Here is a 56,541-nt window from a genome sequence, read left to right as displayed (position 1 = left end):
CCAAGATCATCGGTCTTTTAACTTTTTCGGAAATAATCACTGATTGTATCTTTCATTCTTTCTTTATTCTTCTCGAATTGCTGGAGGCGATGTCCATTCGCTCCAGAAGGATGTGGGAAGCCTAATAAAATGTTCTCTTTTTTAAATATGCCTTCCTGTATATATTGAGATAAAACTTCTTCCACTCCTTTTCCAAGCGGAATGACTAAGGAGTTTTGAAGGTCGGCTGCCTGAGGCTTGAAGTATTCTTCAAGAAAGTGAGTCAATAATTCATTCTTCAGGATCTTCGGGTTATGTCCGGCATAGTTCTTGCAATTGGCAAAGGCGGCATACGGAATCAGAGACGTAGTATGTAGCAAGAAATCCTTATCGCCAAAAAGCTGCTCACAGCTTTCCAATTCCAGACATATGTTCAAACCTAACTCGTCTAGCATTTGGGTGATATTTTTGCGAAGTATCCCAAAAAACCGTGCTTCACGCTTACAAATATAAGGAATGTCATTAACTGAAATGTTGTCCTCCAGACATTTACGGGCAACAGCAATCGATTTATTCATTTGTTGAAAACCTGGTGTAATTCCTATTATAAACACCCTGGCCTCTTTATTGATATATTCGTTATGTGTACAATAGTAAATCTCAATGTTATTTTCCCTGGCCATCAGGAAATCTGATGATAAAATTTCACCTCGAGAATAACTCTCTTTTAAAGGAAGATCTGCAATTTTATCGAAGTACTTCTCCATTTTGTCCATGCTTATCCTCCATACCATTAAAAGTTGACTGGTTCTGTTATTTCCTTTTCAAACATCTCCAATTATATAGATAAGACTTTACTCCAGACAAGCTAATAAAGAGTATGTATTTTTTCTTCTCTAAATTTTTTAAAGCGCTTAATAAAACTATTGACTCTAACGTTGCGTCATACTTTAAGATTGGTATGTGGAGGTGATCGAGAAATGTACAAAGTAAAAGAAGTTGCAGAGTTAACAGGAGTAAGCGTACGTACCCTGCATCATTATGATCGTATTGGTTTACTCAAGCCAGAAGCCTTTTCCTCTGCCGGGTATCGCCTTTACTCTGAAGAGAATCTTGAGCGCCTTCAACAGATAATGGTTTTTAAGGAAATGGACTTTTCTCTTCAAGAAATAAAGGAAATTATTGAACGGCCTGAGTTTAACCGCAAAGAAAATTTGAAAAGGCATAAAGAATTGCTTTTAGCCAAAAAAAAGCGGTTAGAAGAGATGATCCAGACAGTTGACCAGACAATCGATTCAATAGAAGGAGGCTTTAAAATGGCAGATAAGGATATGTTCAAAGGATTTGATATGAAGGAAATAGAAGAACACCAGAAGAAATATAGCGAGGAAGCTAAGAAGAAGTATGGAAAAGAGACCGTCGAAAACGTAGAGAAGAGGACTTCTGGATATTCAGCTGAAGACTGGGGAGACATCCAGAGTAAGACTGAGGAAATTTATAAGCGGCTTATTGCCGGAATGGATAAGGGTCCAGAAGCTCCAGAAGTACAGCAGGCTGTAGCAGATTGGCGTCAATTTATCACTGACCATTATTATGATTGCACACTGGAGATCTACCGCGGGCTGGGGGATTTATATGTGGATGACCCCCGATTTACAAAAAATATAGATAAATACCAGCAGGGACTAGCAGCATTCTTTAAAGTAGCGATCCATTTCTATTGTGATCAACAGGAAAAGTAAATTAATGTGGTATTAATTTAGTTCGGAAAGCAGCCAATTAAATTTGGCTATTTTTTGATTTCTGATATGAAACAAATCTACTCTTTAAACGTATTAATGATAGTCAGATTTACTTGAATGTTTTAATAATCAAAAATAAGTGAATGTGGATAGTACGAGTTGAAAGGAGTGCTGTTATGAAAAAGTTTTTGAAAAGAATCAGGCTTGTTTTCAAAGTGAAAAGATTCATCCCTTTTTTAATAGAGTTCTTTACTTCCGGGTTAGTGCCATTAAAACAAAAATTAATTTCAATTGGATTGATCATTGGCTATTTTCTGCTGCCATTCGATATCATTCCCGACTTCTTAACGTTGATTGGTGTAGTTGATGACGTAGGTGTGCTGCTTATCATTTTTCAACAAATCATAAAAATGGCCCCGTCTGAGCTAAAGGATAAACATAAAATGGAATAAAAAATAATTGCAGGATGAAAGTCTATAAGATTAGGTTAGCTTCCTATTATTTTATATGATGCAGGATTTTTGGTATAATACAGCAATAGAGAAAATTGCATCTGGTTAACTTGTTCAGTATGGTGCATTTCGAGGCGGGAGGAAGCTTGATGCATAGAAATCAAGGCTTATATGAATTTCTCAAGGAAAACAGCTATAATCTAACTGAAGAATGGTATGAAAATATCGATAAACCAAATACCGCAGGTGTCTACGTGTCCAATGATCCTGAGCTAATTGCTGCTTTAAAAAAACAAAACCATGATTTCCACTTGCACTTTATTGAATTATTCAATAGAGGGGAACAAGAATTTTTCCAGGACTTTGAACAATGGATAATCGAAATAGCTAGTGATAGTGAACATATTAATACCCCTATTCATTACGTGATCAAGGAATTTAAGAACGTCAGGAATCAGTATTTTAAATATGTCCGTAAATTTGCCCAGAAGAATCCGGAGATAAAGAGGGAAGAAGTTGATGCTTGGTATGACATCATCCTTAAGGAAATGGACGAAGTCATTTTACGATTCGTCGAAGCTACATATAAATACTCACAAAGCATTTTGAAAGCCCAGCAGGCAACCATCAATGAACTAAGTGCACCTGTCATCTCATTAAGCAACCATCAAGGCTTGCTGCCTCTTATAGGAGATATTGATACAACAAGGGCAAAAATGATTCTTGAAAATACTCTTAAGCAATGCAGCAAGAGGGATATTCATCATCTATTTGTCGATCTATCAGGTGTGGCAATGATCGACACTATGGTTGCCCATAAAATCTTCCAGCTTTTGAACGCATTAAAATTAATTGGCGTAAAGACAACACTTTCCGGCATCAGACCAGAAATCGCCCAAACAGCCGTTCAGCTTGGACTTTCTTTCAAAGATACAGAAATAAGAACTAACCTGGCTCAGGCTCTTGATCAAAAATAAAAAAGGCTTTCCACGGAAAGCCTTTTTTGTTACGCCATTACATATTGATCCTCACGAAAACCAGTCTTATCCTGGACTATTTCATCTACTTCTGAGCCTTCCAATGTTTCTTTCTTTAGCAATTCTTCTACCAGCACATCAAATTGATATTTGTGAGCATTTATGATCATTTCAGATTTTTCTAGAGCGTCATCAAAAAGTTCCTGCATTTTTGTTTCTTTCAAACCTTTGCTGAATGTTAGTGAGAAACCTTCCTGCAGCAAGCCTGTATCAACCATTTGCTCTATAATCTGTTTAGCCTGCTGGACATCACCGCTTACTCCGATACTGTGTTCACCGAGAATCATCCGTTCAGCGACACCGCCAGCAAGGATCATGGCGATCCTATCAATTAAGTCGCTATGTGTAGACAATTGAAGTTCTTTTGGAATCGGAGCCACGTATCCTAGTGCCTGCCCTCTAGGTATAATAGTTGCTTTGCGGACTGACCCTGGTTTAGTTACTGCAGAAACTAGAGCATGTCCTGCCTCGTGGATCGCAACCCTGCGCTTCGTATCTGCATCCTGAAGAGTGCGGGAAGTACTTCCAAGGATTGTCCGGTCAAGAGAGTAATCTATATCACTCTTCGAAATGAAATCCTGTCCATTCCTTAATGCTCGTCTACTTGCTGTTTCAAACAATGAGTGCAGTTCGGCGCCTGAGAATCCAGAAGTACTTTCAGCCAGGTCGTCCAGTGATGATGCAACATCAGCAGCAAGGTTTTTCCCTTTTATATGGATATTAATGATTTCTCTTCTGCCTTTCGTATCTGGAAGAGGGACATTGAATGAGAAATCGATACGGCCAGGGCGAAGGAATGCATCATCTAGCATGTCTTTTCTGTTTGTAGCTGCGATGAAAAGGATTCCATCGTTTGAATGTCCTCCGTCAAGCTGGACAAGAAGTTCAGTTAAAGTCTTCTCGCCTTCTTCACCGCCATGAGGCTTACGCTTCCCTGCAAGGGCGTCGACTTCATCGATAAAAATAACGGCTGGACCTTGCTTGCGTGCACTTTGAAATAAGCTTCGAACACGTGAGGCACCTACACCGATGAACATTTCATTAAATGCAGATCCACTGGCTGAGAAAAAGTTAGCATTCAATTCACGAGCAATAGCTTGAGCAAGCAAGGTTTTGCCTGTACCTGGAGGTCCATATAACAGAATGCCCTTAGGCGGCTTAATGCCCATTTTTGCCGATCTTTCTGGTTCTTTCAGGATTGAAAGAGTCTGGAAGATTTCCTCTTTCATTTCTTCCTGTAATCCACCAACATCTTCTAAAGTAATCGAAGGCAGAGGGGTAGGCTTTGATAAACTATTCTTCATTCTATTGCCTGTGCCAATGCCACCAGTTTTCTTTTGGATTACAAACGCAGTACCTAGCAAAAGCAATAACACACCACCGAGGATCCAGGCGCCATATTTGCTGTTATTCATATATTCATAGTTTATATTATTTTTTTCTACTAATTTATCGACCATCTGGCTGCCGGGAGGAACTTGGGAAACTAATGTAGAATCTTTAGTTTTAAGTACTAGAGTTCCATCCATTTTTTCTGTAAGAGTGGCTTCGCTGCCATTAAGGCCTTCTATAGTCTTGACAAGAGAAGAAAAGGGGACAGATACTTTATCATCAGTATTTTGAACGACAAATGTCGCTGCAATCGTAACTATAACCATAAACACCGCAAAAAGCGGAAGGATCTTGGAAACAAACTTCGGATTAGAATTCATGGTTTCAGCTCCTTATCAATTCTATATCCCATTATAAGTAATATACCTATGTTAGTAATGGGTAAATTGTACGACTCGGACTGGTAAATAAATGAAAATAGTAGGCTTGAAGTTTAAAATGCTTGTAAATGCGGGTATAGAGCTTGTTTTCGGTTGCTATGTTGGGAAAATTTATGTGGACAAATTGTGACAATTCTTGATTTAAGTAAAAAAATGGAATTTATTCAAATAGCTTCTTGAAACTTTTGGAAGTTGAATATAGGATGGAAAGAGAAATAGAGCAGCATTTTTACATTTATATTCTGCACTCGGGAGGGGTCAGTTTGAAAGGCTGGAAGAATCCCATACTTTTGGTTTTGGGAATTGGAGTTTCAAACATTGGTAACTGGATTTATTTTGTTGCTATTAATTTATTGGTATTAAAATTAACAGGTTCTGCTGCTGCAATAGCAGGGTTATTCATCATTAGACCTTTAGCCATCCTTCTTACTAATACATGGGCAGGCAGCGTCATTGATCGGGTGAATAAGAGAAGGTTAATGATTTACATTGATATCCTTCGAGGGCTACTAATTGCGCTCATCCCATTTTTCACTTCTTTAATTCCAATTTATATTATTATGTTCTTAACCAATATAGCGGGGGCATTCTTTGGTCCCACATCAGAAACTTACATAACAAAGCTTGTACCGCCTGAAAAGAGAAAGCGCTTCAATTCAATTTTTTCCTTCGCGACATCGGGTGCCATGCTGGTAGGTCCGAGTGTATCAGGGCTGTTGATTATGTATGGAAGCATAAATACAAGTATATATATTAATGCTCTAACTTTCTTTTTATGTGCCTTGGCCATATACTTCCTTCCTGATGTTGATGAAAAGGTAAGCAATGAAAGTGTTAGAGATCCGATTACGTTGAAAATGATCGCTGCTGATTGGAAAGCTGTCATCAGTTTTGGGAAAACAGCAGCAGGATTTATGGTGGTTTTTCTGATTTTCCAGTTCATTACATTAATATCATTCGCCCTCGATTCGCAGGAGGTAACCTTCATACAGCAGGTTGTCGGCTTATCTGAAAAGAATTATGGATTATTGGTCAGCCTAACAGGAGGCGGGTATGTGGCTGGTTCATTTGCAGTGTCAGCGCTGGCAAATCGTCTTTCAATCAAACTGCTGTTAGGAATGGGTTCTTTTTTGTCAGTAACTGGGTACTTAATGTTCTATCTTGCATCTTCAGACACGGTACCATTAGCTGTGGCCGGCTTTATCATTATTGGATTCTTTTCACCATTTTCTTTTACTGGTTATGCGACTTTTTTCCAAAACAATGTACCAGTTGACTTGATGGGCAGGTTTAGCAGTTCGTTTGCCTTCTTTCAGGCAATGGTTCAAATCGTGTTAACGTTATTATTAGGTTATTTAGCAGAAGTAGTAAAACTGCAAACAGTCACCGTCGCATTCTCTGCATTGGGACTGTTACTGGCTGTTGGATTGACATCGATCATTTTTTTGCAGTCAAAGAAGGATCTTTTCATTCTTGAGGCAGAGAATAATTTAACTGAAGAGGGATAATCAAGCTGTACTGGTTAATTTCACACCAGTGCGGCTTTTTTTTGAGTTATATGGCTTGGCATTAAGCAGTCCTGGATCCCTTAATACATAAAACCCTATGTTTAGTGGAAAATACATTTCATAGCAGAATAGGAAACCAATAGAGGTTGCAGGGAATAGTTTTAATAAATGTGCAAACCTTAATAGAAGCAACTATGGAACTTGAGGTGTAATGAGATTTGTCTTACTTACAGGATAAAGAGCGAAAACTCATCATATTTTCTCTCATTGTGATTTCACTCTTCCTATCCCCCTATTTCATTTTAGGAGACGATGCCCACATTCGGGTACATGACAATCTAGACTCAAATTTGGCATGGTACAAGGTGCTTGCTGAGAGTGGCCAGATTGCCGGTTCGTTAGATGCCAGGATTCCTCAAATCATCAATGGACTGCCGAGGAATGCACTTGGAACAGAGTATAGCCTGATTGTATGGCTGTATGTATGGTTCCCGACGATGATTGCATATGGAATAAGCCAGGGTATCACCAGGTTTATAGCCTTCCTCGGTATGTATTTGGTTTTGAAGGACCACTTTACTAAGGGAGATGATAAAAGCCTGATTCGCGTCGGGACAGCGCTTGCATTTGCGCTTACCCCTTTTTGGCCGTCAGGGATGCTAAGTACATTAGGTATGCCTTTGGCACTCTGGGCTTTTTTGCATATCAGAAAGGGGAAAGGTTCCTGGCCGCATTATCTTGCGCTTACACTTTTGCCATTTTACTCAAGTATCGTTTTGGGTTTTTTCTTTTTCCTCAGTGCAATCGGTCTATTCTGGCTTAGTGATGTCATTCGCAGTAAGGGCTGGAATTGGAAATTCTTTTTTGCGATCGCTTATATGACTGCTGTTTTCTTAATCACTGATTATCGGCTGGTCTATTCTTTTTTATTTGATGGGGAACCGAATAGCAGGGATGAATACTTTCACGCCCGCCTGTCATTCTGGCACTCTGTCAGGCTTACCTTCAAAAATTTCCTGCTAGGACACACACATGTGATGACTGTACATACTTTGGTTATATTGCCCGTCATAGCAGCTGCAATCATTCTGATTTGGAAGCACAGAAAGTGGAAGAAAGAACGAATCTTTGTTTTCCTCTTTGGGCTGAATTTTGCTTTATCTGCCTGGTATGCTTTCTGGTTTTATAAAGGCTGGCTGCCATTGACTGAAAGATTTCATTTTCTAGATACATTTAATTTTGCCAGGTTTCATTTTTTGCGCCCGTTAATTCTTTATATTTTGTTTGCGATTGGCCTTAAGATCCTCTGGAATGAAAAAATGTTGCGGAAGGCTGTTCCCTGGTTGGTGGCTGTCCAAATTATCATTCTCCTGTTCACAAATGAAGAAATGGTTTACCACAAAAAGCCCAGTGTCAGGGAGTTTTATGCAGAGCAACAATTTGGAGCGATCAAAGATCACATCGGAAAACCTCAAGATAGCTATCGTGTTGCCAGTATAGGCTTGCATCCAGCAATCGCGCAATATAATGGTTTTTACACGCTGGACACCTACAATAATTTTTATCCTCTAAGTTATAAATATCAGTTTAGGAAGATTATCAAAAATGAGCTGGAAAAAAATAAGCGTATCCGCGTTTACTTTGATGAGTGGGGCGGACGCTGTTATCTTTTTACCGATGAATTGGGAAAGCATTATATGTTTAAAAAAAATTCAAAGAAAAGAATCGAAAATATAGAAGTGAACATAGAGCAGTTTAAGGAAATGGGCGGGGAGTTTATCTTCTCTTCAGTTCCAATCGATAACGCATCAGAAAATAATCTGAAGCTTGATAAGATCTTTAATTCTAAGCAAAGCGCCTGGAAAATTTACCTCTATGAAGCTTTATAACACCAAGGAGGCTTATAAATGAATGCGCCGATCTTCACAATTATCGTTCCTTGTTATAATGAAGAAGATGTTTTGGTAGAGACTATTGATCAGTTGGCAGCAAAGCTAAGTGAATTGATCAAGCAAAATATGGTATCAGAAAAAAGCAAGGTCTTATTCGTCGATGATGGGAGCGAGGATAGGACCTGGCACTTGATTTACAAAGCCAGTTTGGATAATGAAATGATAAAAGGCCTGAAGCTCTCAAGAAATGCAGGACATCAAAATGCTTTGCTTGCCGGACTTTTTTCTGCAAAAGAGGCATCCGATTGCATGGTAACTATTGATGCTGATCTGCAGGATGACATTCATGCTATTAATGAAATGGTAAGAAAGTTCAATGAAGGTTACGAAGTGGTATATGGTGTGAGAAGCAGCAGGGAGAGTGATACATTCTTCAAACGTTTTACTGCTGAAGGATTTTATAAGCTCATGGACAAGCTGGGGGTCAAACTAGTCTTCAACCATGCCGATTTTAGGTTGATGAGCAAGAGGGCCGTTGAAGAATTGGAGCATTTTGCGGAAAGCAATATGTTTCTCCGCGGGATTGTTCCATTAATCGGCTTTAACTCCACGAATGTTTATTACGAAAGAAAGGAACGTCATGCCGGTGAAACGAAGTACCCGTTGAGGAAAATGCTTGGGTTTGCCTTTGATGGAATCACTTCATTTTCAGTGACACCGATAAGGTTCGTGATGATTGTAGGTTGCCTCTCTTTTTTCGTAAGCCTTGTATTCGGTTTATATTTTCTTACATTGAAGCTTTTTGGAAATACAGAACTCGGATGGACTTCCTTAATAACCTCTATATGGCTTATTGGGGGCCTGCAGTTAATTGCGCTTGGTTTGGTTGGAGAGTATATAGGCAAAATTTATAAAGAAACTAAACGGCGTCCGAAATTTATTGTTGATGTCGATCTGTTTAATCTGCCTGTGTCGAGGAAACTGATCAACATGGAAGGAGCAGATTATGAGCCAATCAGTGAAACTCAGAAGCTATCTGAGAATAACTAGTCAGCTGGCGCAAAGGATTAAACTTGGCTCTGTAAGCTTTCCGGAATTTATCAAATTTCTGATGGTCGGTTTACTCAATACCGTTGTTGGAATGGGACTGATGTTTTTTTTGAAAAATGGACTGGAATGGCCCTTTTTTTATGCCACATTCTCTGGAAACACAGCAGGCGCTGCTGTCAGCTTTCTTATGAATAGAATTTACACATTTAAAAGCGGCGTTCCCATTCATGTTGGAGCAGCGAGATTTATTATTGTTGTGATGGCATGTTATTTTCTTTCCTTCTCAATCAGCCGTGTGATTACCGGGACAATGGACTCAATAACAGCAGGGCCATTTCATATCGACTTAGACAATACTGCAATCCTTCTTGGTTCGGTCATATACACGCTCACGAACTTTATTGGCCAAAAGTTCTTTGTTTTTAAGGAAAGTACTCAAAGCAGCTTATGATGCTGCTTTTTTTTATTGACTAAATGTCCAATTAAAGATAAAAATTAATAAGTACATTTGCTTTTGTTGTTTTTCGAAATAATGTAAGACAAGCAAGCACTAAAATTTAACTCTTAAAGGAGCAAGACCACTTCATGAACATTTGGGAATTAATTGTGGCATTTATACTCGGTTTAGTAGAAGGATTAACTGAATTTGCACCTGTTTCGTCCACTGGACATATGATTATTGTCGATGATTTGCTGTTGCACTCGAAACAATTGTTTACAGAGCCTGTTGCCAATACTTTTAAAGTAGTTATTCAATTAGGGTCTATATTAGCTGTAGTCATTGTATTCAAAGATCGATTCATTAACCTGTTAGGTTTGGAAAAGGGTGTTTCAATCGCGGATTCCAAAGGAAGGCTAAGTTTGCCTAAGGTAATTGCAGGTTTGATTCCTGCTGGGGTGACTGGCATTTTATTTGAGGACTATATTGATGAGCACCTATTTTCGGTAGAAACTGTCATCATTGGGTTGGTAGTAGGAGCCTTCCTGTTGATAATAGCAGACCGTTTTCAACCCAAAACACTTAAGACTGAGGATGTTGATCAAATCAGCTATAAACAGGCAATTGGAGTAGGTTTGTTTCAGTGTCTTGGATTATGGCCCGGTTTTTCGAGGTCTGGTTCCACAATAGCAGGAGGAGTACTTCTCGGTATGAGCCATCGCGCGGCTTCCGATTTCACCTTCATAATGGCGGTTCCAATCATGCTTGGCGCCAGCGGGATATCCCTGCTGAAAAACTGGCAGTATTTCACAATAGATGCGTTGCCATTTTTCGCTGTAGGTTTTATCAGCGCATTTGTGTTTGCGTTGATTTTCATCAGATTCTTTTTGAAGCTTATCAATAAAATTAAATTAATGCCATTTGCGATCTATCGGATTATTTTGGCAGGAATTATTTATTTTGTTTTTCTTTAATGTTTTCAAAAGGGAAAAGCCGCCAGGAGCGTCTTTTCCCTTTTTTTGTTTCAAAAAATCAAAACATGCGGTGCGCTTTAGCGTTACTCCTTGCAAGCAGTGTGTTCTTTGTTACCTGGGTTTCCCCATTTACCTGCGAGTTGGTATGCTTGCGCCTCGTCCAAGTGTGGTGGAAAAGTTGTGAGTGTGGATCCAAATGATCTTTATAACTCATACAATCACCTCATGATTGGATTTTTGAAACAGACGATATTCCAGCGAATATCATTTATATCGTTTGTATTAAGAGTGGGCAATATACGGAATAAAAATGAGGGCTTTGATAAGATTATCTTTTTTTGCTTTTTTTGTAACTTTTTACAATTTTCATCGTATTAATCTTTGTGAGGACATGAAATAACATTGATGAAATGAGGAGATTCTATGTCGCAATTTGCCCTCGAGGTAAAAGAGTTGACTAAGACGATTGGTAAAAAAACAATCGTTGATGATGTGAGTTTTCAAGTGGAACGAGGTGAAATATTTGGACTGCTGGGTCCTAATGGTGCCGGAAAAACAACAATCATCCGAATGATTGTCAGCCTGATTAATCGCACAGGAGGAACTGTGCTCGTAAATGGCCATGATTTGGATGAGTCTTTTACAAAAGCAATGAATGAACTGGGTGCTATAGTGGAAAATCCAGAATTCTACAAATACCTTAGTGGATACAAAAATCTCAGGCATTACGCGCGTATGGCACTAAGTGATATTACGGAAGAGCGGCTAAACGAAGTGACCAAGCTTGTAGGGCTTGAAAATGCGATCCATGATAAAGTCCGTACTTATTCTTTGGGAATGCGCCAACGTCTTGGGGTGGCACAAGCGATTTTACATAAACCGTCTATTCTCATACTGGACGAGCCTACTAATGGACTAGACCCACAGGGAATTCGTGAGTTTAGGGATTATTTGCGCTTGCTTGCAAGCCAGGGAACTTCTGTATTAGTGTCTTCTCATTTATTGTCAGAGATGCAGCTAATGTGCGACCGATTTGCGATCATTGAAAAGGGGAAATTGATACATATTTCTTCTATGCACCATGAAAATGAAACGTCTGAAGCTTTGGAGGTTAAAACAATAGAAGTGGAATTATCGGATCCTGCCCTAGCTTCCAAGCTATTGAAAGAACAGATGACAGATGTAAAAGTAACCAACAATAAAGGCAATCGCATAACCTTATCAGCACGCAAAGAACAAATCCCTCGGATTAACAAGCTATTTGTTGAAAATGAAATAGATGTCTTTGAAATATTAAATGTGAAAGCAACACTGGAAGACCGCTTCCTGGAAATCACGAATAAAGGCAAGAAGGAGCAGATGATATGATTCCTTTAATCCAAAATGAGTTAATGAAGATATTTGGCAAAATGGCAAGCTGGATCTATATGATCATTATTGTGATGGCCATGTTAATTGCCGGCATCATTTATATGAAATTCAGCGCGGATCCAAATCCTAATTGGCGTCAGGACACCCAGGCAGAGATTCAAATGCTTGAAAACCAGATGGCATCTGCCTCCGATGACGAAAAGAAAATGATTCAGAACCAAATTGAGCAGACACAGCAATTTCTTGATCAAGACATTAACCCAAATGAAAAGACAAACTGGCATTTCATGAACGACGTAGTAGTAGGTGTCAGCTCACTTGTCACCTTGTTCGTGGTTGTGGTTGGCAGTGCCAATGTCGCTGCAGAATTCTCAGATGGAACCATCAAGCAGCTGCTGATTCGTCCGCATCATCGATGGAGAATCCTGTTGTCAAAGTATATTGCAGTCATCATCTATGCGTTATTATTGGTCCTGACATTAATTGTCTCAGGATATATTATAGGATTGATCTTATTTGGCAGTGGTGATTTCAATATGAAGATATTTGAAATCACGCTTGAAGGAAGAAAGGTAGCCGAAGTCGGTACACAATTCATGTTGAAAATGCTTTATTTCATACCAAGTCTGCTTATCATCATGACAATTGCCTTTATGCTGTCAACATTATTTAAAAGCCAGGCCCTGGCAGTTGGAATCGGGATATTCGTACTGTTCTTCTCCTCTACAATCGGCGGTATCATCTTGATGCTTGCTGATAAATATACGTGGGCAAAATTCCTGATATTCCCGCATCTGGATTTGACTGTCTATGCACTTCAGGATAGAATTCTTGAGGATATTACAATGCCGGTATCGTTAGCCATACTGGCTGTATATTACGCGATATTTATGATGCTCACCTTTTTCTTTTTCCAAAAGAGGGATATCAGTATTTAAGCAGAATAATCTATAGAGCGGTCCTGTGACCGCTCTTTTAAATGGAGGTTGAAAGGGGAGAGGTGAAAGTGAATCCTATTTTATTGGAGTTCCCAGCCGAATTTGAAACAGAACGTCTTTTTATCAGGATGCCGCTGCCTGGAGACGGAGCTGTAACCTGTGAATCAATCAATGCATCTTTAAAAGAACTTCAGCCTTGGATGCCATTTGCCCAAAAAGAACAGAGTGTTGAAGAAACAGAAATCGTGATTAGGCAGGGCTATATAAACTTTTTGAATCGCTCAGACCTGAGGCTTCTTGTATTCAAGAAAGATACCGGTGAATTTGTAGGTTCATCTGATCTGCACAAGATTAACTGGGACATCCCAAAATTTGAGATCGGATATTGGATTGACACTCGATATAGTGGGCAAGGATATATGACCGAGGCTGTCCAGGGAATCACTGATTTTGCCGTCCGGGAGCTAAAAGCCCGTAGGATCGAAATACGTTGTGATTCATTGAATACTAAAAGCAGGGCGATCCCCGAAAAATTAGGTTTTGCTCTCGATGGGATATTAAAGAATGATTCAGTTTCCGTTGACGGTGAGCTCAGGGATACATGTATTTATTCTAAGGCATTCTAATAAAGCTTTTCACAGTCTTTAGAGGTCACCAATCGGGGTCATTGGTGCCCTTTTTTTCTTAAATAAGGAATTTCAGGTCACCAATCAGGGTCATTGGTGCCCTTTTTTTCTTAAATAAGGAATTTTCGGTCACCAATCAGGGTCATTGGTGCCCTGATTTTCAAGAATAAGGAATTTTCGGCCACCAATGGACTCTATTTTTCGCGTAATCGATTTTCAGAACACCAATTGACAACATCAATGGATGCAATAAAAATAGAGCAGCCAAATTTGGCTGCTCGAAATGCATTTATTCTCCTTGCCACTCGCGTAGTTTGTCAAACACCTTATCTCCAACTTTAGCGGCATCTTCCTGCATTTGGTCAAATACTTTTTTCCACTTTGGCGCTTCCTCTTTCAGTTTTTCTTCAACCTTGCCAGCCCGTTCTTTTAATTCTTGCTCCAGTTCATTTGCTTTTTCCCTGATTGCTTTTTCTGTTTCTTCATAATCAATAACGGCACCGGATTCCCGTTCGTTGATTGATTGTACCTTGAATTCCTCCCGCTCAATGTGGGGCACTGTCTCTTCCATGATTGCCCTGAATAGAGGCACTACATCCCTTGAGCTGCTGCTGGATAAATAATGATTGCGGTCCGTTTTGTCATATCCCAGCCATACAGCCCCAACGATGTTTGGTGTATATCCAACAAACCATTGATCCTTTGTTCCGTTGATATCTGCATAAGGGAGCTGTGTAGAGCCAGTCTTGCCTGCAATCTCGACACCCTCAATATTTGTCCCTTTACCTGTACCTGTTTCAACAACATTCAGTAACATCGATGTCATTTCATTGGCAACTGATTTGGAAGTAACGCGGGTTGTGGATCCATCATGTTCTGCGATCACCTTGCCCGTAGGACCAACAATTTTGGTAATCAAGTGAGCATCATGACGTTTCCCTCCATTTGGAAAGACTGAATAAGCTTCAGCCATCTTTAGAGGGGAAACACCATTGTGCATTCCTCCAAGGGCGAGGGCCAGGTTCTGGTCCTCTTTTTCTACTTTGATTCCAAATCTTCTCACAGCGTCGATTCCTTTATTCAAGCCTATTTCATTCAATAGCCAAACTGCAGGTATGTTAATGGACCTTTCCACGGCCTCATACATCGGAACTTCTCCTTGGTAAGTATCAGAGAAGTTCTTCGGACTGTAATTCTTAAATGACATCTTTTCGTCAACAAGCATGGAATCATATTCATAGCCTTCTTCCAGTGCCGGTGTGTAAACAGCAAGTGGTTTCATTGTCGAACCGGGCTGAGCCTTCAGGTGGGTTGCACGGTTAAATCCTCTGAAAACTTTCTCGCCGCGTCCGCCAACTAATGCACGGACGCCTCCATTTTCCGGATTAAGCAGGACGGATCCACTTTGGACTAAAACATCACTGGCCCGATCAGGGAATAGATAATCCTGTCGGTACACTTTTTCCAGGCCGGATTGGATGTCCTGGTCCAGTTCCGTATGAATTCGATAGCCTCTTGTCATGATTTCATCCTGGGTGAGACCATATTTACTAGTTGCTTCATCCAAAACAGCATCAACGTATGAAGGATATTTTCGGTCGGCGAGAGAACCGCCCCCGTCTTCCAATACAATCTTTTCTGACTTTGCTTTTTTATACTCGGTATCTGATAACATTCCAAGTTCGTTCATTTTAGAAAGAACAACATTCCTGCGTTTGATGGCAGCGTCGTAATTGTTGTAGGGATCCAGGGCAGAAGGTGCTTTAAGCAAGCCGGCTAGCAGTGCAGCCTCACTTATAGTGACATCCTGAATATCCTTTGCAAAATATTTCTTGCTGGCATTGTTAATTCCAAATGCACCACTGCCGAAATATACCTGGTTCAGGTACATTTCTATGATTTCATCCTTTTCATACACCTTTTCAAGCTCGACTGCCAAAAATAATTCTTCTACTTTACGTTTGTATGTCCGCTCTGAAGATAACAGAGCATTTTTGGTCAGCTGCTGGGTAAGTGTACTGCCACCGCCGGTGATCCCCCCAGCTAAAAGGTTTCCGAAGAAAGCACGGGCGATACCTTTTATATCGAATCCGTTATGTTCATAGAACCGTTCATCCTCAATAGCAATGACGGCATTTGGGACATGCTCTGGCATAACTTTTATTGATACTCCGCCTGTACGATTGGTAGCAAGCTTGCTTGCTTCCTGTCCGTCGCGATCATAAATGGTGGTTGCCTGGCTCAATCCATCCTTCAGGGTCTGGACATTTGCCCTGCTAGCGATAAACGCGAACCAAAGAATCGACAGCAGGATGAATACCAATAAGATTAATAACAAAATTTGAGTCAGGTGCCGTCGTTTCCAAAATCGAACAACAGCCTCCCAAAATCGTTGCAGTACATGCATATAATTTCTCCTTTTAAAAATGAAGGTTTTAAGCGCATATTCAGGTTGTCAGAATCAGGACTGTTTCCTGATTTAAATTCCATTATATATGATTTGCTGTATTCCAGGAAAGTTGAAGCCATTCGGTGGGGGGGAGGAGGCATTATGAGTTATGATTGCCTGATAAGTCAGTGAGAGGAAATTAACTCAGATACTCATTCTAGGGTAAAACGAATTAATGAAATGTTATGTACGCCTCTAAACGAGACGGGCTAGGTATAAATGGTAAAAATACATCAAAACTAATGAATGTATTCTTTCAATTGGAGGCGACAAATGAAACTTTTAGAAGAAATGCTGATTCTCTTAGGCAGGGTAGTCACGATCCTCCCATTGATGTTGTTTGCGGCGTTGTTTATGGGAAGGCGTTCAATTGGTGAGTTGCCAGTCTTTGATTTTTTAATCCTATTGGCTTTTGGTGCGGTCGTTGGCGCTGATATAGCCGACCCGAATATCCCTCATATACATACAGGAGTTGCGATAATCTTGATTGCGCTGCTTCAAAAACTGGTAGCCTACCTGAAAATTAAAAGCAGGAAAGTGGGGAGGTTACTCACCTTTGAACCAATCACGGTGATTCATGAGGGACAGTTAATTGTGGAGAACCTGCGTAAAACCCAATATTCAATCGACAATATCTTGTTAATGTTGCGGGAAAAAGACATTTTTAATGTTCGTGATGTAAGGGTAGGGATACTGGAGGCTAACGGAAATTTAACAGTCATGAAAAACACGGAAAAAAATACAGTAACTTTGGAAGACATGAAAATCAGCAGAACAAGTGATGATTTGGCATTGCCTCTTATCATTGACGGAAAGCTCTACAGGAAGGTTCTTGTTCAGCTGAACCTGGACGAGAAATGGCTTATGGATAGATTGGCTGAGGAGTCAGTATATAATTTAAAGGATGTCTTTTTCGCTTCCATCACCGAGGGTAGGTCCCTTCACATCACCTTAAGAAAACCAACAGCTATGAATATACCGCCAATTTATCATTGAATGGGAAAATGCCCTGAAATACCATGGTAAGAGAAGAGAAAAGGGTAGAAGAGATTCCGTTTAAATACTTATTAATAAATAAAAGGCGTGGATTCAGATCCGCGCCTTTTGGATTTTAAAATTGGATTGTAATGGTTTGTTCTTTGGAGATATCTTTTTCACTTTTATTGAAAACTTTACTGGTCGTAATCTTGGCGGATTTTATTTCAGGGTTCTCAACAATGACTCCAATATTCCCTGCTTTCTTTTCACCGGGGCGGATTATCCCATTCAGTTCTTCCAAATAAATATCGTCTTCCCAAGTTTTCTTTTCGCCTGTGTCAGATTCAATTATGGCAACCGGAGCGAAATTCAGCACTTCTTCTGACCTGTTTTCTAGCTCTATAAAGACTTTTATATAAGTAAATCTCTCTTCATCTGTATAGCTGTGAAAAAAGTCTATTAAGCTATAGTCGGGATGGTATTCAATTATTTTAGCTTCTTTAACAACCATTTCAATTGGGCCTGTTTCAATTCGTTGATCCATTTTTTTGTAGCTTATTAGCTTGGCGTAACCTTTCTCATCTTGAACAGTTTCGCCCACAGTCAGTAAAGAACGGTCATCTGTAACCTGGGGGTTCGGTACATAGTCATTCATTGATTTACGTGGAGGGGGAGTATCTTCGTTTTGTTCTTTCTGGATCGATTCTTCTTTTTCTATTTGTTCTGGCGAATTGGATTTTCCTTCGAGACTGCAGCCAACAAGGAAAGACATTAATACTATCCATACAATAAACTTTCTCATTTAGCACCTTCCAGCAGTTGATAAACAGACTTCCCGCTGCCTGGGAGACAGCGGGAGGGGCCATTTTCTTTATTTATCTTCAATTACAATTTCTTTATTCCCGTTTTGCAGGATGCTGAACACATGTTTCGCAAGGTCCGTGTTTTCAATTTTTCCGGCCAGAGCTTCTCTTGTTGGGCCAAATGCATAAACGTTTACATCTTCACCAGTGTGTCCGCTGGTTGTCCAGCCTGTATGCGAACGCTGGTTGAAGATTTCTTCAATCGCATGATCGATGTCTGCCAGTTCTCCTTCAGCAGCAGTTTTGACAGAATCTATTTCTGCAGAAGTCAATTCTAAATCAATATAATTGGAGAGTGTTTCTTTGACATTCGCACCATTGGCAATTTCAGCTGCCATGAAGTCCGGTGTGCGTTTAGCTGCTTTAATTGGTTCGGGGAACCAGTTATAAATTCCGTCAGCACCAATTGAATAGCCCCCTGTTGAGTGATCAGCAGTAGCTATTACAAGGGTATGCTTATCCTTTTTCGCAAAATCAATCGCTGCCTTGAACGCTTTTTCGAAGTCTTGCATTTCACTCATCGCACCAACAATATCATTATCGTGTCCTGCCCAGTCGATTTGGCTGCCCTCTACCATCAAGAAGAAGCCATCTTTATCTTTATTCAATCTTTCAATTGCCGAATTAGTCATTTCCTCAAGAGATGGGATGTCTTCTGTACGGTCGATCATCTTAGGAAGGCCTCTAGGTGCGAACAATCCGAGGATTTGATCATTATTATCGCTTTTCAGTTCTTCTTTAGTAGAAGCGTAACTGTAGCCATCCTTTTGGAATTCTTCAATTAGGTTGCGGTCTTTGCGATCGAATAGTTCAGTACCTCCGCCTAGAAGTACATCAACCTTGTGTTCGCCGTTAATTAAATCATCGTAGTAGTCTTCTGCAATCGCATTCATATTTCTGCGGCTCTCATCATGCGCACCGAAAGAAGCCGGAGTGGCATGGGTGATTTCGGAGGTAGCAACGAGTCCAGTAGCTTTACCTTGTTCCTTGGCCGATTCCAGAACAGTTTTCACATCGGATTTGTCATTATCAACACCAATCGCCGCGTTATATGTTTTGACACCTGCTGACATTGCTGTTGCCGATGAAGCTGAATCTGTAATGTTTTCTTCAGGATCTTCCGCATAAGTCGACTGCTGTCCAACAAGGTATTTATCGAATTCTGTTCCTTCTGCAAGCTTAGTATTTGGGTCGTCTTTTAAGTAACGGTAAGCGGATGTATAGGATACACCCATACCATCACCAATCAAGAAAATGACGTTCTTAATTTTAGCATTATGCTGTTTAGAAGATTCCTTTGCGTCAGCTGTAAAAGCTCCCGAAAGACCGCCAATTGCGAGAGATGAAACGACAGCAAACGGAATCAATTTCTTTTTGAAGTTTCTATTCATGTTCATTTTCCCTCCAAATTACTAGATTTCAAGCTTATTATAGTATATTTTTTGAAGATTTCTTATTATAAGAAAAAGGGTGACTACCTGCTGGAAAAAGCAGAATGGGAATTATGGATCAGTAAGAAGGGGAGGGGTGTGACCAACGAATTATATATAGAAGGTCAGGTATACGGAAAGGTAGATAGAATGTATCGATAAATCATGTGTTTTTTTTATGAAAATACCTGTTGTGCCAAAAGATGTGTTTTTAAGCAGCAGGTGAATTTTAGAGGAAAATAAAAAGGCGAACCCATGATTCGCCTTTTTACATTACTATTTACCAGCCAGCTGGGAGCATCGCAACCGGCATAAGGGATACCTTATAAGTGTATCCGCCATCCTTCGTTCCGGTTGGCCATAAGGCTGTTGCCATATAGATTACTTTAATAGAGTTATCCTGTGAGAACTCTGTTACATATACAATTCTGTCAGCCATGAAGCCAATTTGTTCTTGTGTCCAAAGGATCCTGTCAGCCATGAAGCCAATTTGGTTAACTGTGTAAAGAACTCCATCCAGTGTTTGTGAATAAGAATCAGCACCCATTTGTCCAACTGTTACCAGTACATCTGCTGTTGTAGTAGCAGCCTCAGCTTTTTGCTGTGGAATACCAACAGCAAGTATAGATAAAACCATTGCAAAAGCAATGAATGATTTTGTCATTTTGTTTACCATTTCAAATCTTCCTCCTGTTTATACCGTAGTGGGTATTTAATGTAGTTCCTACTATATACCCTATAGGGTATGGTGTCAATAGTTTTATCGAAAATGTTATTTTTCATTTGAAGTTTCCATTGTAGTTTGACCGCGTCGGGAGTAAGATGTAAGAGGTGAAAACAGAAAGGAGTTGGTATCTTTGGGTTATTCAAAAGAACCTGATCCCGATAGGTGCGAGGAAGTCGATGATCTATTAGATTTGATACAATTGAATGCTGCAAGACTATCAACTCTTAAAAAAGGTAGTTGGCTTCCTCAATAATTAAAGAGGAGGTTGATCAAATGCTGGAAATTTTTAAAAGCAGTGAAGAAAGACATTTAATACGTGTTGATGAAATTATAAAAGGCTGTTGGGTTAATATGGTACACCCTTCTGAAGATGAAATCATCAGAGTGGCGAATGAAACAGGAGTCGCAGTTGATTTTATAAAGGATGCCCTAGATGATGAAGAGCGGCCGAGAATTGAAAAGGAAGACGGAATTGTCTATATAATTGTTGACTATCCGTACATCACTCATGATGAATCTGGTTTCCCAATCTATGAAACCATACCAGTTGGAATCATTCAAACGCCGAATTGTATCATAACTGTTTCCCTCAAAGAGACGCCTGTATTGAATGAATTCAAGTCAAACAGAGTCAAGGAATTTTATTCTTTTAAGAAAACGAGATTTGCCCTGCAAATCCTTTATGTGATTTCGATTTATTATTTACGTTATCTGAAACAAATCAATAAAAAGACAAATGAGATCGAGCGCGAGTTGCACCAGTCAATGAAAAACAAGGAATTGTATGCATTTCTCGCATTAGAGAAAAGTTTGGTTTACTTTACGACATCACTTAAATCCAATAAAGTCGTTCTTGCCAAGATCATGCGCTTCAATTACTTGAAAATGTACGAAGAAGACAAGGATTTGCTTGAGGATGTCATCATTGAAAATACCCAGGCCATTGAAATGGCTGAGACATACAGTTCCATTTTAAGCGGAATGATGGATGCGTTTGCTTCTATAATTTCAAATAATCTAAATATGGTGATGAAATTTCTTACATCCATTACCATCATTCTATCGTTTCCGACGATGGTAGCAAGCTTTTATGGAATGAACGTAGATCTTCCATTTCAACACAATCCGTATGCATTTATCCTGGCAATCAGTATGGCCGTCTTATTGGCTGGATTAACCGCTTTTATTTTTTGGAAAAAGAAATATTTCTAACTGAGCGTCTGGACATCTGTCCAGGCGTTTTTTAGTCTAAAATCTTTATTTGTACATATTTATGGATTAAACAGAGAGTGTACTTACAAATTGGTATCACATGCAAAAGGGTGATTGAATGGCTGGAATATTGGTCAATCTTTATCGAAAAATGGTTTCAACTTTAGTTATAATTGTTTGCACATTTAGTTTTTTTCTAATAGCCGGTTTCATTTCTTCTTCAAACATCAGCATGTTTAAATTCAAAGTAAACGGAGATATTGGAGCAGAAGTTTTCTTGAGGATCATAAGTTATGAGAATCCATTGATTGGACATGCATTGACAGGATCCAATACTGATTTACCTATATTCTCTACAGGATTCAAATTGCTTACAAACATTGAAATGAATGATCTTAGGAGTCTGGTCAGGACCGGAATCCCAGGGTTTATGGCATTTGATTCAAACTTCCTAATTGCCGATGAAGGTGTTGATTTTACGGATATCCCAATCGAATCTGCACCTCCAATGGAGGTTCTTCTGCAGGAAAGGAATATGGCAGCGAATGAATTGAAGGAGCTGAACAGCGGGAAAATATACACCGGTTCATCCCCAACAGAAAAATCGGTATTCATTTATCATACTCACAGCTGGGAATCGTACCTGCCGTTGCTGGGACTAGAAGGAGCAGAGAATGAAAATGAGGCTGTTGATGGCAAGACAAATATCACTATTGTAGGTGAATTGCTAGGCAAGGAATTGGAGAAAAGAGGGATTGGAGCAAGCGTAGATAAGACCAATATAGGCCAGGAGCTGGATGAGAAAGGGTGGCTGACTCATAAATCATATGAGATATCACGTTCACTGGTCCAAGAGGCAATGGCTGGCAACAAGAAATTAGAGTATTTTATTGATCTTCACCGAGACTCTGTCAGAAAGGATTCGACAACTGCCACCATAAATAATGAGCCTTATGCCAGATTAGTTTTTGTAATAGGCGAGGAAAATAAGAACTTCCAGAAGAACCTGAAGTTCGCAAACGAGCTTCATAAAATCCTGAATAAGAGTTATCCAGGCATCAGCAAGGGAGTCCTGCCTAAAAAGGGAATCGGCGTGGATGGAATTTATAATCAGGATTTACATTCAAACACTGTGGTAGTCGAAGTTGGCGGCGTTGACAATAATATGAAAGAATTAAAGAATACAATAGAAGCACTAGCAGATGCGATCAGTCAGCTTTACTGGAAGGCGGAAGAAGTAAATGGCTGAGGATTATGAAAAATATCTCTGGCTCGTATGGACGATTGCCACTTCACTGTTAGCGTATTATTATTTTTCGTTCACGGTTACAATTGCATTTTTCTTGTCAGGCATTATCGTAAGCAGTAAATGCCTTGTCGAAGATTTTTTAACCTTGCGGGAAGACGACAAACAAAACGAAAAAAACCATTGAAGCCTGTGTGGCTTCAATGGTTTTTGCATTATTTAAACCAGCCCTTTTTCCTGAACCAGAAGAACATGGTCATTCCTATGACAAACATGGCAAACAATGCTCCAAAGTATCCAAATCGCCAGGACAGTTCCGGCATATTCTCAAAATTCATCCCGTAAATTCCCGCAATGAAGGTGAGCGGCATGAAAATGGTTGTGATCACAGTCAGTACTTTCATTACCCTATTGGTTTCATGTGAATTGATCGACAAGTAGCTGTCCCGCATATCTGTTGTCAGTTCACGGCTTGCTTCCACCTTTTCAGCAAGTCTTAATAAATGGTCATGGATGTCCGCAAAATACTCTTTTTGTTCTAGTATACCGGAAAGGCGATGAGAATTAATCATCCTGTATACCAAATCCCTCATTGGAGTGATGGTATGCCTTAATGAGAGCAGTTCATGTCTAGTATCAAATAAGTCTTCAAGAAGTTCCTCCATTGACCGGTCGGCTGAATTCTCATCAATATCATTCAATAAATCCTCAATTCGATATACATGAGGAAAATAATTATCGACTATCTTATCCAAAACATGATAGAGAACAATCGATGGGTTCCATTCGCCAGGTGTCTTTGCAAGCTCTAATCTCTTCCATACGTCTTCAACTTCACTAGTGCGGACGCTATGGTATGTAACAATGTAGTTCTGTCCAAGGAATAAATCAACCTCTTCTTTTTGCATGGACTCCCCGTTCAATGCCTGAAAAACAAAAAAATGGTAATCATCATAATAATCGAGCTTAGGTCTTTGAAGTGTATGGATACAATCTTCAATGGATAAAGGGTGAAACTGCAATGGCGCGTTCAATAATTGGATTTCTTCATCAGTAGGTTCACTGAAATCGATCCAATACCAATGATTTGCGTCTGATAGCAATGCGTCGATGCTTAGACCAGTTTGGATTTCCCCTGAAGGACTAACTGAAATTGTACGTATCATAAATTCTCCCGGAATATTGTAATCTAGGCCATTTTATAATGATTGCTTATTAGTCAAAGCAAGCAATCGTCGATGAAGTTAATAACCTCTTTCTATTATATTAGCAATGCTGTCAAGGAATCAAAGCAGAAGCCATGATATATTAATTGCCGTGGCAGAAGACTACTTCAAGTCACCGAATGAAGGATGATGGAAAAAGAGCAGTATTGCTATAATGGGAATAGAAAGCAATATGCCATATAAAGGCCGTTTATAGTGGATACCGAGGACAGAAAACATAATGACATTGAAGATTGCCGAATGAATTATTCCCCATCCATTATCATAAATAAACATTCCGGTCCTTTGGAAAAAGTATTCGACAACAGTAAATGCAGTTACCCATACAGCTAGATAGAATAGAGTGTTTTTAGGCATTTTTGGTATATGGTTTAGATAGATCATTAACACGATGGGGATGATGATTAAACTAAATGCCAAATCAATGAATGTATGATTCAGCCAGGGCGATTTTGGTTTATAAGCCCATAACGTATGATTGTAAAATAAAAAATTATACATTAAATTACATATTATATAAAATTGAATCGTTGGATAGAAATTCTCCCATCGTTTCCAATCAACCAAAAAATAAGCGAGTATCAGAATAACGGCCACGGCAATAGCAAGATACATAACATTACTTCCTTTTTCATTTTGTCTTAGCCTTTCCAATTACAGGGTCCAAAATACAAAACAAGGTTTTTGCCAGGAGGATTTTAGAGATGCTGCACCATGTTGAAATCAATGTAACAGATTTAAAAAAAGCCATTGAATTTTGGGGCTGGTTTTTAAGCGAGTTGAAATATGAAGTCTATCAGAAATGGGAAAGAGGCATAAGTTGGAAGTTTAAAACGACCTATATAGTTTTTGTACAGACCGAAGAAAAGTTCATTAATGCTGGATATCACCGATCCCGCGCCGGTTTGAATCACCTTGCTTTTTATGCAGAATCACGTGAACAGGTGAATCAAATGACAGAAAAACTTAAGGAAAGAAATCTTACCATTCTCTATCAAGACAGACACCCTTTTGCAGGGGGAGCAGATCACTATGCGGTGTTTTTTGAAGGTCCTGATCGTATGAAGGTTGAACTGGTTGCACCATGATCCACATTGATTATTTTTTTCCAAGTGTAACTTCCTGGTTTAAGGGGAAAAGTATTTTACTTTACTTTGTAGTTAGGAGGCATTGGAAAAAGTTATGGCAGAAGCATTTTTAGGGATTGTCATCTCTGCAATGGCAACAGGTTTCGGTGCAATTCCAGTTTTATTTCTAAATAATGTCTCATCAAAGTTAAAGTCATTACTTCTTGGTTACGCTTCGGGGATTATGATGGCGGCCACCACCTTCAGTTTGATACCAGAATCTTTGGAATCATCAAATATTTGGGTATTATCCATCGGTATGTTATTAGGGACATTTGTATTAAATTTTATTAATTCAAAGACGGAAGATCTGGACACAAGTGACTTTAGATTTTTATCTGGCGTTGATCGAAAAACATTAGTCATCATTACAGCAATCACTCTCCATAATTTGCCTGAAGGGCTGTCAGTAGGGGTAAGTTATGGAGTGGGCGAAGAAAACCTTGGTGGAATTATTGCCTTTGCAATCGGGCTGCAAAACGCACCCGAAGGATTTCTCGTTGGACTTTATTTACTTCATCAAAAAATGTCCAGAGTGAAGGCACTTATGATTGCGACATTTACAGGGGCTGTAGAAATAGTGACAGCAGCAATTGGATATTTCCTTGCTTCTGAAGTGGAAGGTCTTGTACCATATGGTTTGAGTTTTGCCGCGGGGGCAATGCTCTTTGTCATATACAAAGAACTGATCCCAGAAAGCCAGGAAGATCATCATGTGAAATTTCCAACCTATTCATTTATCCTCGGCTTGATTTCAATGCTCTATCTCACTATACATTTCGGTTAGTAAAAGACCATGAATCCTTGGCCATGAAACTATCCATAAGATAGGAAAGAATCAGAATAAAGTTTTGGGTAAAACGAAGATAGTCTGGTATTCTAATGGTATATATACTAGGAGGGATTATTTATGGGAGAATGCAATATTGACCACAGCAAAACGGATGTCCAGGAGAAATACCAATCACAAAAGGAGTTCTTGCCACAGGACATGCATCCATTGTTCAACCAATTTTTTGAGGAAGAACATACCCAGGATATCTTGAATGAGGTATTTCATTTGCTTAAGAAGTATGACCTTGCGACAGAGGAAGAAAGAAGCGAACGGAACAATAGATTGAACTTAGTTCTAAAGAATGTGTAATTGTGTAAAAAGGGGCCAAGGTGCTCCTTTTTTTTGTGTAAAAATCAGAGTGAACAAATCAAAAGATGATAGAAAGCAAACGTGAATTTCCAGAAGATTCTTTGTTTATTTTGTTAATAAAAAACTTATTGTCAAGAAAAACCAGAAGGAGTAAAATTAGGTGGATATTTCGATATCCAAAATAATTTGAATTATTCGAAAGAAGAGGAATGTATGGAAAGTCCTTCACAAATAACAAAGAGGAATGAAAAGAATAGCATTATAAATGGTGTCGCTTCAACAATTGTAACAAGTATGAGCAATAACTACTTCGCATTGTTTGCAATTAGTGTCCTTGGTGCATCGAATTATCAAGTTGGGTTAATCAGTTCTCTGCCTCAAATAGTCGGCATGTTCGCTATGATTCTTGCTACCGTGATCATGGGCAGGCTGAAAGAAAAAAAGAGATTTACAGGTACCTCAATTATGTTTACTCGTTTATTTTTGCCAGGAATGTTTTTGGTCATTTACCTGCCGGAAGAATACAGGGCCTGGACATTTGTATTACTGATTGGCCTAATGAATCTTCCCGGTTCCTTCGCGATGCTTAGCTGGCAGTCATTTATCGGAGACCTTATCTCAGACAGCCGCAGGAGCAGTTTTTTTAGTGAGAGGAACAGGATACTGACCATCGCTGGTATGTTTACGACATTGTTGATAGGAATAGGGCTGCAATGGTTTGATAAGTCGGATCCACTGCCATATCAAATTCTCTTCATTCTCGCATTTCTCTTTGGGATTGTAGAAGTAGTGTATTTAAATAGACATATAGAACAGAAGAAAGAAATCGTTAGAGACAAGAAACGAATTAATTTTGGCTGGGAAGCTTATAAACATAAACCATTTATTTATTTCCTGATCTGCGGCTTGTTCTTCAACTTTGCCTGGCAGCTGGCCTGGCCTTTGTTTAATATTTACAACATCAAAGTCGCTCATATGACTGGGTTTTGGATCAGCATCATAACTGTGGCGAATCAAGTTGGCCAGATTATCAGCTTTAAGTGGTGGGGAAGGATGGCTGACAAGCACAGCAATGCAAAAATGCTGGTGATTACAGCCGTGGGAATGGCATCGGCACCATTCCTTACGATACTCTCAACAAATATGTATTACTTGACCTTTGTCAACTTTACTTCTGGTCTGTTTGTTTCAGGAACCGTGCTGTTGTTATTTAATCAGCTGCTGGAAGTGACGAAGGAGGAGAATCGGGGCAGCTTTATCGCACAATACAATATCCTGTTAGCGATAATTGGTTTTATCGCACCGCAGGTTGGGGTTTACCTGCTTCAATTAAGTTCAATTGATACGGCCATGAATCTCGCGTCAGGTTTACGACTGGTATCAGGCGTGGTATTTTTAATATTTTATTTCTATATGAAAATTGATAGGGAAGCGGACCGCCATCTGCTTGACCAGGCAACTCAAATAGGAAAGCAAGGATAGAAATCAATCCCGGTCTCCCCTGGCCGGGATTTTTTATGTGGTTATAGTTGAAGGAATTTATTGGCTTTTTACCGAATAAACTCTACTAATATTACTGGGACAGGTTGTGTTGCCATGATTATTTTTAGTTACTTTTTAACTTCATATCTTGTTGGCAGCTTGATGGCCGGCTATTTCGTTGTTAGGTTCCTTGGGAGAAAGGATATAAGAGTTGAGGGCAGCGGCAACGTTGGAGCGAGGAATGCAGGCCGGGTACATGGAAAGGCATCATTTGTTTTGACTTTTCTTGGTGATGCGCTAAAAGGGGCAATTGTAATCCTTCTTGGTGATTATTTAAAACTGCCGCCTGAATTCATACTAACTGGATTGGGATTTGCCATACTTGGCCATGTTAAGCCAATTACTTTAAAGTTTAAAGGTGGAATGGGGATCTCAACATTCATAGGAGGCATGCTCGCCTTCGAACCGTTAACAGCCTTGGTCATTATTTTCGGTTTTCTTTTTCTTTATCCCTTTTTAAAGAGTTTTACATTTGCAGGACTGGGTTCCTTTGTTTTAATTCCTGTATTTTTTTATTTCCTGGGAATCCATCACCTTGCCATTTTAGGTTCAGCCATACTCGTAATGATCATCATATTCATTCACCGTGATGACATTTCCGAAAGATTAGAAAAAAGATAGAAAAAATAAAAAGGGGTGCACAAAGCAGACAAGCAAATCCATCTGCTAAAGATATTATAAGAATATCTGCAGTGGAAGGATGCATTTGAATGGAATACAAGACCCCAACCTAAAACCAGTTAATGTTTAGGATTCGCACATTTTGAGGTAAAGAAATGAATAGGATATTATATCCATTTGAAAGGAGCCTGAAATATGTGGAACTGGATTTGGCTCTTGCTACTGCCGATTGTTGTTTTGCTGCTGATAGAGGAAGGAAGTCAATTTATTTGGCGAAGGTATTTAAAAGAACCAGAAAAGGGAACTAACACCGTTATAAATCGAATTCATAACAGCTTAAAAAAATTTCAGCAAAAATATCGCAAGGATCCTTCGCATTGATGTGGGGATTCTTTTTTAAGCCCTTTTCTAGGCTCTTTTCTCAAACTTTGTTGCTATTGACTACAAAATAGGATTGACTTACCTAGTTTCTTTACATAATTAACGTTTATATGAGAAAAGAGCTTGCAAACTTAGTACCGGCATACAAAATGGCTTTTATCACGTTAAAATGGGCTTTAGGATTTTAACAAAATTCTCTACGAAAACAGCCTTAAGCTATCTTTGCTACTTGCTTAAAATGTAGGTACGTGTACAAAAAGGAACAATCCATGCGAGAAAAGCCTTTTTTTAAGATAATAAATTTTCATCAAGATTGAAAAAAGCAGTAAGTTAAACTATGATATAGATATTCAGAAAATTTAGAAATGTAGAAGGGATGATACGATGAGTAAAGTTATTCCGGAAAACTGGTGGGACCAACTCTCTGTTCCTGCAATAGCTGCCCCGATGTTTCTTGTTTCAGGTCCTGATTTGGTTAGTTCCTGCTGCAAAAATGGAGTAATTGGGTCATTTCCAGCTCCGAATGCCAGACCAATTGATGTTCTTGACGAATGGATGGGAAGGTTGAATGCCGATTTAGCAGAAGCAAAAAAACAAGAGCCAGAACGGAAAGTGGCACCCTGGGCTATGAATATGGTGGTACATAGTACATACAGCAGGCTTGAAGAAGAGCTTGATTTGATCAAAAAGCATAAACCTCAATTGGTCATCACTTCACTTGGCAGTCCTAAGAAAGTGGTAGACATTGTCCATGAATATGGAGGCCTTGTTTTTTCTGATGTCAGTGATGTGAAGTTCGCAAAAAAAGCCGCAGAAACAGGAGTTGACGGGCTGATTTTAGTCGCGAATGGAGCAGGTGGCCATGCTGGGGAACTGAATAGCTTCGCATTTGTGGATTCTGTACGGACTTTCTGGGATGGGATTATTGTTCTTGCAGGCTCAATCACCACTGGAAGAGCAGTACTTGCTGCCCAGGCAGCAGGAGCAGACCTTGCTTATATGGGGACTAGATTCATTGTGGCACAAGAGAGCATGGCGAATGATGAATATAGGCAGATGGTGGTCGATGCAACACAAGAAGACCTTATTCTCACCGATGCTTTCTCAGGTGTCAAAGCGAATATGCTGAAGCCAAGTATTGTTAGGGCGGGGCTGGACCCTGAAACTCTAAAGAAAAAGGATACTGTTAATTTTGATACGATGCAGAGAGAGACAAATGCTAAAGCCTGGAAAGACATTTGGTCAGCAGGGCAGGGTGTTGGAGCCATTGAGAAAATTCAATCCGCATCGGAAATCATTAGCCAGTTAGAAACAGAATATAAAGAAGCTTTAAGTGATTTAAACACTAAAGCCGGTAAACTCAAGACTTTTGTTATGGACTAACTAATTTCACTCACCGAACATTAAATGCTCGGTGAGTTTTTGTAGGCACTTTTCGTGAATAAGTATTCACTCCTTTAAGACAGAACCCACCCATAATACTTGTGAAAATAATCGTATTTAAATCCGTATGTATAACTGGACTTGATTGAATCATAAACAAGTTTAATCGATTATCGGCAAGAAATATGTTAATATAAAGGGTATATTTGAATATGCGAATTCATTGTTTGTTTCCCTTGAATTCAGGAGGAGACTGATACAATGCACAAAAGAATCGAGGACCTGATCTCGACTGTAAAAGAAAATGGAGCACATATTTTTTATACTTTTGAAAATGAAGAGAAATATGTTGAAAATCTGGTAATCTATGCTGCAGCGGCTATCGGTCTGGGCAACCACATCATGATCATAGAAAATGACAGGATTATGCCTGAACTGCAGAATAGAATCAAACTTGAATTTGACGAGCAACAACAGGAAATGATACACACCATTAACAATTATGACTTCTATTGCTATCGTGGCAACTTCAATAAGGAAACGATTTTAAGTTATTTAGACAATATGCTTGCGCCTTTTTTGGAAAAAAATATCCCGGTACAGACATGGGCTCATGTGGAATGGAGAGAACAGGACCAAATCTTCAAGAATCTGGGGGATTACGAAAAAAAAGCAGACGCAATAATTAAATCCACAAATTTAATCTCCGTTTGTGGTTATGATACCAATAGGGTCCCAGACTCATTGAAAGCCATTTTAATGGATTCCCACGATTATTACATGACAGACGATACCATTAAGCTGATAGATCGTAAAAGCAGAATACAGTAACAAGTAACCTGCCAAAGTTGGCAGGTTTGATTTTTGTCCTAAACTGATTGTCGTTGAACTAATTTAAATGGCAGGGTGACCTTCTTGGCATATTTACCATCGCCAGTTCGCTTGATAAATGCATTAAAGGCATCTGTACCTAATTGTTTAGTGGGTATGTCGATTGTCGTGATTCCCAAAATTCCGGATATTGGGTGATTATCAAAGCTCAATACGGCTAAATCTTCAGGTACATTAAGGCCTTGTTTTTTGGCTTCCGTGATAATTCCGGCTGCAACTTGATCATTACCGACTAGAAAAGCAGTTGGCTTTTCTTTCATTTTTAAAAATCGGTTCACCACTTTTTTTCCATCCTGAATGAGTAAACACTTACCAATAATCCATTCTTTATGAACTTTCTGGCCAATCATCTTCATCATTTCCTCATATGCCTTCTGACGCTTCTTGCTATTTGTTCCTTCAAGTCTTCCAAGACAGATGGCGATCCTCTCATGTCCATTGGAAAGTAAATATTCCAATCCAAGGTTGAATGCAGCAACATGCTGGATTGAAATCGAAGGAAACTCGTCTTGATCAGAATCCTCACATAACACAATCGGTCCTGCATCTTTATACTTTAAAAGTGAGTCATATGGAATAGCGCGTGAAGCAATAATAGCTCCATCAATAAGGTGGCCTCGAAGTTGTTCTAATGCTTCAAATTCCTTTTCCAGGTTATAGCCTGTCTGGAAGATAACCAGCTGGATATTATGCTTAATCGCTGCTTCCGCGATTCCTTCCAGCAGTTCAGAAAAATATGGGTGATTGATCGTTGGCAGTACGACTCCAACCATATTTGTCTTGCCTCGGGATAAATGGACAGCATTAATGTTTGGACTATAATCCAGTTCTCTTATGGTTTTCATCACTGCTTCCCGTTTATCCGGGGTGACATATGGATGGTTATTCAGCACGCGTGACACTGTGGAAACTGATACTCCTGCCAGTCGGGCAATTTCTCTGATATTAGCCATTTAAAAACCTCGCAAAGATTATTCTTGACCTGAAACGCGTTCCATAAATTATTGTATATGCAAACATATTACAAAGGAGTGTCGTTATGGTTGCAGGAATCATTATGTTAGCAGGTTTATGCCTATTTGAAATTATTTTAGCAAAAATCGCATTAGGAAACGCGGAAATAAAGGAATTTAATTTCGAGGAATTTTTCTATGGGCAAGATTGATTGTTAACAGGAAAAAAGCGAACCCAGATCATTCACACTTTAATAGTGGAGCACAGGAAGGAGGTACCATACTAATTGAAGAATTCAGCATCACTGCAAGAGGAAAGTGTTACAATAAAAGGAAGGTTGTTATCTGGAAAGTAAGAAGGAATTTGAAACTTTTTCCCAGGTCTTCCGTAAATATTTACGTCAATAAGAAAGAGGTGAAATAAATGGGCAAAACAAAAAAGGTTATCGCGAGTATATCTGCTACGGCTTTGATGATGGGGCTTGCTGGTTGCAATAACAATCCACAGGCCATTCCGGACCGTGATTGGGAACCAGATGTATCCGGCGATGAAGGACAGGATTGGAATTCTGAACAGGGCCAGGATATCCCTCCCGTACCAGAAGGGACCGATTGTTCAGACTGGGAATGGGACAATGAAGATGGTGTCTGGGAATGTGATGATAACAACTCTCCATATTTTGGACATTACTTTTTCGCTGGCATGTTCTTTGCGAACCGATCATTACTCTATAAGAGCAATGATTATATGAAGTATAAGAACAGTTCCTCATTCAAAGGAGCAAGACTGGACAGCAATTATAAAAATACTTCGCCAAAGGGCAGTTCAGGATTCGGCAGCGGGTCAAGAAGCACTACTGGCGGTTAAGGGAGAGAAACAAAGATGAATTTATATTTGAATTTTGCCGCTTATTTAGGACTTGGATTGCTTTTGCTAACCGCGGGTGTCGGCTTATTCGTGCTGGCTACTCCAAAAATTAAGGAGTTTGAACTGATTGGCAAAAGAAATATAACAGCTGCTCTTTCACTTGGAGGGAAAATGCTGGGACTTGCCATCGTGCTTGGTGCAGCTGCTGAATATTCGATATCCCTCCTCGATATGGCGATTTGGGGCTCCATTGGAATTTTTACGCAAATCATTGTATTCTTTGTCGCTGAGGTTGTCACGGTGAGATATAGTCTCCAAAAAGCGATTGAAGAAGATAACCGTTCAGTGGGTGTCATTCTCTTCACACTTTCGCTTGCAGTAGGGTGGATTGTCGCAAAAAGTCTGTCTTATTAGGAGGGGAAAGCATCCATGAAAAAGCTCACTTACTTCATTCATGATGGAAAAGACAACTATGAACCATTATACGAATATACAATCCCGAATGTCGGGATCGATGAGTTTTATGCCCGCCAGCTTTGTACTTATTTCATTATTAAAGGAACCCAGTATGAACTGATTTCCAATGAGATGGTTGGGGATGAAGAGATCCTCGTCCTTGAGGACCGGGGCAGGAACAATTATGTCCTTGATGAGAAAAGTTATCGGGGAATGGGAATCCACGTGGAATTCCGCAGGTACAAAGAAAGTGAGAATTATAAATTGCTTTCAGCTGTACCTTGCCGAACTCATCTTGATGTAATCCGCTTTTTATTAAAGGATATTGTTGATGTTCCTGGCTTTGGCCAGATGGCTGTTACTTCTACCGAAGTGGATGAAGATCGGGGAGTTTACGTTCTGTATGTAAAGGCCATTGATGAAAACGACATGGAATAGGAGGCATTCCATGAAAAACCACAAAACAAAGAGAGAACACTTTTATCGAGGAATCAAGAATTTCTGGCCAGATTTGTATGGTGAGGAATATGCATTATATGATATTTCGCCCATTGATCGGCGGGAAGCTGAAGCAATCAGGATTTGTACGAATAGGATTGGGAAAATATTTTTCAAAGTTAGTGAACTTCTTAGAAATGTTAGCCCGGATACCTTAAGGGAACTTGGGTATCCGGAAGAAACCCTCGATTTTATAAGGCTCAGGACGTTAAATGTTGAAAGCGTAATTGCTAGGCTTGATCTGATTAAAAGTGAAAATACATACAAGTGCATCGAGATAAATTCTGATACTCCAACATTTATTAAGGAATTATTTAGCGTAAATGGTTCTGTAGCTGCTCAATTTGGTCTTGGGAACCCAAATGAGGGAATGGAAGATCAGCTGGCCAGAGCTGTCAGGTCTGCTGTCGATTCATCAGCCAAATGGCTGGAGGAGATAGAGCCATATGTGGTTTTCACCGCGCATGAAGACAACATTGAAGACCGAAATACAGTCCTATATTTGCAGGATTTATATGGTCTGCCTTCGAGGTTCATCTCACTAGATAAACTAAAGATTATACCGGAGACTGGGCTTTATGATGAAACAGGGCGCAAAATTGATATCCTATACCGTCAGACATTCCCGATAGAAAGCCTTATCATGGATGAAGACGATTCAGGGAATAAAATCGGTTTATGGCTGCTTGAGCTGGTAAAAACAAAGAAATTGGCAATGATCAATCCTCCATCTGCCTTCTTATTGCAGAATAAAGCTGTGCAGGCAGTCATATGGGGATTACATGAAAATAAGGATCCCTTTTTCACAACTGAAGAGCATCAGTGGATTGAAGAATATTTCCTTCCAACATATTTAGAAGCGGAGCCATTTTACAAAGGACAGTTATCATTTGTCAAAAAGCCGATTTTCGGAAGAGAAGGAGACACAGTACAGATTTACAGCTCAACTGGTAACCTGATAATGGAAGAAGAACACAAGAACTACCAGGATGTACCATCCATTTTTCAGCAGTATATCGAACTGCCTTCAACGACTTATTTTTCGGAAAAAGGGAAGAAACAGGGTCATATACTGACCGGAAGCTTTCTTGTTTGCGGAAAACCATCCGCGCTTGGATACCGTGTCGGAGGAGAAATTACAAACAACCTTTCTTGCTTTTTACCAGTGGGATTGGCTTAAGAGAAAGGAGGTCCATCCATGTGGATTTTACAAAGGTTGTTTACGAAATTGCTGAAAATCAGCCTTTTTAAACTCACCTTGATCGTACTTGGTGTGATTTTATTAAGCAGTTTGATTATTAAAACACTAGAGCCTGACACTTTCCCAAGATACCTCGATGCTGTTTGGTGGACAATGACAACGGTTGTAACTGTTGGTTACGGTGATTACTCACCCAGCAGTGATTTTGGCAGGATTTTTACTATGTTACTGCTTTATACAGTCGGGATTGGTGCAATGGGTATTATCATCGGAAAAATCTTTGATAGTTTGACTTTATATAAAAGAATGAAGGAGGAAGGGAAGTTGACCTATAAAGGAAAGGACCATTATATACTGATCGGTTCCTCTAGGGATAAACTGAAGAATGTCGTTGAGGAAATCCTGAACTCCAATCAAAAGTGTGATATAGTCATCGTCGATCATAGCAATGAGTCGCCAGTGCAGCATGACCGCGTTCATTTTGTCAGTGGAAATCCTGCAGAAGAAGAAATTCTTATGCAGGCAAATATATTAGAGTCTAAGTCTGTAGCAGTCTTTACAGATGATCGTATTGAACTTCCAGAATATGCTGATGGAAAAACTCTGCTTATTGCATCAAGGGTAGAGCATATTTCGAAACAATCCAATAGAAATATTTATACGATTGCAGAAATCATGAAGGAAAAGCATATTGCCTTGTTCGAACATGCCAACATTGATGAATTTATTTTATCCAACGAATCGGTATCTAAACTTATGGCTCAGGCGGCAATCTATCCTGGATCGAGCAAATTGTTTAAACAGCTGCTCAGCAATATGGAAGGGGAAAACCTCTATAAGATCGAGAAGAAGCCGCATTGGTCTACCTACAAACAAGCAGCCATGGAGCTCTTTGACATGGGTGCAACACTCATTTCAGACGGAGAGGCGCTTGATATTGCCAGGAAACATAATGAACAAGTTCCCGAAGGTACACAGATGTTCGTCATATGCGATGAGAAAACATATAAAAAAATTGCCGGAAGCTAAACCTTCGATAAAAATATTCAATTTAGGTTTAAAATTTTTTATGAAGGATATAATAATCACGCAAGGTTAAATTGCAATTTTTTTAATCGCTAGGAGGCAACAATTGTGGAACGTGGTAAAGTAAAATGGTTTAACAGCGAAAAAGGTTTTGGATTCATCGAACGTGAAGGCGGGGAAGATGTATTTGTACACTTCTCAGCAATCCAGGGAGAAGGTTACAAATCTTTAGATGAAGGACAAGAAGTTACATTTGATGTTGAACAAGGGCAGCGTGGCCCTCAAGCGACAAACGTACAGAAAGTCTAACTAAGGATATCTAAAACAGACTCAGGTTTTCTGGGTCTGTTTTTTATTTGGCAAAAAAAAACACATCCCTGATGTGCCAAATTAAAATCCAAAAAAGGAACTGATTATATTTCGCTTCCTGAATTTCCTTAAGGGTGAAATAGGTGATAAAGATGGTTGGTTTTCCTCCATGGCCAATTTTTCCTGCTGTGCTGCAGCTTCTGCCATTCCTGTAATCAATTCTTTCAGCCTGCCTATCTCATTTTGCAGTTCCTCAATTTCCCTGCGATGCTGAAGAATTTGATAAGATACTACTTCATCTGCCTTTCTGTCCAGCCTATTTTCGATTTCCTCCATTCTTTTCATCAGCTTTTCTACTGAGAAATCCGGTTTCACAGCAGGAATGGCTGCTTTCCTGTGCTTTCTTCCTTTAATTTTTAAGTCTTGCAACAGTACCCCATTATTAAGCTGGTCTTTGATATCCTTTAAAACCTCGATGCTTTCTTCAGAAAATTGATAATGCCCCAACTCCGTTCGCTCCATTTGAAGGTTCGCCTGCTTCACCCAGCGTTGAATTGTGCTCGGTGATACTCCGAGCAGCTTTGCGACTGCGCTAGTATTCATCTTAATCCCTCCTCACTATAATAAAATTTCGCTTTTTCTTTATCTTTTCCTTTCATGGTGACAAAACTAGTTGGCTTTCGGCAAAGAAAGTGAAAAAACACTGCCATACTATCTTATATGGAAATGGGATCGTGAATTTATTCGGAGTAACAGTCGATTTTTGAGGTTTTTTATCCTTTTTCAAGAAAATTGCAAACCTTCTATGGAAAACGATGGTAATATTAGATTAGCAATTTGAAGGTGGGATAATCATGAAAAAAAAAGCATTGCTCAAAAAGCTTGTGGCTGCATGCCTCCTCATTTCAGTATTCTATGTAGGTTTTCTGCATTATAAAATAGTTGAAAACGCTAAAATGGATGTGCCAAAGAATGCAGATTATATAATCATTCTTGGAGCGCGTGTGAAAGGAACTGTTCCATCACTGGCACTGCAATACAGAATTGACCATGCAGCAATGTATCTAAAAGACAACCCCGAGACTATTGCAATAGCCTCTGGCGGCAAAGGACCAGGGGAGGATATATCTGAAGCCGAATCAATAAAAAGGGAACTGATCGGACATGGAATTGAAGAATCAAGAATCCTTCTGGAAAATAAGTCAACTGACACTTATGAAAATATCCGATTTTCAAAAGAAATCATACCTGAAGAAGCAGAAGTCGGCTTAGTAGTGACAAATGATTTTCATATTTACCGAGCAAAGATGATTGCAAATAGTGAAGAATTGACATTAGATGGTTTACCTGCAAAGACGCCAATTCAGGCAGTAATTAAGTCATATACAAGAGAATACCTAGCGCTGACGAAATATTTTATCATCAGTCTATTCAGTTAGGAGTAAGGGATAAAAGAAAAAGAGGTGTTTATATATGAATGCTCAGGGGGTTGTTTTGAATTTATTGGCTTGGGTTGCAATTTTTATACTGGCCAGGCGGATTTATAGGAAGCAGGATGTAAAACCAATAATTTGGAAGCTGGGAATTGTCATTTTTGTTGGCTTATTCTCTTTCTCTATTAACCTGCCATATATGGACCAGCAGATAAAACTAGCCATTCTTCCTCTTGGTGTATGGATTTTATATGGGATTTATTCACGGAAAAATGAAGGCATAAGCTGGGACCGGTATCGGAAATATGCCTGGTTAGGTTTTTTGGCCAATTATATATTTTTGGCAGGGTCGCTCATCCTTCCACTAGTGCATTCAGGCTTTTATCCCAATAATGAGTTATCAACCTATCTTTCAGAAATCAACAAAGGATATATTAACAAAACGCATCCGTCTGCTTCCGATAAAGTATTAGACATGAAATCTCTACAAAATCAAATAGCCAGCATCCAAGAAAAGCCTGTATATAGTGATAAATGGTATCAAACAGCCTTTGAGTCTGGCATTGAACGTCCAAAGCAGGAAGAAAGATTCCCGTATCAACTTTTGGGTGCTGAGGCAAAATGGGGAAGCGGTATCCAAGCAATAATATTTATCGAAAGAGATGGTAAAGGGATACTGGTTTCTACAGGCCAAAAGCAAGTATACTTTCGTGCAGAAAAAACATTTCTAAAAGAGGGGGAGTAGCTTTATGCGCAAAAATGTGCGCTTTCTTCTGTTATTTATAGTATTAATTGCAGGTGGAGTGCTTTATTGGTATTATTTTGCTCCCCTAACAGCCTTTCCTGACAAAGAGGAAATTAGATATACCTTGGGGAATTCTAATAATGGAATCCATGCAGCTGAAATCCAGGACACCATTTTTCTTGATGATAAGCATGTGTTTATTCCTTTTATTACAGAAACAGAAAGTCATGGGATAAGCTTTTGGGAATGGAGGAATCACGAGTGGCAATTAACAAGTTTTTCGGTTGGAAGTATGCCGCAAATTTGGAAGATTGACTCTGAAGATCCGGAGACTTATTATGTCATTTGGAATTTTCATCCTGAAAATGATTTGGACTACCTGACGTTTTATTTGATGAAGGACCTCGGCTATTCCATCACTGAGGGAAAACATCAGTATAGTCCAGGTGTTCAGATGGATTTCAGGTCGGAGGTCGGCGAGCAGTCATATGGTTACTCTCAAATTCCTCCAGAATGGCAAGAGTATATTGAAGCAGAAATAAAGCTGATGGAAGCAATGAAACCGGACTTTTTATTTGCTGATTTTTATCCGCCAGCTCAATATTACTTTGGCTGGCAGTCAACATTAACTGACGGAACCATTGAGTATCCATCTTATCCAGATAATAATGGGTTTGGAAGCGGGAGTCAATCTACAGAAACTCTTAGATTTTTAAATGAAAATGAAATATATCTAAAAGAAACAGGCTCCTCAGAATAATAAATCGTAATGTACTTATTTCCTATAAAGGGAAATTGCTTTTTTGTTGAAACTTTTATACATAAAAATTCGTAATAAATAGAGAACATTTAAGAGATGGGGACTATGGATAATTGGCTGTTCAACTTTTAAAAAGCAGAAGAAAATTGATTCAAGCATTTATATGTTCTATCAAAGAAGGGTAAAGGCATAATATTAAGACAGCTAGAGTTCTAGTTAAAAGGTTAAGATTACTAGAGGGTAATTAAATTTTTGACCTTGAAAGTAATTGGAAGAGACAGTTATAGAAAAGGAGAAACCCAAACATGATTGTAAAGCGTATATTGAAATTCACAGCATTGATTAGTCTTATTGCATTTGTAATTGGAGGCGCAGCTTTTCCGGTGCTAGCTTCCAATGACAATGATGAGGAAGTTATTAACGAAAAATACGGACCTCCAATTGTTGTGTATGGGGAAGCACTGTCTGATCAGCAAAAAGATGAAGTTAGGAATCTGCTGGGAGTCAAAGATTCTTCGAAAGTTAAGGAAATCGTCGTAACAGGAAAAGATCTTGTAACCTATATTGACGGAGATGAACATTCGAATATGTTTTCATCTGCCAAAATTACTAGGAAGGATACTGGAGAGGGACTGGTAATCAATCAGGTCACTCCTGAGAATATTACTGAGGTTACTGACGAGATGTATGCCAACGCGTTGTTGACTGCTGGAATTGAGGACGCTATTGTAGATGTCGCTTCACCGGTCAAGGTTACTGGCCACTCGGCTCTTGTGGGAATTTATAAGGCATATGATGAGGGTGAAGGAACGTCTCTGGATAAGGATCGGACCGAAGTTGCGAACCAGGAACTGAACCTGGCGACAAGACTGGCAAAAAAAGAGGGGCTTGACCAGGATAAAGTGAGTGAGCTCCTGACAGAAATCAAAAAAGAGATTGCTGCTCAAAATCCGGCAACAAAAGAAGAAATTGAGAAAATTATTGATGAAAAGCTAAAATCCCTTGAGATACAGCTTAGCCCTGAAGACCGACAGCTTCTAGTTGACTTGTTCAATAAGATGCGAGACTTGAACATCAATTTTGATAATGTTAAAACTCAGTTGGAAAACCTTTCAACTGATATCCAAAAGAGGATCGAGGAAGCAGTTGGAGACAAAGGGTTCCTGGAATCAGTCTCTAACTTCTTTAAAGAATTAATTGATAGCATTAAGAGCATATTTTCTTAAAACAGAGGATAATCCTCTGTTTTTTTTGAAAAGAGTATAGATATTTAGTGAAATGAGGAGATCTAATTGATCATACGGCAAGTGGAAGAACGAGATACAGAGAGTTTTGCAACCCTCATCCGAGAGGTTGAAAATACCACTAATTTCATGCTTTTTGGGCCTGGTGAAAGAAAATTCAATCCAGAAGCTCAAAGGAAAATGATAAAGGCATTTACGGCTGAAATAAACTCTAATATTTTTCTGGCTGAATCTGTTAATGAACTGACAGGATATTTAATTGCAAAGGGAGGAAGTGCAAGCCGAAATAAGCATACAGCTTATCTTGTTATTGGAATAAAGGAAGAATTCCGCGGTGCCGGGATTGGCACAATGCTCTTTGAAGAGCTTTTTAGCTGGGGAAAAGAAGCTGGAATTCGCAGGCTTGAATTAACGGTGATGTCGGAGAATAGGGCAGGAATCACTTTATACAAAAAGATGGGCTTTGAAGTTGAAGGAGTGAAGAAGGATTCATTGCTTGTAGATGGCCAATATATAGATGAGCTCTATATGGCCAGAATTCTTTGATACAGTATTCTGGGGTGACATCATAGAAAAAGGCTAAATATGCTTGGAGTTCAAAGCTATTTCAGCCTTTTTTGGGAGTGCTTTAAGTATTTCTAAAGAAGTTCCTTACACATTCAATTCATGAATGTTGCTGAGCTTCCCACTCTTCCCTTAATAATCCCATTTTTATTGAATCATAGTATTTTCCGTTATAGAGACGGCATTTTCTGATTCGAGCCTCTTCAACCATTCCTAGTTTTTTACCGACCGTAAGCATCCTGGAATTGCCGGACCAGGTTGTAAATCCGATTCTTGGAATAGGGAAGGTTTCAAAAAGGTGTGCAATCCATAATTTTAGTGCATCTGTCCCATAGCCGCCATTCCAATATTCTGGAAGATAGATGACAATTCCGATTTCCAGCCATTGTGAAGATTCATGTTCCCAAAAATATGTCACCATTCCGATAATTTTTTCGTCTGCTTTAATGAGGTACTTTCTGTCATATCCCTGATGAATAAGGTTCGTCATTTGTTCTTTAAACTTATCAAGGCTTACCCGCCTAAGAGGATAGTAGGGTGAATCCCACTTTTTCCATTCAGGATGTTCGCCATTGTGGATCAGACCCCACCATATGTCCAAATCTTGGGTTTTAATCTTGCACAATATGACCTGTTCACCTGATAATATATCTGGTGTCTGCATTTACCGTACCTCCTTAATAGATATGAGGCTAGACGCTTATGTTTTACTAATTCTCTTTCAGTCTAGTATTTCCTGCGACAGATTAAAAATACAAGAAATGTTCAAAATCACAGAAAAAGAGACGCTGCAATCAGCGTCTCTTAGTTAGTTGCTTCATCATCTATAAATGCATTTTCATTAACTGCGAAGAAATTTAGTCCAGCGGCGATTGCGAAAGCTCCTCCAAGTAATGCGAATGTAGTGATCATTATGTAATCGCTCCTGTCATTAGTTGATTTTTGTTTTGTTACTACATATATTCCCACAGAGGAATCTATTAAACCTATTATTACGAAAAAATGACAAAATAGTTAAACTGGAGGAAAAGTCTTGAAGTTATATAGCAGAAAAATGACGAGAGAGCTTGCACTGGATATTATAAACTGGCAGTATGCCCCGCCGTATGATTTATATAACAATGAGGTTACCGATGATGCTATATATGAATTACTGAATGATGGATATACCGCGGTAGAAGACGAAACAGGGGATCTGATAGGGTTTTATTGCAGTGGCCATTCTGCCCAGGTTCCTGCCGGAAGAATGCTGGGTGCATATACTGAGCCTGCAATTGACGTTGGAATAGGAATGCACCCTAAGTTAACAGGAAAAGGGAAAGGTTACTTATTCTTTTCATTTGTATTAAATGAGCTGACTGCATCAGGCTCACATTCAATTTTCAGGCTTACTGTGTCTAGATTTAATATAAGGGCAATTAAGTTATATGAAAAAATGGGTTTTAGAGAGAAGTATCATTTCAAAAGGGATACTAACGAATTCATTATCATGTTAAAGTGGTGAAAAAGTAATTCGTCACTGCGTTTTGGCAAGTGGGGACTTTTTAATAAATTGGACCATAAATCATTTGAGTTTGTTAAATAATCCCTTTATAATGAAAAAGCTGTGTGAAATTTGGATTTCACATTTAGCCATATATATAGCTTGAAGGGGAGTATAAGTATGAAGAAATTATTAATTTTACTGTCAGTGATTGCATTCGCAATTGGGCTGACTGCATGTTCAGCAGAAAAGGAAGAAGCACAACCAGAAAAGAAAGAAACAGAAAAGGCTGTAGAGCCAGCTGTTAATCCTAAGAGTGTAATGTACAAATTCTACATGAGCATTGTTAGAACAATTAACGATGCTGATGCTGACCTTAATGCATATGAGGGCGAGAAGGATCCAGAGGCTCAAGCAGAATTAAAGGGAGCAGCTAGTGAATCTGCAGCTGCAGTTGCTGCAAAGGTTGAAGGACTAGAAGTCCCAGCTGAATTGAAGGATCAAAAAGCAGATCTTGAAGCTGCTCTAGCCGATATTGCAGAGTCATATAGGCTAAAAGCAGAAGAGCTAAAGAAAGATGCTCCAGCTTTTGATGCTGCAGATGAAAAGTTCACTCAAGGTGAAGAGAAGATTGGCGCCGCATTTGAGAGCATTGACATGAAAAAACCTTCTCTTGCGAAAGAATTGTAAACAAAAAGAATTGGATTAGAAGAAGAAAAGCTGTGCCATATTTGGCACAGCTTTTCTTTGTCCTGCGAAAGGACCACCTATTATTCAGCAGTTTCATCAGCAGGTTTTTTAGTTCCGTTTTTCAAGGAAAAGTATGCATCCATCACAGCACGGCCGATTTTTTTATTGGCTCCGTGATCAACATTGCCCTGGTAGGCCCACGGTACGATTACAGCCATAGCGATTTCGGGATTGTCGGATGGTGCATAGCCAACAAGGCTAAGATTCATCGTTTGAATGAGCTTCTCACCTTTTACACGGTATTGGCCATCATAGAAAGCCTCTGCAGTTCCGGTTTTCCCAGCAGGCGAGTAAGATGCTGTGCTGAAGTATCGATATGCCGTACCGCCGGGCTCCTGCATAACTTTTTTGAAACCGGTATGGACACGTTCAAGCCACTGATCCTTTATGTCAATATCGTTGAGTACATTTGGAGCAAAGGATTTATAGATCGGACCGAGCTCTTCGCCCTGGTTGGAAGGCTCCCGGATTTCCTTTACGATCCTTGGCTGCATTCGGTAGCCCCCATTGGCTATCGTAGAGATATACTGGGCAAGCTGCATATTTGAATACGTATCATATTGACCGATAACCAAATCAAGTACTTTACCAACTGGATTATTTGGTCCCTTTGCTCCGGTTTGTTCATTTGGCAGGTCAATACCTGTACGGATGCCAAGCCCGAAAGAGGCGAAGGAATTTCGAATCGTATCCCAGACCTTGGGATCTAGGTTCAAAGTTTGCTGATAGCGATAAACACCATTTCCAATTCGGATTGCGGTGTGGAACATATATACATTCGATGACAGTTTCAATGCCTCTATATCATTCGGGGTCCCTAAATAAGTATATGATTTTTTAATCGGAGTTTCTTTTATTTCGAGTGCTCTATCATCAAATCTGGTAGATGAATTGATTGCACCTTCTTTATAGCCTGTCAAAACAGTCGCACCCTTGACTACAGAACCAACGTTAAAAGTTTTGGAAATGTTGCCCAACGCATCATCTTCGAGGAAAACTTCTTTTGTCTTTTTATTTTTTACAATTTTCTTCCCTGCCATTGTCAATATTTCACCAGTGCTTGGGTTCATCAATACAACATAAGCACTGTCGAGTAATCCTGTCCCCGGAGAACTTTTTGCTGCCCAAAGTTCCTTCTCAATGATTTCCTCTACAGCAAGCTGGAGATCCATATCGATGCTAAGTACTAAATCTTTTCCACGCTGGCCTTCTGATACTAATTCCTTTTCCAAAAGCTCACCGGATTTATCAGTCACATTCACAACTTTTTCTTTTTTTCCTTGAAGAACATCCTCATATTCGAGTTCGAGATAGCTTTTTCCGACACGATCATTTCTTGTATAGCCACGTGACATGAAATAATCGAGTCTTTCAGCCGGAAGGCCTTCACTGCTGGTTGTAATCCTGCCTAGTACTGGCTTGAAGGTCTCCTCAAATTTATATTCCCGGTCCCAATCTGTGGCAGCATTAACGCCAGGAAGCAATGCCAGATTTTCATTAACCACCGCAAATTCTTTCCGTGTGACGTCCTTGTTTTTGATGATTTGCGGTACAAATTTATAGCCGCTGTTCATGATGCTGAAAATGGCCAGTTCTTCTATATCCTGCTTAGTTAGTTGACTAAGGTGTTTTTCTGTAATTCTTTCAATTTGCAGTTTATATAAATCTTTATTTCTAAGCTTTTTATTTTTAAAAAGCTCCATTTCTTTTGTTTTTATTAGTTTTTTTGCTTCTTCGGGATACTTGATCATCCAGAAGTCCTTCATATCTCTCTCCCGGACTTTATCTGTATCTTTGTCAATGATTCGGGCCAGCTTTGCGGCAACCTCCAGCATTTCTTTCTGGGAAGCACCCTCATTCGTATATGTAATAGCATTTAGCGGCTTATTATCAACAATCACCTTATGGTTTCTGTCCAGCATTTTCCCGCGGGGGACAGGATTATTGACTGTCACGTCTTCCTTCCGATTAATTTCGCGTTTATAATCTTCGCCATGGACAATTTGCACGATTCCTAGACGGAGGACCAGCATTGAAAAGAGAATAAAGACTGAAAAGAACAAAATATTAACCCTTACAGGTGTTGTATTCTTTTTTTTAGGCAAGTTATCTCACATCCTATAAAAATATCATAACCATCTATTACCAATAGTGTACGTAAAGATTCACATCATTGTAAAGGTTTTCCTGTAAAATTAAAGGAATCCTTGGTTTGCAAGGATTCCTTCGTAAATTAAAATGCTTCTTCGGGAATGGATATATTGCTGTCTGTACTGGGTATTTTTCGTTTTTCTATATTGATTTCATCAGATGAGTAAATCATCACAATCATTTTTCCGGGATAAGTTCTTGCCCTGATCAGAATGGGCTGATTGTATTTGTTTTTAAATGTAAAATCCGGACCATACCAACTGACTGTTGCGTCCCTGCCTGGAGGAACGTAGGGAACCTGTTTGCTATGGGAATATCGCTCGAGAATTTTCATTCCAGAACGGTCAGCAGCATTAAAAAGGGTCGATGATACCTGGCAAATACCTCCGCCAATTCCCTCTGATAATTCTCCTCTGACAATGATGGGTGCAGGCTGATAACCTTTTGAGGCAGTACGTTTGCCGACAACCTTATTGAAGGAGAAGGTTTCCCCGGGAAAAACAACATGGTTGTTAATCGCTTCTGCAGCTAGGTTGATGTTATGTGTCCGTTCTTTGTTTCTGCTATTGAAATAGGTTATATAATGGCCAATTTGATTCGTTCGAATATTGGCGATGATTTCACTGTCAACCTTCGGATAAATAGGTAAAGTGGGGACTTGTATACTTGAATGATGTTGCTCAAAAAAACTTGCCGTGAATTCTTTCTTGAACTTTTTCTCATCAAGAATATATCCTACATCTTCAGGTATGATTTTTCCGTAATCATCCAAACCTGCATTTGTGGGTTCTTTCTTAATCTGCAGAGACAGCTGTTTATTTAATGTTTCCAGCATCGTATGGTTAAGAATTGGATAACCAAACCATGGAATCGAAAAGTCTGACCGCTGCACTTCTATAATTGATTCGCCATCCCAAACTAAATCTATTTCATCATGATTATCTGCTGTACTGCTCGAAAGAATAAGTCCAATTGCCAGTAACCATTTCAACTTCTTCACCTCCCGTTTTATTATGGTTAAGCTGGTCATGTTTAATGTATTTTGGATTTGAAGTTGTTTATTGGAAAGGTTTTTTAGGACTCTAGGTAAAGCTAGGATGCTTTTCTTGTAAATTTTTACATAAAAAACATTGTGATTTCACTTAATTTTTGTGTAAAATTACACTAAATAGATAATCTATCCATTAAAAAACATCGTGAATATTATTTCTTAATTTTCCTTAAGAAATTATTAAGAAATTACCCCCTATTATTTTGGTATAAGCTGACATATAATTAAACTGTATTAATAATAATAGTACACTTAGTACAGATAGGGGGTCATTATGTTTGAGCTTGACCTGAGGAGCCGAAAACCGATATACGAACAGCTGGTAGATAAGATGAAAGAGCTGATCATAAATGAAGTGCTCAAACCTGATGAACAATTGCCTTCCGTACGTCAAATGGCACAGCAATTGACAATTAACCCGAATACAATTCAAAAGGCATACAGGGAGCTTGAGGTACAGGGATTCATTTATTCCTTAAAGGGCAAAGGGAGTTTTGTCAATTCTGTGGACCCTGGCAAAGATGCTGATAAAATTCTGCAAGTGAAGCAAGATCTTGAGAAGATGCTGCAGGAGGCATTGTATCTGGGCATTCCTGCAGCAGATTTGCATGAGATGATTAGAAGCTTTGATGGTTCGAAAGGGGGAAGCGGGCAAGATGATTCAAATGATTGAGATCAATAAAACATTTGAAAAACATGAGGCTGTAAAAAACGTCAATATGTCGATAAATAAAGGCTCAATATATGGGCTGATCGGATCCAATGGTGCAGGGAAGACAACCATCATTAAATTGCTGGCTGGAATTTATAAACAAGACTCTGGTAAGGTGCTTTTGGATGGCTCGCAGATTTTTGAAAACCAGGTATTAAAAGAGAAAATCTTTTACATATCCGACCAGCCTTATTTCTTTCCGCAGTACACAGTCAAGCAGATGGCGAAGTTTTATAAAAGCATTTACCCATCCTGGAATGAAGATCGATTCTTAAAATTAGCCGAAGTTTTCGATTTCAGCATGAACAAAAAATTGCACACTTTTTCAAAAGGCATTCAAAGACAGGCTGCATTCTGGCTTGCCTTATCTACGATGCCAGAGTTATTGATCCTGGATGAGCCTATGGATGGATTGGATCCTGTGGCCAGAAAAAAAGTAAAGAACCTCTTGATACAGGATGTCGCCGACAGGGAGATGACGATTTTGATATCCTCGCATAACTTGCGGGAAATTGAAGATATTTGCGACCATATTGGAATTTTGCATCATGGATCACTCCTGCTGGAAAAAGATCTTGATGATCTCAAATCTGATATACATAAGGTCCAGGTAGCTTATAGAGGAGAAACACCAAAACATTTGGAAAATCAACTGACAATGCTCCACTGCGAAAAAAGGGGGAGTGTCATGGTATGCATCATCAGGGGGAAAGAGGAAGAAATCGAGAAGGTTATCAACCAGACTGAGCCCGTTATTTTTGATATCCTCCCATTGACACTAGAAGAAATATTTATATATGAAATGGGGGATATCGGCTATGCAATCAAAAATATCATTGTTTAACAAAGAAATGATCCTCCAGGTTGGAAGAAACATCGGCTGGATATCTGTCATTTACTTTCTGGTTTTATTTTTTGCTATCCCATTAAGGATTTTGATGATTTATTCTGGTGAGAACTACCGTGATTTCATGCCGGTGCAAAGATTGTTTGATTTCAATTTTTCCATACAGTTCATTATGTTCATTACAGTACCAGTGATTATGGCAATCTTTCTTTACCGTTTCCTGCACGTCAAACAGGCAGCGGATTTAATTCATAGTTTGCCCTTGAAACGACAGCATCTCTTTCACTTTTACACTCTAACAGGCTTTGCATTTTTGATTGTTCCGGTCATCTTAGTTGCGTTGGTTACAGCCATTATTCACAGTGTATATGACCTGAATCTTTATTTTCAGCTTGAGGATATCTTCCGTTGGACTGGAATCGCCATTTTGTTTAACGCTGTACTTTATATGTCAGGAGTTTTTATAGCAATGGTGACGGGAATCTCTGTGGTCCAGGGTGTCCTGACATACATCATGCTCCTGTTTCCCGCTGGGTTCACCCTGCTGATCATTTATAATCTTGGGTTAATGCTGTATGGGTTTCCTAGTGATTATTATCAGATTAGGAATATAGAATATCTTTCACCTATTTCCCATTTGACTATTTTAGAGGGCCAGGCAATATCTGCAAAAGCAGTCCTCTTGTATACAGTGTTTGTGATTATATCCTATGTCCTGTCCCTGCTAATCTATAAAAAAAGGAATATAGAAGCGGCTTCGGAAGCAATTGCTTTTAGAGCTTTAAAGGTTGTTTTTAAATACGGTGTGGCTTTCTGCATGATGCTTCTGGGCGGCATGTATTTCGATGCAATGCAGAATAAATTTGCCTGGCTGATATTTGGATACGCAGCTGGCGGGATCATCGGATACTTCGCTGCCGACATGCTTCTTCAGAAAACATGGAGGGTTTTTGGAAGGGTTAAAGGTCTTGGATACTTTGCAGTTTCGATGGCGGTCTTGGTCTTGACCACTCAAGCGTTTGCTCCATATGAAAAAAAGGTGCCAGAACTTGATGAAATCAAAAGTGTTACTTACGCGAATCAAGTTTATATGGACCCGAATGATCGATTTGCGCCAAAACCAATATCCCAGCAAGAAAATATTGAGGCAGTCCGGAAGTTCCATGAAAGTATCATTAAGAATGAAAAAACGAATGAAATAGCAATGGACTCCCAGGAATTTGCTCTCTTTATTTATGAATTGAAAAATGGCGATAAACTGGTTCGCCAGTACACCATCGATCGATTCGACTATGAGTCCCAAATGAGAGAGATTTATGAGTCACTAGAGTATAAGCATGCACACCAGCCTATTTTTAAAATGAATACCGATGAAATTACCTCGATTAGAATAAACAAACACATAACAGAAAGCCCGTTGACGATTACCGATGAGGAGAAAATTAACCAGGCTATCGAAATTTTGAAAAATGAGATTGAGCAAGAACCTTTTTCCATTGATTATTATTCAAAAGGTAACACATCATCGATTGAAATTATGTCAGGTATAAACAATTACGAACATATTGAATTGAAGCATTCATATAAAAGCTTCCTCTCATGGCTGGAGGAAAACGGCATGCTGAAAGAAGCAATTGTGACACCTGATGATATAGACCATATTGTCGTAACAAATGATTCAATAGAACAGGAACAATTCAAAGAATTTCATGAAGAAGAAATAATTAATCGTATTATGAACGATGAAAACGCCCTTAAAATAAGTGAACATGATCAGGTGCTCTCAGCGATCAAGAACGCAGGTTATGGCTTGTTTAATGAAGAACCGTATACCGCCATTTTCGTATACAAAACAGGGAGTCACAAAGAGATTCGTACATTTAGCGGTAAAGATGTACCAGCATTCATCAAGGAGCATTTCAAGTAAAATTACTAGACAAAAATTGTAAGCAGCGAAGCTTGCAAGATTAGTAACAGGGCAAGGGGGATGGATATGGCTAAGATTGATTTTGACGAGCTTTACAGAATCCACGGTAAAAATCTTTGTCAAATTGCTTTCAGGATTACTAAAGACAAACATCTTGCAGAAGATGTAGTCCAGGAGACTTTCATAAAGGCATATAAAAAAGCAGATACCATCATTGATACGCATAAAATTGGTTCATGGTTAGCGGCAATCGCTGCAAGAACAGCCATTGATTATCTGCGGGCAGAGAAAAGAAGAAAATGGCTTCCATCTGACCAGAGCATCATGGAGCAAATTTTCAGTGATTATGATACAAATCAATCGCTTGAAAAGGAAGTCGAAATCATCCTGTTTAAAGAGGAAATCCAGCATATGCTCTACTTGCTGACGAGTGAGTATCAGCAGGTACTGGTATTGAGGTTCCAATACGGATTAAAAGAGGATGAAATCGCCTGCAGATTAAATATTAAATCAGGCACAGTCAAAACACGTCTGCACAGAGCTCGGAAACAATTGAAAAAAGTTATGTCAGAGAAGTACCCAGCCTAATAGTTCTATTTGGGCGATTAACCAATCGCCTATTTTTTTTGGCATAATTGGTGGTAAAAAATACAATTAATTCAAAAATTTTGAAGAAGAGGTGCGTCAATGATTTCAATAAACAATTTGAGCCACGAATTTGAAATCGGCAAAAAAGGGAGAAAAACAGTTATTCCTGTGTTGAAGAATGTTTCATTAAAAGTGAACAAAGGGGAAATCGTGACGATTGTAGGCAGGAGCGGTTCAGGTAAATCTACACTACTCAACCTTGTCAGTGGATTTATAAGGCCAAAAGATGGAGAAATCACGATTAATGGGATTAAAACCTCTACTCTAAACGAAACGAAATTTGCCGATTTCAGGATTGAGCATCTGGGGTTCATTTTTCAAAGCTTCCAACTGATCCCAAGTATGACGGCCTATCAGAATGTTGAGCTTCCTCTTATTTTTAAGGGAGTGAAAGAGGAGGAAAGGAAACTTAGAACCAATGAAATCCTTGATATGGTGGGATTATCTGACTACCGGGATCATTATCCTGGCGAACTTTCAGGAGGGCAGCAGCAAAGGGTGAGCATCGCCCGTGCACTTATTGTCAATCCTCCAATCATTCTTGCTGATGAACCCACCGGCAGTCTGGACTCGGAAACAGAAGAAGATTTACTCAAATTCATCATTAAATTAAACAGAGAGCTTGGCCTTACATTCTTAATCATTACCCATGATGACAAGGTTGCTCAAATTGGCCATCGTACTATTGAATTAAGGGATGGCAAAGTTGTAGAGGAGGTACTAGCAAATGAGGCTTAAAGATCAATTTCAATTCGTCAGGCAAAATATGAAAAAGAACCGGACACGGTTGTTCATGACCATACTAGCCACGGCTATGAGCGTAGCATTCCTGATTGTGCTTGCTTCAGTGGGGTTTGGTCTCCATAAATCAATCGTAAAAGAAACGCTTGAAAGAAGAATTGTGACAGAAATCGAAGTTCCTGGAAAAGAGGAGTCTAATAATGGCTTCAGACAGCTGACGGATGAGGACATTTCTTACTTTGAAGAAATAGAGGATGTCAAGGCTGTGACAAGAAGGAAAAACCTGCAGAATTATAGGTTTGAAGCGGATGAACACCAGACAAATGCCCAGGCAGTGGTTGCCCATATGCCATCTGAAACAAAAGCTGGTCTCGAACTTTCGGAAGGCCGGCTTCCGAAAGCAGAGAATGAAGTGGTCGTTGGGTATCATTTCTTCCAGGATCTTCGCCCAAATAAAGAGATAACTGAAGATCTTTACAATGAAAAGGGACAGATAAAAGAAGAATTCCGTTATAAAGGCGAGTTGGTCGGCAAGAAAATCAACATGGATGTTATCAAGTATGAAGACGGCAAAGAGGTAATAAAACCTTTGGAAGTAAAGGTAGTCGGTATCCGCAAGAAACCAACAAAGGAATGGATTTATGACAATGTAGTATTTGTTTCTGAAGGAGTCCTTAAGCAGGTGGAGGAATACACTGGCACTCCACGCGGAATGCTGAAGGATCTTAACAACCCGGACATGGAACTGCCAACTATCCCAGCTGATCAGTATGATCAAGTGAAAATTTATGCAAAAGATATGGAAGCAGTGAAAGATATTACGGCAAAATTAGAAGGAAATAATTACCCATCCTATTCGGTCATTAATGAGCTGAAAGATGTCAATGTCATGTTCACGATCGTAAAAGCGGGATTGATTTTTATAGGGACTATCGCAATCATCATTGCTTCAATCGGGATCTATAATACCATGACCATGGCGGTTACAGAAAGAGCACCTGACATAGGCATCATGAAAGCCATTGGAGCTAATCCAAAGACGATCAAAAAGATTTTCCTGCTCGAAAGCAGCTATATCGGACTGATCGGGGCAGCGGTCGGAACCCTTGTTGCTTATGCCATCAGTTTCATAGTGAATTTTGGACTGCCGCTGATCATCAAGCAGGCTTTCGGTGAAGAACCTCCGGAAGGGCTGATTTTTAGCCATATCCCTTACACCTTGCCAATCATCAGCTTTATCATCTGCTACCTTGTCACGATTCTGTCTGGCTTGCGTCCTGCACAGCGTGCCACTAAAGTTGATGTTCTTCAGGCAATGAGAAGGGAAGTATAAGAAATTTTGATAAGCAGGGAATCCGGTAATTAATAGATGCCGATTGGAGCCCGAGAAAGTGAGATTCTGGAAAACCGGGTCACCAATAGGGCTCATTGGAGCCCGGAAAAGTGAGATTCTGGAAAACTGGGTCACCAATAGGGCTCATTGGTGCCCGGAAAAGCAAGATTATGGAAAAACAGGTCACCAATAGAGCTAATAAGGTTTTGGACCAGTCGCGAATACTGGTCCATTTTTTATGAGCTTTATCTTGTATTTTTGGCGTGTTAGTCTAGTGAACAAAGACCAAACATTAACCTAAAAACAAACTTAAACTTAAATGAACGTTTTTCGTACATTGGCCGTCTTATGTAAAAAGGGAGAGCAAACAGGGGGTAGCAGTATGTCGCAAAGTGTAATTAAATTGGATGCAGTTTCAAAGCATTTCGGTGACCAAATGGTGCTTAGCAACGTGTCTATGAGCGTGAATGAAGGGGATATTGTAGGTCTTCTTGGCCAGAATGGTTCTGGGAAAACAACTATGATCCGACTTATGAACGGTGTCATCAACCCAACAGATGGAAAGTTGTCAATTCTCGGCATGGACCCGCGAATCGAAGGAGATACAGTCAGGAAAGCAACTGGAATTCTAACTGAAAATGCCGGTCTGTATCATGAAATGTCTGGATTAGACAATCTAATCTTTTTTTCAAAGCTATATGGAAACTTTGATTTAAATCAAATCCACCACTATTTAGAGGAATTTGAACTTGCTGAACATATGGATAAAAAAGTAGGGGCATATAGTACAGGTATGAAACGCAGGTTGGGGATCATCAAGGCAATCCTCCATAAACCTAGACTTCTTTTTCTTGATGAACCTACGAATGGGCTTGATCCAGAAGGAATAAAATTGGTTCTTAAATTCCTCAAGGACTTAAACATGCGGGAAGGAACGACCATATTTCTTTGTTCACATATCTTGCACCAATTAGAGCATGTATGTAAAGAGTACTTTTTTCTAAATGACGGAAAAATAACGGATTATGGCACTATAAATGAACTGCAAAAAAAGTACGTTAGTCAAATTGAATTGAAAGTTATTACTAATCTATTGCCAACTGAACCTCAATGGGGAGGTTATCCAGTTTCAAAAAAAGATAAAAATACTTTGCAGTTTTTATTGCCGTCAAGTGAACATATAACCCCATTGCTCCAAAAAATCATTCGTGATTTTTGGATACACCATGTGGAAATTGAAAATAACGATTTGGAATCCTTATATTTTAAGATCAGGAGTGGGGTCAATGAATAAAAAGTTGATATGGCTTGTAGCTGCTAAAGATATCAGGGGAATAACCAGCTCGGTTCAAGTGTGGCTGGGGCTGATCTTGTTGCCGCTGATTTTTTCGGTGATCTTTCCGCTGGCTTTTATTCTTTTGGTTAAGAATGTTCCAATTTCTTCACCTGAGTTGATTGATTTAGTGGACAATGTACTAAAGGGACTAAAAGGTACAAAGAGCGGGGAAATGATAGGCAGTCTCCCAAGTCTGGAACACCAAATTATTTTCGTGGTTGTGAATTACCTGCTGGGTTCGATATTTTTACTTATTCCGACCATTAATGCAATGATGATTGCTCTTCATAGCTTTGTTGGCGAAAAAGAAAAACGGACCATGGAAACACTGTTGTTTTCTCCTATTACTGTAAAGGAATTATTTATTGGAAAAGTACTTTCAGCTTTCATTCCATCTATCATTATTACTTGGGTGAGTTTCCTGCTGTTTGGAATCATCACTGTAAGCTTAACTTATAATATGTTTGGTTATTTGATTTTCCCAAATGCGAATTGGCTCATCCTGATGTTATGGGTCGTCCCAGTGATTACGGTCCTAACTATCCTGGTGAATGTGTTCGTCTCTGCCAGGGCAAAAGGATTTCAGGAGGCTCAGCAGCTGGGGGGAATCCTGATTCTTCCGATCATGCCTCTCTTTATAGGCCAGGCAACGGGTTTTTTAATCATTAAGCCTTTTTTACTTGCTTTAATAGGTGTCATCATTTTAATTTTAAATTTCATCTTATTAAAAATGATGACAAAATATAATGATCGTAATACTTTATTTGAAAAGCAAATATAGGTTGATAATGTCCTGCACCATTAATTTGATTAGAGTTAGCAGCTGAAATTGTATATGTATAGATTGTTTAACTTTGGAAAAGTCTAATCCTATCGATCACAACACAGGGGGATAGGATATGTCAGTTATTGTCATTCAAACTTTTGAAATGAAACAGGATAAATTTCCGGATGGCATCAAGAATTTACGCTTAATACAAAACTTCAGGAACGAGCAATATGACCACAGGGTTGAGCTCTTATCTCCGATTTCTGGTGAAGACCATACTTATGCATTGATATCCACATATGAAGGTCTGGCTGAAATGGAGCTGCAAAACAAAAAGATGTTTGAGGATGAGGAATATAAAAAGCTCATCGGTGAGTTCTTTTTGGAAAATATCGTGCAAGGAAGCATGTACACTCAGATGTATCGCACGATGACTGGTCTGAGCAGTGACTCCGAATCAGAAAAAGACAAGAAATAATTAGTGCAAAGTCGATTCCCTGGGGACTCGACTTTTTTCATTTCTTAGGAAATTATAAAATTATTTAGTTGTGGAGAACTACATGTAGTATTCCTAATCCAGCTCCAGCGCCTAGCCCCTCGAGTCGCTTCGGTCCGCCCAGTGAAGTCAAAGACCGACTTCATTGGTCGGCTCTCCAGCGCTTGTCGGGGCTGAACGAGTCGCTTACGCTTTTTGTTCTGCCTGAATGGTCGATACATAAATTTCAATTGATTCTCGAATGATAATACTTGTTGAGGAAGGGGGTACAGCAATGGATTATTTTCTGCCATCATCAAAGTCAGGAAGTGGAAGTAGCGCCAATGAAGGAGATTTGAAATGGTGGCAACTGTCACTGATTGGTGTTGGATGTACGATTGGAACTGGTTTTTTTCTTGGATCCGCTATTGGTATTAAAATTACCGGGCCATCCATCGTCTTTTCTTTCATCCTTGCCGCTTTTGGCACATACGTCGTTTATAATTTATTGGCAAAAATGACAGCTCAGGATCCTCAGGATGGCTCGTTTTGCTATTATGCGAAGAAAGCTTATGGTCAATGGGCCGGATTCAGCTGTGGATGGAATTACTGGAGTTCCAATATCTTGATTATGGGCAGCCAGCTTACGGCTCTTTCAATTCTGTCACAATTCTGGTTTCCTAAAGTCCCGTTGTGGCTTTTCGCTACCGGTTATGCCATCCTCTCGATTGGTGTAGTACTTACCGGGAATAAGGGATTTGACAAGGTAGAAGATCTATTAGCAATCATTAAAACTGCAGCAATCATCATGTTTATATTAATAGCTGCAGCAGCTCTATTTGGCTTGTTCAACTTGGAGACTAAACAGGTGATTGTGCCAAATTCTGCCCAAAAACTGTTTCCTGAAGGCTTTAAGGGATTCTGGTCATCATTGATTTACGCATTTTATGCATATGGAGGCATTGAAGTAATCGGCTTAATGGCAACGAGGCTGAAAAATAAAGAAGATGCTCCAAAAGCGGGGGTAATCATGCTGATTCTACTAGTTATCATTTACGTGCTTGCTTTAGGACTAGCGGTGATCATGGCGGCGCACGGTGCCTTTCACCATAAAGAAAGCCCATTTGTTACAGCACTTGACCCATATAATCTGGCTTTTTTCCCTCATGTGTTCAACGCAGCGATCATCGTAGCAGGCTTTTCAACCATGACAGCTTCGTTGTTTGGAGTGACCACCTTGCTCGTTACGTTAGCGGATGAT

General features: G+C 39.4%; 61 protein-coding genes (1 of these 61 cut by a window edge). 47 read left to right on the top strand and 14 right to left on the bottom strand.

What is annotated here, in order from left to right:
- Positions 1 to 17 precede the first annotated feature (17 nt).
- Complete coding sequence (locus tag J7I80_RS03825) at positions 18 to 755, bottom strand: uracil-DNA glycosylase family protein (RefSeq protein ID WP_214736074.1); 738 nt, start codon at positions 753 to 755, stop codon at positions 18 to 20.
- A 204-nt stretch (positions 756 to 959) separates the two neighbouring features.
- Here J7I80_RS03825 and J7I80_RS03820 point away from each other — a divergent pair, with 204 nt between their 5' ends.
- The 3 genes from J7I80_RS03820 to J7I80_RS03810 all read left to right on the top strand — a co-directional run bounded on the left by J7I80_RS03820 (position 960) and on the right by J7I80_RS03810 (position 3,150).
- Entirely contained in the window at positions 960 to 1,721 is a 762-nt protein-coding gene (locus tag J7I80_RS03820) for a MerR family transcriptional regulator (RefSeq protein WP_214736073.1), read from the top strand.
- 176 nt (positions 1,722 to 1,897) lie between these two features.
- Positions 1,898 to 2,173 (top strand): YkvA family protein, encoded by a 276-nt coding sequence (locus J7I80_RS03815; protein WP_214736072.1) that lies wholly within the window; start codon positions 1,898 to 1,900, stop codon positions 2,171 to 2,173.
- Positions 2,174 to 2,322: 149 nt separating this feature from the next.
- Positions 2,323 to 3,150 carry an STAS domain-containing protein gene (locus J7I80_RS03810; RefSeq protein WP_214736071.1) on the top strand — a complete coding sequence of 276 codons (828 nt, stop codon included), beginning with the start codon at positions 2,323 to 2,325 and terminating at the stop codon, positions 3,148 to 3,150.
- A gap of 29 nt (positions 3,151 to 3,179) precedes the next feature.
- On the opposite strand, the gene J7I80_RS03805 is transcribed toward J7I80_RS03810, so the two are convergent.
- Positions 3,180 to 4,922 carry an AAA family ATPase gene (locus J7I80_RS03805; protein ID WP_214736070.1) on the bottom strand — a complete coding sequence of 581 codons (1,743 nt, stop codon included), beginning with the start codon at positions 4,920 to 4,922 and terminating at the stop codon, positions 3,180 to 3,182.
- A 323-nt stretch (positions 4,923 to 5,245) separates the two neighbouring features.
- On the opposite strand from J7I80_RS03805, the gene J7I80_RS03800 reads away from it, so the two are divergent.
- The 5 genes from J7I80_RS03800 to J7I80_RS03780 all read left to right on the top strand — a co-directional run bounded on the left by J7I80_RS03800 (position 5,246) and on the right by J7I80_RS03780 (position 10,845).
- Complete coding sequence (locus tag J7I80_RS03800; protein WP_214736069.1) at positions 5,246 to 6,490, top strand: MFS transporter; 1,245 nt, start codon at positions 5,246 to 5,248, stop codon at positions 6,488 to 6,490.
- 218 nt (positions 6,491 to 6,708) lie between these two features.
- Positions 6,709 to 8,379 carry a DUF6044 family protein gene (locus J7I80_RS23225; RefSeq protein WP_251027574.1) on the top strand — a complete coding sequence of 557 codons (1,671 nt, stop codon included), beginning with the start codon at positions 6,709 to 6,711 and terminating at the stop codon, positions 8,377 to 8,379.
- Positions 8,380 to 8,397: 18 nt separating this feature from the next.
- Entirely contained in the window at positions 8,398 to 9,432 is a 1,035-nt protein-coding gene (locus tag J7I80_RS03790) for a glycosyltransferase family 2 protein (protein WP_214736068.1), read from the top strand.
- Complete coding sequence (locus tag J7I80_RS03785) at positions 9,389 to 9,883, top strand: GtrA family protein (RefSeq protein WP_214736067.1); 495 nt, start codon at positions 9,389 to 9,391, stop codon at positions 9,881 to 9,883. The genes J7I80_RS03790 and J7I80_RS03785 overlap by 44 nt, the downstream gene beginning before the upstream one ends.
- Positions 9,884 to 10,017: 134 nt before the next feature.
- Entirely contained in the window at positions 10,018 to 10,845 is an 828-nt protein-coding gene (locus J7I80_RS03780; RefSeq protein WP_214736066.1) for an undecaprenyl-diphosphate phosphatase, read from the top strand.
- Positions 10,846 to 10,903: 58 nt separating this feature from the next.
- Here J7I80_RS03780 and J7I80_RS03775 read toward each other — a convergent pair whose 3' ends face one another.
- On the bottom strand, positions 10,904 to 11,059 hold the full coding sequence (locus tag J7I80_RS03775) for a YpzG family protein (RefSeq protein ID WP_192471666.1): 156 nt from the start codon (positions 11,057 to 11,059) through the stop codon (positions 10,904 to 10,906).
- A 209-nt stretch (positions 11,060 to 11,268) separates the two neighbouring features.
- Between J7I80_RS03775 and J7I80_RS03770 the strand changes: the two genes are divergently transcribed.
- Genes J7I80_RS03770 through J7I80_RS03760 form a run of 3 tightly spaced genes read left to right on the top strand, consistent with a single transcriptional unit; the run spans position 11,269 to position 13,780 of the window.
- Entirely contained in the window at positions 11,269 to 12,213 is a 945-nt protein-coding gene (locus J7I80_RS03770) for an ABC transporter ATP-binding protein (protein WP_214736065.1), read from the top strand.
- The gene (locus tag J7I80_RS03765; protein WP_214736064.1) at positions 12,210 to 13,154 is read left to right on the top strand and encodes an ABC transporter permease; all 945 of its coding nucleotides are present in this window, start codon (positions 12,210 to 12,212) and stop codon (positions 13,152 to 13,154) included. Before J7I80_RS03770 ends, J7I80_RS03765 begins: the two co-directional genes overlap by 4 nt.
- Positions 13,155 to 13,195: 41 nt before the next feature.
- Complete coding sequence (locus J7I80_RS03760; RefSeq protein WP_214736063.1) at positions 13,196 to 13,780, top strand: GNAT family N-acetyltransferase; 585 nt, start codon at positions 13,196 to 13,198, stop codon at positions 13,778 to 13,780.
- A gap of 289 nt (positions 13,781 to 14,069) precedes the next feature.
- On the opposite strand, the gene J7I80_RS03755 is transcribed toward J7I80_RS03760, so the two are convergent.
- The gene (locus J7I80_RS03755; RefSeq protein WP_214736062.1) at positions 14,070 to 16,187 is read right to left on the bottom strand and encodes a transglycosylase domain-containing protein; all 2,118 of its coding nucleotides are present in this window, start codon (positions 16,185 to 16,187) and stop codon (positions 14,070 to 14,072) included.
- 315 nt (positions 16,188 to 16,502) lie between these two features.
- On the opposite strand from J7I80_RS03755, the gene J7I80_RS03750 reads away from it, so the two are divergent.
- On the top strand, positions 16,503 to 17,225 hold the full coding sequence (locus J7I80_RS03750) for a DUF421 domain-containing protein (protein WP_214736061.1): 723 nt from the start codon (positions 16,503 to 16,505) through the stop codon (positions 17,223 to 17,225).
- A gap of 115 nt (positions 17,226 to 17,340) precedes the next feature.
- Here the strand turns inward: J7I80_RS03750 and J7I80_RS03745 are convergent, their stop codons facing one another.
- From J7I80_RS03745 to J7I80_RS03735, 3 genes are all read right to left on the bottom strand, one after another.
- Positions 17,341 to 18,009, bottom strand: coding sequence for a DUF4352 domain-containing protein (locus J7I80_RS03745; protein ID WP_214736060.1), 669 nt, complete (start codon positions 18,007 to 18,009; stop codon positions 17,341 to 17,343).
- Between the two features lie 69 nt (positions 18,010 to 18,078).
- Positions 18,079 to 19,461 (bottom strand): alkaline phosphatase, encoded by a 1,383-nt coding sequence (locus J7I80_RS03740; protein WP_483297684.1) that lies wholly within the window; start codon positions 19,459 to 19,461, stop codon positions 18,079 to 18,081.
- Positions 19,462 to 19,780: 319 nt separating this feature from the next.
- The gene (locus J7I80_RS03735) at positions 19,781 to 20,176 is read right to left on the bottom strand and encodes a hypothetical protein (RefSeq protein WP_214736058.1); all 396 of its coding nucleotides are present in this window, start codon (positions 20,174 to 20,176) and stop codon (positions 19,781 to 19,783) included.
- 324 nt (positions 20,177 to 20,500) lie between these two features.
- Between J7I80_RS03735 and J7I80_RS03730 the strand changes: the two genes are divergently transcribed.
- From J7I80_RS03730 to J7I80_RS03720, 3 genes are all read left to right on the top strand, one after another.
- Positions 20,501 to 21,439, top strand: coding sequence for a magnesium transporter CorA family protein (locus tag J7I80_RS03730; RefSeq protein ID WP_214736057.1), 939 nt, complete (start codon positions 20,501 to 20,503; stop codon positions 21,437 to 21,439).
- Between the two features lie 118 nt (positions 21,440 to 21,557).
- Positions 21,558 to 22,688 (top strand): stage II sporulation protein P, encoded by a 1,131-nt coding sequence (gene spoIIP / locus J7I80_RS03725; RefSeq protein ID WP_214736056.1) that lies wholly within the window; start codon positions 21,558 to 21,560, stop codon positions 22,686 to 22,688.
- A complete protein-coding gene (locus J7I80_RS03720) occupies positions 22,681 to 22,872 on the top strand; it encodes a hypothetical protein (RefSeq protein ID WP_214736055.1) in 192 nt (63 codons plus the stop codon). The genes spoIIP and J7I80_RS03720 overlap by 8 nt, the downstream gene beginning before the upstream one ends.
- A 28-nt stretch (positions 22,873 to 22,900) precedes the next feature.
- Here J7I80_RS03720 and corA read toward each other — a convergent pair whose 3' ends face one another.
- Both corA and J7I80_RS03710 read right to left on the bottom strand, forming a co-directional pair.
- Complete coding sequence (gene corA, locus J7I80_RS03715; protein ID WP_214736054.1) at positions 22,901 to 23,851, bottom strand: magnesium/cobalt transporter CorA; 951 nt, start codon at positions 23,849 to 23,851, stop codon at positions 22,901 to 22,903.
- 162 nt (positions 23,852 to 24,013) lie between these two features.
- Positions 24,014 to 24,526 (bottom strand): CBO0543 family protein, encoded by a 513-nt coding sequence (locus tag J7I80_RS03710; protein WP_214736053.1) that lies wholly within the window; start codon positions 24,524 to 24,526, stop codon positions 24,014 to 24,016.
- An 89-nt stretch (positions 24,527 to 24,615) separates the two neighbouring features.
- Here J7I80_RS03710 and J7I80_RS03705 point away from each other — a divergent pair, with 89 nt between their 5' ends.
- From J7I80_RS03705 to J7I80_RS03670, 8 genes are all read left to right on the top strand, one after another.
- Positions 24,616 to 24,999 carry a VOC family protein gene (locus J7I80_RS03705; protein WP_214736052.1) on the top strand — a complete coding sequence of 128 codons (384 nt, stop codon included), beginning with the start codon at positions 24,616 to 24,618 and terminating at the stop codon, positions 24,997 to 24,999.
- 94 nt (positions 25,000 to 25,093) lie between these two features.
- Positions 25,094 to 25,825, top strand: a complete 732-nt coding sequence (locus J7I80_RS03700) for a ZIP family metal transporter (RefSeq protein WP_214736051.1) — start codon at positions 25,094 to 25,096, stop codon at positions 25,823 to 25,825.
- 123 nt (positions 25,826 to 25,948) lie between these two features.
- Positions 25,949 to 26,182 (top strand): group-specific protein, encoded by a 234-nt coding sequence (locus tag J7I80_RS03695; protein WP_214736050.1) that lies wholly within the window; start codon positions 25,949 to 25,951, stop codon positions 26,180 to 26,182.
- 213 nt (positions 26,183 to 26,395) lie between these two features.
- Positions 26,396 to 27,664, top strand: a complete 1,269-nt coding sequence (locus J7I80_RS03690; RefSeq protein WP_214736049.1) for an MFS transporter — start codon at positions 26,396 to 26,398, stop codon at positions 27,662 to 27,664.
- A gap of 114 nt (positions 27,665 to 27,778) precedes the next feature.
- Positions 27,779 to 28,345 carry a glycerol-3-phosphate acyltransferase gene (locus tag J7I80_RS03685; RefSeq protein WP_214736048.1) on the top strand — a complete coding sequence of 189 codons (567 nt, stop codon included), beginning with the start codon at positions 27,779 to 27,781 and terminating at the stop codon, positions 28,343 to 28,345.
- A 195-nt stretch (positions 28,346 to 28,540) separates the two neighbouring features.
- The gene (locus tag J7I80_RS03680; protein ID WP_214736047.1) at positions 28,541 to 28,726 is read left to right on the top strand and encodes a hypothetical protein; all 186 of its coding nucleotides are present in this window, start codon (positions 28,541 to 28,543) and stop codon (positions 28,724 to 28,726) included.
- A gap of 384 nt (positions 28,727 to 29,110) precedes the next feature.
- Positions 29,111 to 30,109, top strand: coding sequence for an NAD(P)H-dependent flavin oxidoreductase (locus J7I80_RS03675; RefSeq protein WP_214736046.1), 999 nt, complete (start codon positions 29,111 to 29,113; stop codon positions 30,107 to 30,109).
- A 261-nt stretch (positions 30,110 to 30,370) separates the two neighbouring features.
- The gene (locus J7I80_RS03670; protein WP_214736045.1) at positions 30,371 to 30,940 is read left to right on the top strand and encodes an MEDS domain-containing protein; all 570 of its coding nucleotides are present in this window, start codon (positions 30,371 to 30,373) and stop codon (positions 30,938 to 30,940) included.
- A 38-nt stretch (positions 30,941 to 30,978) separates the two neighbouring features.
- On the opposite strand, the gene J7I80_RS03665 is transcribed toward J7I80_RS03670, so the two are convergent.
- Positions 30,979 to 31,953 carry a LacI family DNA-binding transcriptional regulator gene (locus J7I80_RS03665; RefSeq protein ID WP_214736044.1) on the bottom strand — a complete coding sequence of 325 codons (975 nt, stop codon included), beginning with the start codon at positions 31,951 to 31,953 and terminating at the stop codon, positions 30,979 to 30,981.
- Between the two features lie 86 nt (positions 31,954 to 32,039).
- On the opposite strand from J7I80_RS03665, the gene J7I80_RS23440 reads away from it, so the two are divergent.
- From J7I80_RS23440 to J7I80_RS03635, 7 genes are all read left to right on the top strand, one after another.
- Positions 32,040 to 32,165, top strand: a complete 126-nt coding sequence (locus J7I80_RS23440) for a hypothetical protein (RefSeq protein WP_285289111.1) — start codon at positions 32,040 to 32,042, stop codon at positions 32,163 to 32,165.
- A gap of 212 nt (positions 32,166 to 32,377) precedes the next feature.
- A complete protein-coding gene (locus J7I80_RS03660) occupies positions 32,378 to 32,821 on the top strand; it encodes an aminotransferase yhxA (RefSeq protein ID WP_214736043.1) in 444 nt (147 codons plus the stop codon).
- Positions 32,822 to 32,836: 15 nt separating this feature from the next.
- Positions 32,837 to 33,235, top strand: coding sequence for a DUF350 domain-containing protein (locus J7I80_RS03655; protein WP_192471644.1), 399 nt, complete (start codon positions 32,837 to 32,839; stop codon positions 33,233 to 33,235).
- Between the two features lie 15 nt (positions 33,236 to 33,250).
- Positions 33,251 to 33,715, top strand: coding sequence for an RNA helicase (locus J7I80_RS03650; protein WP_214736042.1), 465 nt, complete (start codon positions 33,251 to 33,253; stop codon positions 33,713 to 33,715).
- Between the two features lie 10 nt (positions 33,716 to 33,725).
- A complete protein-coding gene (locus J7I80_RS03645) occupies positions 33,726 to 34,955 on the top strand; it encodes a glutathionylspermidine synthase family protein (RefSeq protein ID WP_214736041.1) in 1,230 nt (409 codons plus the stop codon).
- Between the two features lie 18 nt (positions 34,956 to 34,973).
- Entirely contained in the window at positions 34,974 to 36,005 is a 1,032-nt protein-coding gene (locus tag J7I80_RS03640; RefSeq protein WP_214736040.1) for an ion channel, read from the top strand.
- 105 nt (positions 36,006 to 36,110) lie between these two features.
- A complete protein-coding gene (locus J7I80_RS03635) occupies positions 36,111 to 36,311 on the top strand; it encodes a cold-shock protein (RefSeq protein WP_101641882.1) in 201 nt (66 codons plus the stop codon).
- An 81-nt stretch (positions 36,312 to 36,392) separates the two neighbouring features.
- Here the strand turns inward: J7I80_RS03635 and J7I80_RS03630 are convergent, their stop codons facing one another.
- Entirely contained in the window at positions 36,393 to 36,914 is a 522-nt protein-coding gene (locus tag J7I80_RS03630; protein ID WP_214736039.1) for a MerR family transcriptional regulator, read from the bottom strand.
- Between the two features lie 251 nt (positions 36,915 to 37,165).
- Here J7I80_RS03630 and J7I80_RS03625 point away from each other — a divergent pair, with 251 nt between their 5' ends.
- From J7I80_RS03625 to J7I80_RS03605, 5 genes are all read left to right on the top strand, one after another.
- Positions 37,166 to 37,750 (top strand): YdcF family protein, encoded by a 585-nt coding sequence (locus J7I80_RS03625; protein ID WP_214736038.1) that lies wholly within the window; start codon positions 37,166 to 37,168, stop codon positions 37,748 to 37,750.
- Positions 37,751 to 37,805: 55 nt separating this feature from the next.
- Positions 37,806 to 38,489 (top strand): hypothetical protein, encoded by a 684-nt coding sequence (locus J7I80_RS03620; protein ID WP_214736037.1) that lies wholly within the window; start codon positions 37,806 to 37,808, stop codon positions 38,487 to 38,489.
- Positions 38,490 to 38,493: 4 nt separating this feature from the next.
- Positions 38,494 to 39,249: a hypothetical protein gene (locus tag J7I80_RS03615; RefSeq protein WP_214736036.1), complete on the top strand. Its 756-nt coding sequence runs from the start codon at positions 38,494 to 38,496 to the stop codon at positions 39,247 to 39,249.
- Positions 39,250 to 39,554: 305 nt separating this feature from the next.
- Positions 39,555 to 40,475: a DUF1002 domain-containing protein gene (locus J7I80_RS03610; RefSeq protein ID WP_214736035.1), complete on the top strand. Its 921-nt coding sequence runs from the start codon at positions 39,555 to 39,557 to the stop codon at positions 40,473 to 40,475.
- Between the two features lie 66 nt (positions 40,476 to 40,541).
- Positions 40,542 to 41,039, top strand: coding sequence for a GNAT family N-acetyltransferase (locus J7I80_RS03605; RefSeq protein ID WP_214736034.1), 498 nt, complete (start codon positions 40,542 to 40,544; stop codon positions 41,037 to 41,039).
- Positions 41,040 to 41,157: 118 nt separating this feature from the next.
- On the opposite strand, the gene J7I80_RS03600 is transcribed toward J7I80_RS03605, so the two are convergent.
- On the bottom strand, positions 41,158 to 41,721 hold the full coding sequence (locus J7I80_RS03600) for a GNAT family N-acetyltransferase (protein ID WP_214736033.1): 564 nt from the start codon (positions 41,719 to 41,721) through the stop codon (positions 41,158 to 41,160).
- A gap of 369 nt (positions 41,722 to 42,090) precedes the next feature.
- Here J7I80_RS03600 and J7I80_RS03595 point away from each other — a divergent pair, with 369 nt between their 5' ends.
- Positions 42,091 to 42,561, top strand: a complete 471-nt coding sequence (locus J7I80_RS03595) for a GNAT family N-acetyltransferase (protein WP_251027573.1) — start codon at positions 42,091 to 42,093, stop codon at positions 42,559 to 42,561.
- Between the two features lie 159 nt (positions 42,562 to 42,720).
- On the top strand, positions 42,721 to 43,230 hold the full coding sequence (locus tag J7I80_RS03590) for a hypothetical protein (protein ID WP_214736032.1): 510 nt from the start codon (positions 42,721 to 42,723) through the stop codon (positions 43,228 to 43,230).
- A gap of 80 nt (positions 43,231 to 43,310) precedes the next feature.
- Here J7I80_RS03590 and J7I80_RS03585 read toward each other — a convergent pair whose 3' ends face one another.
- Both J7I80_RS03585 and J7I80_RS03580 read right to left on the bottom strand, forming a co-directional pair.
- Positions 43,311 to 45,323 (bottom strand): peptidoglycan D,D-transpeptidase FtsI family protein, encoded by a 2,013-nt coding sequence (locus J7I80_RS03585; protein WP_214736140.1) that lies wholly within the window; start codon positions 45,321 to 45,323, stop codon positions 43,311 to 43,313.
- A gap of 200 nt (positions 45,324 to 45,523) precedes the next feature.
- The gene (locus J7I80_RS03580) at positions 45,524 to 46,432 is read right to left on the bottom strand and encodes a VanW family protein (RefSeq protein ID WP_251027572.1); all 909 of its coding nucleotides are present in this window, start codon (positions 46,430 to 46,432) and stop codon (positions 45,524 to 45,526) included.
- A gap of 334 nt (positions 46,433 to 46,766) precedes the next feature.
- On the opposite strand from J7I80_RS03580, the gene J7I80_RS03575 reads away from it, so the two are divergent.
- The 10 genes from J7I80_RS03575 to J7I80_RS03530 form a co-directional block, all read left to right on the top strand.
- Positions 46,767 to 47,165, top strand: coding sequence for a GntR family transcriptional regulator (locus J7I80_RS03575; protein WP_214736030.1), 399 nt, complete (start codon positions 46,767 to 46,769; stop codon positions 47,163 to 47,165).
- A complete protein-coding gene (locus J7I80_RS03570) occupies positions 47,149 to 48,048 on the top strand; it encodes an ABC transporter ATP-binding protein (RefSeq protein ID WP_214736029.1) in 900 nt (299 codons plus the stop codon). The genes J7I80_RS03575 and J7I80_RS03570 overlap by 17 nt, the downstream gene beginning before the upstream one ends.
- A complete protein-coding gene (locus tag J7I80_RS03565) occupies positions 48,023 to 49,978 on the top strand; it encodes a DUF6449 domain-containing protein (RefSeq protein WP_214736028.1) in 1,956 nt (651 codons plus the stop codon). Before J7I80_RS03570 ends, J7I80_RS03565 begins: the two co-directional genes overlap by 26 nt.
- Positions 49,979 to 50,044: 66 nt before the next feature.
- Entirely contained in the window at positions 50,045 to 50,566 is a 522-nt protein-coding gene (locus J7I80_RS03560) for an RNA polymerase sigma factor (RefSeq protein WP_251027571.1), read from the top strand.
- Between the two features lie 99 nt (positions 50,567 to 50,665).
- Positions 50,666 to 51,364 carry an ABC transporter ATP-binding protein gene (locus J7I80_RS03555; protein WP_214736027.1) on the top strand — a complete coding sequence of 233 codons (699 nt, stop codon included), beginning with the start codon at positions 50,666 to 50,668 and terminating at the stop codon, positions 51,362 to 51,364.
- Positions 51,354 to 52,700 carry an ABC transporter permease gene (locus tag J7I80_RS03550; RefSeq protein ID WP_214736026.1) on the top strand — a complete coding sequence of 449 codons (1,347 nt, stop codon included), beginning with the start codon at positions 51,354 to 51,356 and terminating at the stop codon, positions 52,698 to 52,700. The genes J7I80_RS03555 and J7I80_RS03550 overlap by 11 nt, the downstream gene beginning before the upstream one ends.
- A gap of 382 nt (positions 52,701 to 53,082) precedes the next feature.
- Positions 53,083 to 53,994, top strand: a complete 912-nt coding sequence (locus J7I80_RS03545) for an ABC transporter ATP-binding protein (RefSeq protein WP_214736025.1) — start codon at positions 53,083 to 53,085, stop codon at positions 53,992 to 53,994.
- Positions 53,987 to 54,817: an ABC transporter permease subunit gene (locus tag J7I80_RS03540; protein WP_214736024.1), complete on the top strand. Its 831-nt coding sequence runs from the start codon at positions 53,987 to 53,989 to the stop codon at positions 54,815 to 54,817. Before J7I80_RS03545 ends, J7I80_RS03540 begins: the two co-directional genes overlap by 8 nt.
- 118 nt (positions 54,818 to 54,935) lie before the next feature.
- The gene (locus tag J7I80_RS03535) at positions 54,936 to 55,283 is read left to right on the top strand and encodes a hypothetical protein (RefSeq protein WP_192471625.1); all 348 of its coding nucleotides are present in this window, start codon (positions 54,936 to 54,938) and stop codon (positions 55,281 to 55,283) included.
- A gap of 292 nt (positions 55,284 to 55,575) precedes the next feature.
- Positions 55,576 to 56,541, top strand: the 5' portion of a protein-coding gene (locus J7I80_RS03530; protein WP_214736023.1) for an amino acid permease. Its footprint extends 402 nt past the window's final position; the window shows 966 of its 1,368 coding nt (coding positions 1–966); it begins with the start codon at positions 55,576 to 55,578; the stop codon falls past the right edge of the window.

The organism is Bacillus sp. ISL-41 (assembly GCF_018613235.1).
GTDB lineage: Bacteria > Bacillota > Bacilli > Bacillales > Cytobacillaceae > Mesobacillus.
The sequence above is the reverse complement of the archived record's forward strand: the minus strand, read 5'-3'. Positions and strand labels throughout refer to the sequence as shown.

What these genes read in the sequence shown, in the direction of transcription:
- J7I80_RS03810 (WP_214736071.1), top strand. Translation starts at nt 2,323, where the DNA reads ATGCATAGAAATCAAGGCTTATATGAATTTCTCAAGGAAAACAGCTAT.
- J7I80_RS03790 (WP_214736068.1), top strand. Translation starts at nt 8,398, where the DNA reads ATGAATGCGCCGATCTTCACAATTATCGTTCCTTGTTATAATGAAGAA.
- J7I80_RS23440 (WP_285289111.1), top strand. Translation starts at nt 32,040, where the DNA reads ATGGTTGCAGGAATCATTATGTTAGCAGGTTTATGCCTATTTGAAATT.
- J7I80_RS03825 (WP_214736074.1), bottom strand. Translation starts at nt 755, where the DNA reads ATGGACAAAATGGAGAAGTACTTCGATAAAATTGCAGATCTTCCTTTA.
- J7I80_RS03760 (WP_214736063.1), top strand. Translation starts at nt 13,196, where the DNA reads ATGGAGGTTGAAAGGGGAGAGGTGAAAGTGAATCCTATTTTATTGGAG.
- J7I80_RS03780 (WP_214736066.1), top strand. Translation starts at nt 10,018, where the DNA reads ATGAACATTTGGGAATTAATTGTGGCATTTATACTCGGTTTAGTAGAA.
- J7I80_RS03670 (WP_214736045.1), top strand. Translation starts at nt 30,371, where the DNA reads ATGCACAAAAGAATCGAGGACCTGATCTCGACTGTAAAAGAAAATGGA.
- J7I80_RS03535 (WP_192471625.1), top strand. Translation starts at nt 54,936, where the DNA reads ATGTCAGTTATTGTCATTCAAACTTTTGAAATGAAACAGGATAAATTT.
- J7I80_RS03750 (WP_214736061.1), top strand. Translation starts at nt 16,503, where the DNA reads ATGAAACTTTTAGAAGAAATGCTGATTCTCTTAGGCAGGGTAGTCACG.
- J7I80_RS03560 (WP_251027571.1), top strand. Translation starts at nt 50,045, where the DNA reads ATGGCTAAGATTGATTTTGACGAGCTTTACAGAATCCACGGTAAAAAT.
- J7I80_RS03545 (WP_214736025.1), top strand. Translation starts at nt 53,083, where the DNA reads ATGTCGCAAAGTGTAATTAAATTGGATGCAGTTTCAAAGCATTTCGGT.
- J7I80_RS03650 (WP_214736042.1), top strand. Translation starts at nt 33,251, where the DNA reads ATGAAAAAGCTCACTTACTTCATTCATGATGGAAAAGACAACTATGAA.
- J7I80_RS03610 (WP_214736035.1), top strand. Translation starts at nt 39,555, where the DNA reads ATGATTGTAAAGCGTATATTGAAATTCACAGCATTGATTAGTCTTATT.
- J7I80_RS03775 (WP_192471666.1), bottom strand. Translation starts at nt 11,059, where the DNA reads ATGAGTTATAAAGATCATTTGGATCCACACTCACAACTTTTCCACCAC.
- J7I80_RS03755 (WP_214736062.1), bottom strand. Translation starts at nt 16,187, where the DNA reads ATGCATGTACTGCAACGATTTTGGGAGGCTGTTGTTCGATTTTGGAAA.
- J7I80_RS03665 (WP_214736044.1), bottom strand. Translation starts at nt 31,953, where the DNA reads ATGGCTAATATCAGAGAAATTGCCCGACTGGCAGGAGTATCAGTTTCC.
- J7I80_RS03625 (WP_214736038.1), top strand. Translation starts at nt 37,166, where the DNA reads ATGAAAAAAAAAGCATTGCTCAAAAAGCTTGTGGCTGCATGCCTCCTC.
- J7I80_RS03630 (WP_214736039.1), bottom strand. Translation starts at nt 36,914, where the DNA reads ATGAATACTAGCGCAGTCGCAAAGCTGCTCGGAGTATCACCGAGCACA.
- J7I80_RS03720 (WP_214736055.1), top strand. Translation starts at nt 22,681, where the DNA reads ATGGCTGAGGATTATGAAAAATATCTCTGGCTCGTATGGACGATTGCC.
- J7I80_RS03645 (WP_214736041.1), top strand. Translation starts at nt 33,726, where the DNA reads ATGAAAAACCACAAAACAAAGAGAGAACACTTTTATCGAGGAATCAAG.
- J7I80_RS03615 (WP_214736036.1), top strand. Translation starts at nt 38,494, where the DNA reads ATGCGCAAAAATGTGCGCTTTCTTCTGTTATTTATAGTATTAATTGCA.
- J7I80_RS03740 (WP_483297684.1), bottom strand. Translation starts at nt 19,461, where the DNA reads ATGAATAGAAACTTCAAAAAGAAATTGATTCCGTTTGCTGTCGTTTCA.
- J7I80_RS03570 (WP_214736029.1), top strand. Translation starts at nt 47,149, where the DNA reads ATGATTCAAATGATTGAGATCAATAAAACATTTGAAAAACATGAGGCT.
- J7I80_RS03585 (WP_214736140.1), bottom strand. Translation starts at nt 45,323, where the DNA reads ATGCTGGTCCTCCGTCTAGGAATCGTGCAAATTGTCCATGGCGAAGAT.
- J7I80_RS03710 (WP_214736053.1), bottom strand. Translation starts at nt 24,526, where the DNA reads ATGTATCTTGCTATTGCCGTGGCCGTTATTCTGATACTCGCTTATTTT.
- J7I80_RS03565 (WP_214736028.1), top strand. Translation starts at nt 48,023, where the DNA reads ATGCAATCAAAAATATCATTGTTTAACAAAGAAATGATCCTCCAGGTT.
- J7I80_RS03640 (WP_214736040.1), top strand. Translation starts at nt 34,974, where the DNA reads ATGTGGATTTTACAAAGGTTGTTTACGAAATTGCTGAAAATCAGCCTT.
- J7I80_RS03815 (WP_214736072.1), top strand. Translation starts at nt 1,898, where the DNA reads ATGAAAAAGTTTTTGAAAAGAATCAGGCTTGTTTTCAAAGTGAAAAGA.
- J7I80_RS03690 (WP_214736049.1), top strand. Translation starts at nt 26,396, where the DNA reads ATGGAAAGTCCTTCACAAATAACAAAGAGGAATGAAAAGAATAGCATT.
- J7I80_RS03730 (WP_214736057.1), top strand. Translation starts at nt 20,501, where the DNA reads ATGCTGGAAATTTTTAAAAGCAGTGAAGAAAGACATTTAATACGTGTT.
- J7I80_RS03575 (WP_214736030.1), top strand. Translation starts at nt 46,767, where the DNA reads ATGTTTGAGCTTGACCTGAGGAGCCGAAAACCGATATACGAACAGCTG.
- J7I80_RS03745 (WP_214736060.1), bottom strand. Translation starts at nt 18,009, where the DNA reads ATGAGAAAGTTTATTGTATGGATAGTATTAATGTCTTTCCTTGTTGGC.
- J7I80_RS03550 (WP_214736026.1), top strand. Translation starts at nt 51,354, where the DNA reads ATGAGGCTTAAAGATCAATTTCAATTCGTCAGGCAAAATATGAAAAAG.
- J7I80_RS03785 (WP_214736067.1), top strand. Translation starts at nt 9,389, where the DNA reads ATGAGCCAATCAGTGAAACTCAGAAGCTATCTGAGAATAACTAGTCAG.
- J7I80_RS03820 (WP_214736073.1), top strand. Translation starts at nt 960, where the DNA reads ATGTACAAAGTAAAAGAAGTTGCAGAGTTAACAGGAGTAAGCGTACGT.
- J7I80_RS03705 (WP_214736052.1), top strand. Translation starts at nt 24,616, where the DNA reads ATGCTGCACCATGTTGAAATCAATGTAACAGATTTAAAAAAAGCCATT.
- J7I80_RS03685 (WP_214736048.1), top strand. Translation starts at nt 27,779, where the DNA reads ATGATTATTTTTAGTTACTTTTTAACTTCATATCTTGTTGGCAGCTTG.
- J7I80_RS03765 (WP_214736064.1), top strand. Translation starts at nt 12,210, where the DNA reads ATGATTCCTTTAATCCAAAATGAGTTAATGAAGATATTTGGCAAAATG.
- spoIIP (WP_214736056.1), top strand. Translation starts at nt 21,558, where the DNA reads ATGGCTGGAATATTGGTCAATCTTTATCGAAAAATGGTTTCAACTTTA.
- J7I80_RS03770 (WP_214736065.1), top strand. Translation starts at nt 11,269, where the DNA reads ATGTCGCAATTTGCCCTCGAGGTAAAAGAGTTGACTAAGACGATTGGT.
- J7I80_RS03735 (WP_214736058.1), bottom strand. Translation starts at nt 20,176, where the DNA reads ATGGTAAACAAAATGACAAAATCATTCATTGCTTTTGCAATGGTTTTA.
- corA (WP_214736054.1), bottom strand. Translation starts at nt 23,851, where the DNA reads ATGATACGTACAATTTCAGTTAGTCCTTCAGGGGAAATCCAAACTGGT.
- J7I80_RS03600 (WP_214736033.1), bottom strand. Translation starts at nt 41,721, where the DNA reads ATGCAGACACCAGATATATTATCAGGTGAACAGGTCATATTGTGCAAG.
- J7I80_RS03590 (WP_214736032.1), top strand. Translation starts at nt 42,721, where the DNA reads ATGAAGAAATTATTAATTTTACTGTCAGTGATTGCATTCGCAATTGGG.
- J7I80_RS03655 (WP_192471644.1), top strand. Translation starts at nt 32,837, where the DNA reads ATGAATTTATATTTGAATTTTGCCGCTTATTTAGGACTTGGATTGCTT.
- J7I80_RS03695 (WP_214736050.1), top strand. Translation starts at nt 25,949, where the DNA reads ATGGGAGAATGCAATATTGACCACAGCAAAACGGATGTCCAGGAGAAA.
- J7I80_RS03700 (WP_214736051.1), top strand. Translation starts at nt 25,094, where the DNA reads ATGGCAGAAGCATTTTTAGGGATTGTCATCTCTGCAATGGCAACAGGT.
- J7I80_RS03660 (WP_214736043.1), top strand. Translation starts at nt 32,378, where the DNA reads ATGGGCAAAACAAAAAAGGTTATCGCGAGTATATCTGCTACGGCTTTG.
- J7I80_RS03555 (WP_214736027.1), top strand. Translation starts at nt 50,666, where the DNA reads ATGATTTCAATAAACAATTTGAGCCACGAATTTGAAATCGGCAAAAAA.
- J7I80_RS03680 (WP_214736047.1), top strand. Translation starts at nt 28,541, where the DNA reads ATGTGGAACTGGATTTGGCTCTTGCTACTGCCGATTGTTGTTTTGCTG.
- J7I80_RS03805 (WP_214736070.1), bottom strand. Translation starts at nt 4,922, where the DNA reads ATGAATTCTAATCCGAAGTTTGTTTCCAAGATCCTTCCGCTTTTTGCG.
- J7I80_RS03675 (WP_214736046.1), top strand. Translation starts at nt 29,111, where the DNA reads ATGAGTAAAGTTATTCCGGAAAACTGGTGGGACCAACTCTCTGTTCCT.
- J7I80_RS03540 (WP_214736024.1), top strand. Translation starts at nt 53,987, where the DNA reads ATGAATAAAAAGTTGATATGGCTTGTAGCTGCTAAAGATATCAGGGGA.